This window comes from Pseudomonas sp. HP_14 (genome assembly GCF_055283875.1).
Genome location: NZ_JBTOQI010000001.1, coordinates 230686 through 285689 on the forward strand (window position 1 = coordinate 230686; position 55004 = coordinate 285689).

Sequence of the window (55004 nt, forward strand, 5' to 3'; positions counted from 1 at the left end):
GAATGAAATTGCGCGCCACACACAGCGCCCGCAGAAAGGCCCGGGCGTGCGGAGTGTCAGCAGGATCAAACAAGGCAGACACGCCGACCTTGAGCCTCTTCATGGCTGCACCCCGACAGGTGCGTCAAGCAGCATGGCGCGCAGGGGCGAAAGTGCGGACCAGTCCTGATCAAGTGGTGTGTTCAACAGATGTCGCTGCACCTGTTCCAACGCAATACAGGCAATGCCCGGAGCGAACTTGAAACCTAGGCCGGACATGCCAGTGGCCAGAAACACCGGGCTGTCTTCACCGACGAACCCCAGCAAGGGCCTGCCATCAGGGCTGTAGCTATCGAACCCCGGCAACACATCCAGCACCTGTGAATGAGTGCAGCCGGTCAGTTGGCGTACTCGCCTTGCAGCATCTTGTTGATTACGCGCGTCAGTGAGCGGCAGCTCACTCGGGGACACTCGAATATCGCGGAAACCGCAACCGGTCTGCGCGATATGCCGGGTCAGCGGGATCAGGTAACTCTGGCTGACCGCGTCTATGATCGGCATGCCGCAATCTGCGTCGGTCAGCACCCTCGCCAGGGGAATCGAGCGGGTATCCAGCTTCAACTCCGGCACCCATTGACGACTCCAGCCGCCCGCCGCCACCACCAAGGCACGGCAGCGCAGCGTACTGGCGCCCAGCCCGACATGAACCTCGTGTCGGGAGTGGCAATCAATCGATTGCACCTCGCAATGCTCCAGCAGCAAACCATTGCTGCGCACCACATCAGCGAGCAGGTGCGTCGCCAGCCGGACATTACCGACGCAGGCATGGGGCTCGAAAAGAATCACCCGCTCACCTTCCGGAACCGGCGCGAAGTGCATACCGTTGAGTTCCTGAGCCGCGATCAGGCGCATGGGGTACTCAGCGCTGGCGTGTCGTTCTATTGCGCGCTGAATCTCGCTCGTCTTCTGCGGCGCAGCGCAGTAGAGCGCTCCGCTACGTTGCAACGCTGTGGCGTAAGTACTCGCAAAAACACCGTCGTGTATCTGGGCGATGGAAAACGCTGCAAGGTCCATCAACAACGGATCAGGGTCGTAAAGCCGCACCAGCCCCCCCGAGAAACCACTGGCCCCACTAGCACCGACCACGCCTTTTTCAAGCAGGGCAACCGCCATACCGGCACTGCTGAGCCGGGCCGCAATACTCGCACCGATAATCCCGGCGCCAATCACTGCGACGTCATAGTCCATAAACATGAGTGATGAGTCCGTTCAGATGCAGTATTCAGCGGCCGAGCCGGTAAGAATCGTCGCGCTGACTCTGTCCAGCGGCAGCGCAAATGCCTCGGCAACACGCGCCGCCGTGTCGGGAATCAGGGCCTGCCCGGTGACGGCGATGAAGGCAGCGAAGTGGTTGACCTGCCGCCCTTCACCCAAGCGGGTTTTGGCGATGGCGATCACGTCGAGCAGCACACCCGCCATGCTTTTCATCGAGAACAGCTCTGGCTGGGTTGCCTTGATCCATTGCAGGCGCAACGCTTCAAGCAACCCTGCGTCGGGCCCGCACATTCCGTTCCACCAACTGCCGCCGCCCTGCCGCACACCGGCCTCCAGCAACGCCGGGAAAAAATCGTCGAACACTTCCGCGCGCCACTGCTGGAAATGCTGCAGACGGAAATCACCTTCACACTCCTCCGGTGCAACGGCGGCCAGATAAAGGCGAGCGCTGTCGGCGCATGCCTGGGCGACCAGGTCAGCGACCCAGATCGCATGATTACGGCTGGTGGACAGGTTGAGGCCGTCGAGTTTGAGGAACTGATTGGGCATGAACAGTTGGTGAACGTCTAAATCATCGAGCACCGATAGCAAGGCCGGATAGACCACTGCGTGGCTGAACACGCAGTCGAAACCAAGAAAGTGCACCAGCGTGCCCTGCCCTGATTGCCAGTACTGCTGGAACAGATGTGGCTTGCCGATCTGCGCCGCATGTTCACGAAACGCCGCCATGTAACCGGCCAGCCCCATGAACCAGGTATGGATACGACATGAATCACCCTCTGTCAGGTCCAGTCCGGCATCGCCGGGCCGTGTCACGCCCCAGTCGTGCAAATGCTCAAGGGTCTCGACCAGCCAGTTATTCAGCGGCTTGCGCCATTTGCGGTTGAGCAAGCGGTCGCGCAACACCGGTTTGAACAGTGCCAGTTTGAGAAATGCGCGATGGCTGTTACGCCACTGCACAGGCTGGCTGCAGAGTTTGCAGTGCAGCGCTGTCATGAGCATCGAGTCCGGTGCCTGAGCGCAGTTTTCGCATTGGCTGGCGTCGGATTCGGCACCGCAGTAGTTGCACAGTCCACGGGCAAAGGCTTCGTAGCCCCAGACATCACAGCCCCCGCAGTAAGCTTCGCTGGCATCACGAAACTCGATGACTCCCGCCTCTCGGGCCTTGTCGAACACCTCACGCACCGCGTCAGCGAAGAACGCATTGTCCTGCGGCCGCATCCAGTTATCGGGCCTGATATTGATCGCCGCCAGTGACGCTTCAATCCGGTCCGAATTGCGCACAGCCAGCTCGACAGGATCAACGCCCTGCTCCAGGCCTTTGCGCAGCATGTAAGACTGGTAGTCATCGGAATAGGAAACCAGTACGCAGTCATGACCTCGCTGGCGTTGCACACGGGTGAACACGTCAGCGCCCAGAAACGGTCCGGCGATATGGCCGATATGTAAGTCGCCGTTGGGCGTCGGTGGGGTGATGGTGACCACGAACCTAGTCATTCAGGCACCCCGTAGTCTCGTTGTGCTGAGCGACGAAGTCGTTGACGTAATTCATGTCCCACCAGACCACGTAGAAATGAAAGTCCTCGGGTGAATCATTGATGATGTAATGATCGGTGTGCTTGGGAATCGCCGCGATATCACCCACGCCAAACTCCAGCTCTCGCTCGCCAATCACCAGCCGCGAACGGCCCTTGATAGCGATGAATATCTCCTGATCGATCTGGGTATGCGGCTCACTGCGAGTGCCTGGCCGCACCACGCACCAGCCACCGGCAAACGGCATCGGGTAGCCTTGCCAAGGGAGCAAACGACTGCCGTCCAGACCGTACTCATGAACCAGATTGTCGAAACGGGTTGAACGAAGTATTTCGAACTTTTGCATGACCAGCCTCCGTGGCTACTTGATGGCCAGGAGCATGCAATCGGCGATGAAAGTTGGCTATCTGATCCGTTGATAGAACAGATGTTGCACATCGAATTTTTAGATCTCATAAGCGTTTTATTGCGCCCTTACTTATCGCGCCTGCCAAGTATCAGTTGCAGTGATGGCGTCTATCGACAGCCTCCATTTTTGCATGACCCATAACGCGCCTAGAATTCATTTCAACAGCAAAGCAAACCTTGAAGCTTTGCAGGCATTCCGACTTGATACTCAGTGGAGATTCATATGAAAAACGTTGCCCTGTTCGCTGCCCTTTCATTCTTCTCGGTGTTTGCTTCGGCTAACGACTCCGTCAATAACAACGCACAATTGCCCCCTTCTGTGGATTACAACTACTCGCAAAATCTGGATATTGCCAAAGTCCTCAAAGTGACTTCTGCCGAGAGCACCACCTGCGGCCCCGTCCAGGCGCACATGCTGTATCTGGACAGCAAAGGTGTTGAGCACAACCTGCAATACACCCGCATCAGCGGCGGTAACAATTGCCAGAATGGTTGATCTCATGAGCCCTGACTCATGTTTAGCGAAGCAAGAAAAAAGGCCGCTGCAGTGGCCTTTTTTCGTGTTGGGTTTAATTAAGCCACCCCCTGCACGTTGTGAACAATAATGGCCCGCCCTTCATAAGCACTCAGATGAAGTTTATTAACAGGGCCGTCGGCACACTATTCCCTTGCTCGGTATCACCGGGGCCTGTTTATCTCAACCGGATCAAACCAAGGTATACAAGGAACACACTCAGGCGCTAGTCCGCTGACTGCAGGTAGCACAGACCGTGCGAGAACTTTTAATTAACCTGCGTACTTCAGCACTATGAACGCGCAGGAGTTGAGCATGATGAACACAATGAATGATGAACGCACTCACTGGACCGACTGTCGTGTCAGCGCATACGGCGCACACTTTTCACTGAGTCGAATCGCCCGTATTGAACTGGTTGATTTGATGCGCAGGCACCTGAGTACGCACGTCGAGCTGCTCGATCAGTTGAAAAATATTCAGCATCATCTGCGCAACCCGGGCTTTACCGTCATGAAGCAGCCATTTGATGGCTTGGCCGAAGCGACCACCACTCACATTGAGTACCTGTGTGCACGTATCAAGGATTTCGGTGGTATGCCGGAGCGCGTGCTGCTGGCCTCGATGCGGGCACCGATTCAGCATTTTGCTGAGGTGCCGTTTGCAGACGGACTGAATAACATACACAGCCGCGCGCAAGAGCTGGGGTCATTTGCCCGACAGCTTCAGCCTGTGACTCAGCGCGCCAGCCGCTATGGGGACTACGCGACAGCCACCCTGGTCAGCGAAATTCTCGCTCAGGCGCAAACGATCATTCACGCCATCAAACTGAATATTCCCGCCAGCCGCGCGAATGCCGTACCGCCAGCGCTCTATCAGCAAACGCCTAATCTTGTCACGCACAGTGCTCGCCGCTGACATGAGTGAAAGGACCAGACCGAAAAAAACCAGGCAGACACTACGGCTGCCTGGCGATAGGCACTGGGTATCAGAAGATATTGATCGGGTAGTCAGCGATCAGGCGGAACTCATTGTTATCGGTATCGCCCTGGTCGGCATTGGCCCGGTGCCAGGACTGACGCAGACGCAATGCGAGGTCCTTGGCAGGTCCGGTCTGGACCACGTACTTGGCTTCGACATCTGTCTCGTGGTGCTTACCATCTTCACCGTAACCACCGTACTGGGTATTGGCAGGCATATTGGTGCCGTCGATGTCATAACCTTTGACGTAACGCACCATGAAGCCAAGGCCGGGTACGCCATAACTCGCCATGTTCAGGTCATAGCGCGCCTGCCATGATTTTTCTCCGGGACCGTTGAAGTCCGAGTACTGCACGGAGTTGTTGAGGAAGATCGAATCCGCTGTATCACCGGCCGAATTATCACCGAAAGCAACATAGTCAAATGGCGTATCGCCATTAACTTTCTGGAACGCCAGTGTCACTGTATGAGCCGTCAGGAAAGAATAAGCGGCGGCCATCGACCATGTAGTGTTGCTGATATCACCCGCTTTGGATTGGCCCGAATCGGTGGTGCGATAGATATTGAAATCCAGATTCAGTGACTGCTCATCAGCCAGCGGCAGCGTCAAGTTGGTATTGGCGTAGTACTGATGCCATACATCCTTGAGATCCGAACCGTAGAGGCTGACAGTCAGATTGTCGTTAATGGTGTACTTGCCACCGGCGTAATCAATGCTACTTGACTCGACATCTGCGTAGGCCGCATGCAGACCGTGATTATTGTTGGTCGTCACCGGGCCATTGCTGCCGGTGAAGTGCCCGACATCCAGATCAAGGCCATCGATTTCACTGCTCAGCAGATTGAAACCGGTTGCTGTTTGCGGGAACAGTCTTGTCCCGCCAGCAGCAAATACCGGTGCTGTTGGCTGCAGGTTGCCGTAGCGCAATTCGGTTTTGGACATACGGAGTTTCACCGCACCGCCCGCAGTGCCGTATTCGTTCTCTGGTGAATCATTGCGGTTCACTGGCAGGTTGCCGGTGCCGCTTGTCCCGGCGCCGCCGTCCAGCTTCAGGCCCCAGTAGCCGTAGACATCGACCCCGAATCCCACAGTGCCTTGAGTAAATCCGGAACTGAAATTACCCAACACAGCCTGGGTCCAGTCCTTCTGATCGCCTACACGATCGCCATTGCGGTTCTTGCCATCACGATTGAAATAATAGTTTCTGAGGTTGAGGTTGAGGCTGCTGCCTTCCACAAATCCGGTGGCTTCAGACTGATCGCTGACGGTGGCCGCCGATGCCAGTTGACTCACTCCCAGTGAGACCGCCAGCGTGATGAGATTGCATGTCAGAAACTTCATTTCTTTCCCCTGTTTCAATATTGCTTATCGTTTTTCGCGCAACAAGGCTACAGCAAGAATGACCCGCCTTGGCACAGGAGACTCAATAAGCGAAGAGATACGGCAGATGCGAAAATGAATACAGACATTGTTGACATACAGGAATGATCAAGAATTCTGACGATTCTGTTCAAGCTCCAGATGCCGATTCGAACGGACAGGTTTGCTCACCTGCCCGCGAGTTTTTAACACCTTTGAAACTTCAGGCGCCTCTTCGTTTGATGATAGTCACTATCAATTATCGTAATAGTCTGAATCTTTCCAGCGGTGATAGTGTGGGCGGCGATGAAGAACGTATTCGATCGCTCTCTGAATCCGCATCAGAGGGCGCCAGATTGATGCTCCCACTTCGTCATTCCTTTGGTTAAAACTTTATAGCCACCTCACTTTTGTGCGGTGGCTTTTTTTTGATTTTTTATCCTGATGGGGTACTCAACGCTGGAGTCGCCGGGCAGTTTCTGGTCTATTGGGCCCTTGAATGCCGATCAACAGCGCATAATCCAGCTTCCGCAAACAGGTAATTTTTTGATGTCTGCCCAACTGTTCAAGCACCTCCTCTCGACTCTGACCCTTCTCGCTTCCCTGACCGCGGCCACCAATGCAATGGCTCACGCGCACCTGGAGAGCCAGTTGCCCGCTGCCAGTAGCACCGTCAGCAGCCCCAAGGAACTGCGCCTGCACTTCTCGGAAGGCGTTGAAGAAAAATTCACCAAAGTCAGCATCACCTCAACCACCCCCGGCGGCAAAACTCTGGTTGAGCCGGTCCCTGGTATTGCAACTGATCCCGCCGACAAGAAAACCCTCATCGTTACGCCGACCGCGCCGCTGGCGGCTGGAGACTACAAGGTCGAATGGCACGCGGTATCCGTTGACACGCACAAGAGCGAAGGCAGCTATACCTTTACCGTAAGCCCCTGATTCATGCAGACCGCACTCATCCTGTGTCGCTTCGTGCACTTCTGGGTGCTGCTGACGCTGTTCGGGATTTATCTTTCACAGCAGCTCCTGTTGCGCACTCACCTGGCCCGCGCCAACTACCTTCAGCCGATCAAGGTCCTGCGATGGCTTACAGCGCTCGGGTTGGCCAGCGCCATTGCCTGGCTGCTGCTGACCGCCGCGAGCATGGTCGGCAGTTGGGCTGATAGCCTCGCTCCGGCAACCTTGCTGTTGGTCCTTGGCCACACGGCTTTTGGCAAGTTCTGGGTCTGGCACTTGGTTTTTAACCTGGCGCTGCTGGTTTTACTGACCCGCAGCCGCCGCTTGCCATGGCTGAATCTGCTGCTCGCAACCCTACTGCTCGCGACGTTGGCCCCGGTAGGGCACGTGGCGATGTTCGACGGTGTGTACGGCCAGTTGCTGATCCTCAACCAGTTCGTTCATCTGCTGGCGGTCGGAGCATGGCTGGGCGGTCTAGGTCTGTTGCTGACGCTGCTGCGTAAACCCGCGGATGTCGACATGCGAGGGGTATTGCTGCGCTTTGGCGGTTTCGGTTATGTCATGGTGGCGCTGATTATCCTGACTGGATTGGTCAACGTTCGGGTCATGAGTGGCGCGCCTTGGCCGACGCCCGCTTTTTCCGGCTTTGGCCTGGTGCTTGGTATCAAAGTGGTCATGGTGTTGTGCATGCTCGCACTGGCACTGTTTAACCGACTGGCGCTGAATCGCGGCACGTTGCGGCTAGAGCAAGTGCGTATCAGCGTAGCGTTCGAATGCCTGTTTGGTATGGCCGCTCTGGCGGCGGTTTCTCTGCTGGGGACCCTGCCGCCCATGCTTGCCGACTGAATCGAATTTGACCGCAAGACCCGGAGTGCAGGCGGTCTACTCGCCCAATAAGCTGAGGCTCATCGTATCCGTGTAAGGTATCGGCTCATGACACGCAGCAAATCATCATCGTCGGCTACCGAAAATGACCCGCGCTGGAAAGCGGTGCTGACCCGCGATGCTTCAGCGGACGAGCAGTTCGTCTATGGCGTGCGGACCACTGGCGTCTATTGTCGCCCGAGCAGCCTGTCGCGCCTGCCCAACCCCGATAACGTTGTATTTTTTGACAGCGTCGAGCAAGCCGAAGCTGCCGGGTATCGCCCCAGCAAACGTGCCGCCGCAGACCAAAGCCATGTCGCCCGGATGCACGCAGCCCTGGTGTCCTGCGCCTGTCGTCGCATCGAAGACGCCGATAGTGCTCCCAGCCTGAAAGAGCTTGCCGAGAGTTCGGGACTCAGCCCCTATCATTTTCATCGAGTGTTCAAGGCGGTGACGGGGTTGACGCCCAAGGCGTATGCCAATGCACACAGGGCCAAAAAGATACGCCAACAATTGTGCTCGGGTGGTTCGATTACCGACGCTTTGTACGACGCAGGCTTCAACTCCAGCAGTCGTTTTTATGCGGCGTCTGGCGGGTTGCTGGGCATGAAACCGGCACAGTATCGCCAGGGTGGCCATGACACCGAAATACGCTTCGCGGTTGGAGAATGCTCGCTGGGCTCTATTCTGGTTGCCCAGAGCCAGCTCGGCGTGTGCGCCATCCTGCTGGGTGACGATCCGGAGTTGCTGGTACGTGACTTTCAGGATCAGTTCCGCCACGCAACCCTGGTTGGGGCGGACGACGATTTCGAGCAGATGATCGCCAGGGTGGTGGGTTTTATCGAATCACCCAACCTGGGCCTGGACCTGCCTCTGGACATGCGCGGCACAGCCTTTCAACAGCGGGTCTGGCTGGCACTCAAGGAGATACCACCGGGCAGTACCGCGAGCTACGCGGAAATTGCCCAACGCATCGGCGCGCCCACGTCCTTTCGAGCCGTGGCCATGGCGTGCGGCGCCAACCGGCTGGCAGTGGCCATTCCTTGTCACCGGGTGGTGCGCAGTGACGGTGGTATTTCAGGGTATCGGTGGGGTGTAGAGCGCAAGCAGAAATTGCTGGACCGGGAGAGTGAGTTGGCTCAAGCCACCGGTAGCTCCGACAGATGAAACGCGGTTTTTCCTGTGGGTGCTTGCCCGCGATGCAAGCACCTCGGTATATCTGACAGACCGTGGCGTCTATATCGCGAGCAAGCTCGGCTCCTACAGATCAAGTGCAGCCCGACCATGGCTCAGGTGCCGGGTTTTCCTGTGAGAGCGGTGCTTGCCCGCAATGCAGGCACCTCGATAGATCTGACGGACCGCATCGCCTATATCGCGAGCAAGCTCGGCTCCTACAGATCAAGTGCAGCCCGACCATGGCTCAGGTGCCGGGTTTTCCTGTGGGAGCAGGGCTTGCCCGCGATGCAGGCACCTCGGTATATCTGACAGACCGTGGCGTCTATATCGCGAGCAAGCTCGGCTCCTACAGATCACATGCAACCCGACCATGGCTCAGGTGCCGCGTATTCCTGTGGGAGCAGGGCTTGCCCGCGATGCAGGCACCTCGGTATATCTGACAGACCGTGGCGTCTATATCGCGAGCAAGCTCGGCTCCTGCAGATCAGCACAGGGCTCAGTTGCGGCTAGCGGTTTACATCCACGACTACCCTGCCCCGAACTTCACCTGCCAGGAGTCTGGGCGCGATGTCGATCACGTCGCTCAGGCCGATTTCACGGCTGATCAGCGGCAGTAACGAAAGATCCAGATCAGTCGCCAGCCTGGCCCATGCAGCCACCCTGTCCTCGCGAGGCCGGGTGACGCTGTCGATGCCCGCGAGGGTAATGCCACGCAAAATAAACGGTGCAACCGACGCGGGAAACTCCATGCCCTGCGCCAGACCACACGCGGCTACCGTGCCGCGATAACGAGTGGCCGCGCAGATGTTGGCCAGTGTATGGCTGCCAATCGAATCGACGGCACCCGCCCAGCGTTCTTTGGTCAAGGGCCTTCCGGGTTCCGACAACGTGTGCCGATCAATAATCTCGGCCGCCCCCAGTTGCTCAAGATAAGAGGTTTCATTCAAGCGCCCGGTGGAAGCCACTACCCGGTAGCCCAGCCGGGCAAGAATGGCCACGGCGAAACTGCCCACACCACCATTGGCTCCAGTGACCAGCACATCGCCCTTGTCTGGCGTCACACCGTTGTTTTCCAGCGCCATCACCGCCAGCATCGCCGTGTAACCTGCAGTCCCGATCGCCATGGCCTGTGCGGTACTGAACGCCGCAGGCAAACGGATCAACCATTTACCTTGCAGGCGGGCTTTCTGCGCCAGCCCACCCCAATGCCCCTCTCCGACACCCCAGCCGTTGAGTAATACCTGATCGCCGACTGCAAAATCCGGATCACTGCTGAGGGTCACGGTCCCGGCAAGATCCACACCGGGCACCATTGGAAAGCTACGAACGATAGGTCCCTTGCCCGTGATCGCCAACCCATCCTTGTAGTTCAGGGTGCTGTACGACACATCCACGGTCACGTCGCCATCCGGCAGCGATTCGTCACTGATCTGCGCCAGCGTCGAGCGATAACCCGTGTCGTCTTTTTCGATCAAGATGCCTTTGAACATGCTTGCCTCCAATTTAGACCGATCGTCTTTTAATGTTTGAAAAAGCTTATTGCGGCAGCCCGCGAAGAAACCCCGAAATATAGGTGTTAAGCGGCGCATCACTGGCAACCAGACGCGCGCGCAGCACGGCACCTTCCCAGCCAATCCAGAAGAACGCCGCCAACTCGTCGCAATCCGCGTGACGCGCCAGCTCACCTTGTGTCTGAGCTGCTCGAAAACAGGTGCTCAAACGCGTCTGCCAATCGAGAAAAATACCCTCCAGAACTTCCCGAAAACCTTCAGGCAGCATGCTGACTTCCTGCCCGAGATTGCCCACCAGACAGCCACGTCGATAATCATGACGCGCCATACCCGCTTTGGCGTTTTGCACAAAACCCACCAGACGCTCAAGGGGCGTCAACGTTTCATCGAGCAGCCAGCGATCCAGCTTTTGCGAGAAGTAATCGGCATAGCTGTCCAGTACGGCGTGGCCGAACGCTTCCTTGCTGGGAAAGTAATGATAGAAAGAGCCCTTGGGCACCCCCACCCGCTTGAGGATGTAATCGATGCCCGTAGCAGTAAAACCCTGCTCAGTCAGCACTTGCGTGCCGCAGCGGATCAGCACTTCGCGGGTTTCAAAATTTTCCCGGTCGACCTTGGGTGGCCGACCTGGGCGGCGTTTCAATGCGGGTATAGTCATGGGAGGCAATATTAGACCGATCGTCTCGTATGTCAAATACGCTCAGTGACCGGTTGCCAAATGCCTCTCACACACGCTCAATAGCGCTTCCCCAAAAAAACCGCACGGAGCCTCTATGAACGCTTGGCCTGATACTCGCCTCCTTGATGTGTTCGGGATTGAACTGCCCATTCTTCTCGCGCCGATGGCGGGCGCAGGCGGTTCCGCGATGGCCATCGCGGTAGGCAACGCTGGCGGCCTCGCCTCCCTCCCGTGCGCGATGCTGACCCCACAGCAAATCCGCGATGAAGTCGCGCTCATACGTCAACACACCAAGGCACCGCTGAACCTGAATTTCTTCTGTCATCAACCGCCGCAGGATGATCCGCAAAGTCACGAAAACTGGAAGGAGGCACTGCGGCCTTACTACCTTGAGCTGGGCGCTGACGTTAATGCACCTACTCCGGTGTCCAGTCGTGCACCTTTTGATCTCGCCAGCTGCGAACTGGTCGAAACCTTGAAACCCGAGGTCGTCAGCTTCCACTTCGGCCTGCCGGAAACCGGGCTGCTTTCAAGAGTGAAGGCAACCGGTGCCAAGGTCATCTCGTCAGCGACTACGGTTGCTGAAGCCGTCTGGCTAGAGGCAAATGGCTGCGACGCAATCATTGCCATGGGCTACGAAGCTGGCGGGCATCGGGGGATCTTCCTCAGCACAGAACTGACCACACAGATCGGCACCCTGGCGCTGGTGCCGCAGATCGTGGACGCAGTCAGCGTACCGGTGATTGCCGCTGGCGGCATTGCTGATGGGCGCGGGATCGCCGCGGCGTTCATGCTTGGCGCTTGCGCGGTACAGATCGGCACGGCCTACCTGTTTTGTGCAGAAGCCAAGGTCAGCAAGCCTCACTACAAGGCGCTACGCACCGCAGATAGCAGCCAGACTGCGCTGACCAACATTTTCACCGGGCGCCCGGCCCGTGGCATCGTCAATCGGGTGATGGCTGAACTGGGTCCTATGAGCCCGCTGGCACCGACATTTCCGTTGGCAGGTGGCGCCCTGATGCCTTTGCGGGCAATTGCCGAACCTTTGGGCAACGGCGACTTCATGAACCTCTGGGCCGGACAGTCGGTGGGGATCAAACATGAGCATGGTGCTGAACAATTAACCCGGCTGATTGCACGCCAGGCGCTGGAAAAACTCATCCGGCCATAAAACTTAGCTTCCCATGGAACAAGGCATCGCTATATATTTCTATATATAGCGAATGGCCGGTACTCGGTCGTTTTATGCCCTGCCTTACATATGGAGCCTTTCAATGCACTCTTTTCCCCGTCGTCTCGCCTTCAAATCCCTGGCGGGTGCGATCGCCGCATTGGCGATGAGCTCTGCCTTCGCGGACGAAGTACAGGTCGCCGTTGCCGCCAACTTCACCGCGCCCATTCAGGCCATCGCCAAGGATTTCGAAGCTGACACCGGTCATAAACTGGTCGCGGCATTCGGCTCCACCGGACAGTTCTATACCCAGATCAAAAACGGCGCGCCGTTCGAAGTGTTCCTCGCCGCCGATGACACCACCCCGGCCAAGCTGGAAAGCGAAGGCGACATCGTCAAGGGCTCGCGCTTTACCTACGCCGTCGGAACATTGGCCCTGTGGTCGGCCAAAGAAGGCTATGTCGATGCTAAAGGCGACGTGCTGAAGAAAAATGAATACCAGCACCTGTCCATCGCCAACCCGAAAGCCGCGCCTTACGGTCTGGCCGCTACGCAGGTACTGAGCAAACTCAGCCTGACTGATGCGATCAAAGCCAAAATCGTCGAAGGTCAAAGCATTACCCAGGCGTATCAGTTCGTCTCCACCGGCAACGCTGAGCTGGGTTTTGTCGCCCTGTCGCAGATCTATAAAGACGGGAAAGTGACAGGCGGCTCGGCCTGGATCGTACCGGCCGAGTTGCACGACCCGATCAAACAAGACGCAGTGATCCTCAACAAAGGTAAAGACAACGCAGCAGCCAAAGCGCTGGTTGAATACCTCAAAGGTCCAAAAGCTGCTGCTGTGATCAAGTCCTTCGGATACCAACTGTAAATGCCGCTCGACAGTACCGACTTCGCTGCAATCTGGTTGACCCTGAAACTGGCGTCGCTGACTACCTTGATTCTGTTGGTGATCGGCACGCCTATCGCCTTATGGCTGGCCCATACCCGCTCCTGGCTCAAAGGCCCGATCGGGGCCATTGTTGCCTTGCCTCTGGTGCTACCGCCCACGGTCATCGGGTTTTACCTGCTGTTATTGCTCGGCCCCAACGGTACTGTCGGTCAACTGACTCAAAGCCTGGGTTTGGGAACGCTGACGTTCAGCTTTCCCGGTTTGGTCATTGGTTCGGTGCTGTATTCCATGCCCTTTGTTGTGCAGCCTTTGCAAAACGCCTTCTCTGCCATTGGTACACGTCCGCTGGAAGTGGCGGCGACGTTGCGCGCCAACCCTTGGGACACCTTTTTCAGTGTGGTATTGCCACTTGCCAAGCCTGGCTTCATCACCGGCGCGATTCTGGGTTTCGCGCACACGGTCGGCGAGTTTGGCGTGGTGTTGATGATCGGCGGCAATATCCCGGACAAGACCCGCGTCGTTTCCGTACAGATCTTCGATCATGTGGAATCCATGGAATACCTGCAGGCGCACTGGCTGGCGGGTTCAATGGTGGTGTTCTCTTTCCTGGTTCTTCTGGCGCTTTACTCAAGCGGCAAGACCAAAGCGGCCTGGAGCTGATCCATGAGTTCTGAAATCCAGGTACGGTTGCAGGTTGAATACCCGGCCTTCAGCGTCGATGTAGATCTGCTGTTGCCGGGGCGCGGAGTGACTGCGCTGTATGGCCATTCGGGCTCGGGCAAAACCACTTGCCTGCGCTGCATTGCGGGTCTGGAAAAACCTCGGCAAGGGTTCATTCAAATCAACGATGAGGTCTGGCAAGACACTGCCAAAAGCCTGTTCATGCCCCCGCACAAACGCGCACTCGGTTATGTTTTTCAGGAAGCGAGCCTGTTCCCGCATTTATCGGTGCGGGGCAATCTGGAGTTTGGCCTGCGCCGTATTGCGGCCGATCAGCGCCATGTTGACCTGAACCACGCCGCGCAGTTGCTGGGCATCGAGCATCTGCTGGAGCGACGACCTGACAAGCTCTCCGGTGGAGAACGACAACGGGTGGGTATCGCTAGAGCGCTGCTGACCAGCCCGCGCCTGCTATTGCTCGACGAACCTCTCGCGGCGCTGGACGCGAAACGCAAAAGTGAAATTCTGCCGTATCTGGAGCGTCTGCACGATGAGCTGGAGATCCCCATGCTCTACGTCAGCCACTCCCAGGACGAGGTGGCACGTCTGGCCGATCATCTGGTCCTCATGAGCGACGGCAAAGTCCTGGCCAGCGGTCCCATTGGCGAAACCCTGGCGCGACTGGACTTACCCATGGCCATGGGCGACGACGCTGGCGTGGTGATTGAAGGCTCCGTCGTTGCCTACGACGCCGAGTATCAATTGCTCAGCGTCGCCCTGCCCCACAGCGAGCTGCGAATGCGCCTTGCCCATACGCCACTGCCGTCAGGCAAGGCTTTGCGCTTCAAGGTGCAGGCCCGGGACGTCAGCCTCAACCTGCACCCGGACGACCAGAGCAGCATCCTCAATCGGCTGCCAGTCACTGTGATCAGCGAGATCCCCGCAGACAATACGGCGCATGTGCTGGTCCGGCTGGACGCGGCAGGCACGCCCTTGTTGGCGCGGATCACCCGATACTCGCGTGATCAACTACGGCTCGTGCCGGGACAGCAACTCTGGGCACAGATCAAATCGGTGGCGGTACTGGCCTGATCACAAATACTGGGCACCCCTGAGAACCGCCGCGGTCAATCCACTTAACTGCCTTGTGGATTGCTGCCATGCCTGATTCGACTGTCGTTGACCAACTGCCTCCAGACCTGCATTACGTTGAAGATACGCAAGCCGGCTTCAGCCGAAAGATCCTGCGAGGCAAGTTTGTCTACTTCGACAGAGACGGCCAACGGATTCGTGACGAAGCGGAAATCAAGCGGATCAATGCCCTTGTCATCCCTCCGGCTTACACCGACGTCTGGATTTGCCCTGACCCACGCGGACATTTACAAGCCACCGGCCGCGATGCACGTGGACGCAAGCAATACCGCTATCACCCACGCTGGCGGGAAGTGCGTGATCAGAACAAATACTCACGAATGATCGAATTCGGCCTGGCGCTGCCCAAGGTCCGGAAGAAAATCGAAGCTCAGCTTGCAGAACCCGGCATCGGCCGCGACAAGGTGATGGCTACAGTGGTTTCGCTACTCGATGCGACACTGATCCGCATTGGCAACAGCCAGTACGCCCGGGACAACCGCTCCTACGGATTGACGACCCTGCGCAATAAACACGTTGAAGTGCATGGCAACGATATCGTGTTTGAGTTTCGCGGCAAAAGCGGCGTCGAGCATCAGATCAGTGTGACGGACCGCCGTCTGGCGAAGGTCATCAAACGCTGCATGGAGTTGCCCGGCCAGAACCTGTTCCAGTACCTGGACGACAAAGGCGAACGCCATACCGTGAGCTCTTCGGATATCAACGCGTACCTGCATCAACTCACAGGCGCGGACTTTACGGCCAAAGACTACCGAACCTGGGCTGGCAGCGCGCTGGCACTGGCCACACTGCGCAAGCTGCATTGGGAACCCGAAGCAGACGCCAAAAAACATATCGTTGAAATGGTGAAGGAAGTCGCCCGGCAGTTAGGGAACACCCCGGCGATCTGCCGCAAGTGTTATATCCACCCGGCCGTACTGGAAGGGTTCCTGCTCGGTGAGCTCGCCCTGTTACCGCGAACCCGGCAACGTAAAGGCTTGCGCCTGGAAGAAGTTGCCCTCGCAACTTACCTGCAGAGTCTGGCGGAAAAGGTCGTTGCCGAGTCATCCGGCAAAGCGTAACGCGCAACCGCGCATCAAAGGATACACGTCAGCGACAGATGCCTTTCGCGTTGCTATCAGGGCTTTAGCTTCTCAAACTTGGTGCGCCTGTCCTCAGGTTCGTAGCCGCTGGATAGCTCCTCCAGGGTCGATACGAAGTGCCGGACGGCGTGCTGGACTTCAGCCAATAACAATTGTGGGTTGGCGGTTCCACCGTCAAGTTTGCCTGACGCGCTGTCTATCTGGATTCGTGCAGTTCGGCGATTAGTCAGGACATACAGAACATCAACGCCAGCCCGGGCCAATGCAGCGAGATAATCCGCTCTGGGTGCACGCTCACCGCCTTCATACTTGCCCTGGGCATTGGCGGCAACGCCACCCAGTAAACCAAGATCACGCTGGGACAGCCCTAGCCGCCTGCGCTCCTCTCGGAGCCGTTTACCTATCTCTTTCATGGGTCAGCTTGCTCCACACCAGGTCCATTAATTCTTTAGCAAAAAATGAATTAAACCGCCAACAGCCAACTTCCTACAACAGATCCGAAGATTGTAGGACCAGTCCTACATCAAAAACCAATAGCTCCGACATATCTAACACCTCGCGAAACACCTATGGCACTCCAGACTAAAGCCGGAACACAGCGGATGCGGTGAACCCTCCTGCCTGGCCGACAGTTTGTACTTACGCGTCCAGCAGCCGACGAAAAACACGAGCATGAACGCACACTCATCCGATTGAACGATCAGCAATGTTGCCGGATCGTAACCCTGTCACCTTCGGAGATATGAAAATGGCTCATGACAAACGCGACAATCAAAGCAACAATCTCAACGCCCCAGAGCAAAGCCCGGCTGACATCGCCGACCATGAGCAGCGCACGCAGGAATCCAGAACCGAAGAAAAGCAAACGGGCAATCGGCAAGACGATCAGGGCCACACCCCGAAGGTTCCGACGGCCCCCTCCACCGAAACGGTCAAACCCTGAGCTGTTTCCCTTTGCAACAGGCGCGCGCCCTGCCGTCGCCATTTTGAACGACAAGGCTGGACGATGACCTCACAGCACACGCCCCCTGATGCCAAAACGCTTTTAACCGCTATATCCCCGCAAAACAGTGGCTTTGTGAGGGTCCGCGGCGCACGCGAACACAACTTGAAGAACGTCGACGTCGACGTTCCCCGTGATGCCCTGGTTGTCTTCACGGGAGTATCCGGTTCAGGCAAATCTTCGCTGGCTTTCTCGACGCTCTATGCCGAAGCCCAGCGCCGCTATTTCGAATCCGTCGCACCGTACGCCAGAAGGCTGATTGATCAGGTCGGTGTACCTGACGTCGACTCCATTGAAGGGTTGCCGCCCGCAGTCGCGCTACAACAACAACGCGGCACACCGAGCACACGTTCCTCTGTAGGCAGTGTCACGACACTGTCGAGCCTGATCCGCATGCTCTACTCTCGAGCGGGCAGCTACCCGGCAGGACAGCCCATGTTGTACGCGGAAGACTTTTCGCCCAACACGCCGCAAGGCGCTTGCTCACAATGTCATGGGCTGGGCAGGGTTTATGAAGTCACCGAGCAGTCGATGGTCCCGGATGACTCATTGACCATCCGCCAGCGTGCCATCGCTTCATGGCCAACGGCGTGGCAAGGCCAGAACCTGCGGGACATCCTGGTCACTCTGGGCTATGACGTGGACATTCCGTGGCGAGATCTGCCGAAGAAGCAGCGCGACTGGATCCTGTTCACCGATGAACAACCCACCGCACCGGTGTACGCGGGCCTGACACCTGCGCAAACCCGTAAAGCGCTGAAGCAGAAGCTGGAGCCGAGCTACCAGGGCACCTTCACCGGCGCCCGAAAATACGTGCTCCATACCTTCACCCACTCCCAAAGCGCACTGATGAAAAAGCGCGTCGCACAATTCATGATCGGCAGCCCGTGCTCACTGTGCGACGGCAAGCGCCTCACCCAAGCCGCGCTCTCGGTAAAATTCGCCGGTTTCGATATTGGCGAACTGGCGCAAATGTCCCTGCTGCAGCTCGCAGAGGTGCTGCGCCCGGTTGCCGCGTCAGACGCACCACTCAAAGATGATCTTTCCGTCGAAAAGCGCATAGCAGCGCAGCGTATTGCTCAGGACCTGTTGGCCCGAGTCAGCACACTGACTGATCTGGGCCTCGGCTATCTGGCTCTTGAGCGCAGCACGCCCACCCTTTCGTCCGGCGAATTGCAACGGCTGCGGCTAGCGACCCAGCTCGGCTCCCAGCTGTTTGGCGTCATCTATGTGCTGGACGAACCATCGGCCGGACTGCATCCCGCCGACGGCGAGGCTCTCTTCAACGCACTGCAGCGCCTTAAAGACGCGGGCAACTCGCTGTTCGTCGTAGAGCACGATCTGGAAACCATGCGGCGCGCCGACTGGTTGATCGACGTCGGCCCTGCTGCTGGCGAACACGGCGGGCGCGTTCTGTATAGCGGCCCGCCCGCTGGCCTGGCCGAAGTCGAGGCATCACAAACCCGCCTGCATCTGTTCGCGACCGGCAAAGCCAGCAAACCCAAGCGACGTCAGCCCAAGGACTGGTTAAAACTGGAAGGCGTCACCCGCAATAACCTCAACAATCTGAGCGCAGCATTCCCGCTCGGCTGCTTCACTTCCGTGACCGGCATTTCCGGATCAGGCAAGTCGAGCCTCGTCAGCCACGCCTTGCTGGAGCTGGTAGGCGGCCATCTGGGGCATGCCACTGAAAACAACGACGCAGAAACCCCTAGCCTTGAAGACGATGCGCCACAGTCTGCCAGCGGCAGCGTCGTCGCGGGCCTTGACGCCATTCGCCGGCTGGTCAAGGTTGACCAGAAGCCTATCGGTCGTACGCCCCGTTCGAACCTTGCGACCTACACCGGACTCTTCGATCAGGTTCGCAAGCTTTTCGCAGCGACCCCGCAGTCCCGCAAAGAGGGCTACGACGCAGGACAGTTCTCTTTCAACGTAGCCAAAGGCAGATGCCCGGTGTGCGAAGGCGAGGGTTTCGTCAGCGTTGAGCTACTGTTCATGCCCAGCGTTTATGCCCCCTGCTCCACCTGCCATGGCGCACGCTATAACCCGCAAACCCTGACCGTCAAATGGCAAGGCTTGAACATCGCTGAGGTACTGCGGCTCACCGTAGATGACGCCGTTGAACGGTTCAAAGACCAACCTGCCGTATTGCGGCCGCTGACCGTGCTCCGCGATATCGGCCTGGGCTACCTGCGCCTTGGACAACCGGCGACCGAACTCTCGGGCGGTGAAGCGCAGCGCATCAAACTGGCCACGGAGTTGCAACGCACCCAGCGTGGCGCCACCTTGTACGTGCTGGATGAGCCCACCACCGGCCTGCACCCCACTGACGTCGACCGTCTGCTCAAACAGCTCAATCACCTGGTGGACGCCGGAAACAGTGTCGTAGTGGTCGAGCACGAAATGCGCGTCGTGGCGCAGAGTGACTGGGTCATAGACATCGGCCCCGGCGCGGGTGATCAGGGCGGCCAGATTGTCGCCGCGGGCACGCCTGAACAGATCATCAAGGTTAAGGCGAGCCGCACAGCGCCATTTTTGAAGCAAGTCGTTAACACGTAATTGATCACCGCCACCGCCGCAACTGATGGGCCTCAACCAACCGCAGAAGAGGCCCAACCCTTTTTTTCCAGCCGTAAAAGCAAGATCTTGTCTTATTTCAATATCTTGCGGGCTTGCTTCAAGGGGGTTGGATGTATATATTCCCTGCTCTTCAGCGCTACCGCCCCGATGGCGAAATTGGTAGACGCAAGGGACTTAAAATCCCTCGTCCTTTGGACGTGCCGGTTCGACCCCGGCTCGGGGCACCACATTTAAAACAAGGGCTTACCGCGATTTTATCGGGTAAGCCCTTGTTGTTTAAATTGCCGCAATTCTAGATTTCCACACATGACTTGTTCAGCCTGGCCGAGGACACGCCGCCCCTGTCTGGTGTAGCCGGACGATACCCACATCACCTGGATGTCGGCATCTATCAGATGCGCGTGGTCCTGGTTGTGAATGCTGCTGGTGTCGGCAAGGATCTCAACCTCTATCCCTTCCCACCGCTTCGGGCGAAGGAATGACCTCCGTAATGTTGAGCAACGATGCAGGTGGCTCAGGTCTATTCACTTTTCTTGCCCGCCTTACCTATACATTGCTTTTAGCTTCAGATACGTCAGAAAATGCCCGTTTTCCCAAGGACAACGGTATGGCGCAGCACCCTACAGACACCGACTTCTGGTCGACCATCTCGAAATTGGCTGTGGCAGTACCGATTGCTGCACTTATAGGCGCCGGTCTTTCCGCATTAGTTTTGGGGGGTATCGACTACGGGCAACTCAAAAGCTCTCTGGATACCGAGAAAAGCAGAAGTTCTGAACTTGCTCGGACGAATGATGAAAACCTGAAAGTGAATGAGAAATGGAGAGATGCTTACACAAAACTCAACTCTGAGCTCTCTGCCGCGAATGCAAGGTTGGTCGAGATGCAGAACGACCAATGCGAATCGATCCGGAGCGATATTTCCCGTCTCCAATACAAAATAGAAGACACCTACGGTTATACGGATTCGAGCGAGAAACGTTCGAATATGCAGATCATGATGCGGCAACACCAAGAATCGTTACAGGCTTGCTTCGCATCACGGAGATGACAGATGTGCCAAGCGCAGTAGCGCAAAAGCAGGATTGAACTAGTGGCCGGTTGGCGATATTGGTGAGGGTCACTATTCACTGGCTCGGTTAACTCATGAAACTTGTTGTGACGATCAAACATGGCGCTATAGTAAGCTCTGAATAATCCACCAAAGCAGATTACCAAGAGGATGACGCTGTGGCTAAAAGCGGTCTCGGACATCTTTCTCTAGCCTTAGCGGCTTGCTTCACTGATCTCGCAATCGCGGTGCCAATTGATGTTTCACCGGGTGCCGAGGCGCTATACTTCAAGGCGCTGCCTTACCTGAACGAAATTGATGATCTGAAACGAACTATTCAATCTTCGGCGTCAGCTACCCGATAAAGACAAATTCCCCGAAGAAAAAAGACGCTCTCACAAAAAAATACGCTCACTATTGGCGGAAGCTACCCCCCTACTCAAACGTTCATCTCATGAAGGGAATCCCGCCGCACAATATCGACTTGCCTGGCTTGCAATTGGATTTGAATCCAGAGAGAAAGTTGTGGATCAGGTTTGCTCTTTGCTGAAATCCAGCCTAACAAAAGGATTCGCGCCGGCAGGTCTACAGATGATCAGCCACTGCTTCGACGATGTGAAAACAGTCGAGTTTCGATCGCTGATTGATGCCTCGCCTGAACCTACAAGCCAGTATAGTAAGTACTACCCGCAGCCAGTACTGATGCCGAGATGCGACAGCGCGCTTGTCCGACGGGAAAAATGCAATCGGATCCCTCAATGAAAAAGCGATTCGCGCCGATCTCTACATGAGCCTCTCAACTCAAATGTCGACGCAGAACCTTAGGCACGAACACATTCGATATCTTCAAAAAGCCTGCAGACTACGGATGCACTCGCGCTTTAGAACGGCTGAAGCTAAAAGCAGACATCTAGTCATCCCGAGGTTTCCTAGTTACAGGTAAATCCGAGACACAAAAAAGCCTGGCGATCAGGCCAGATTTATTACAAACAATCGCTAATCTGCTACCTCTGATTCGCGGCAAGTCCACGTGATAGCCAATACAAAACACTTGCCGCTGAAATCAGCGAAAGAACGAGTGCAGCGAAGCCGGCCGAAGAGCTCAGAGCGTATGTTGCACTAACAAAAGCGGTCAGACATGCTGACAGCAACAACGGCGAATAGCACAGCAGCCGCAGCACTATGTTCTTACCGCTACCCAGTGTCGACTGACGCTCCAATAGCTTGCCGAGGCCAGCCAGACAGAGTGAAAAAGTACCCACCGCCATCAGCACTACGAAGTACATGACAACCGGTGGAAGCCCATACGCACCTAAAGCATCCGCAGGATTATCTCGGAATCCTTCAACGGAGTAGCCCAGTGCGGCCAGGGACAAGGGAAATAAGATAAATACGAGGTTTCTAGCTAGCGCTGGCATTCCTGATTCCATGCTTCGTCATTGATCTCAATAAGGTAGCACGCAACGCTGGAGCTCTCCGAACGACGCAGGGTGTTTAGAGCACATAAAGCCCAAAAAATCCGCTCAGATTGCGGGTTTCTTGAAGCAGGTTGCCGCAGGCACGGTCGTTCATGATCGAGTCAATGCCCGGCCCTTGCGCGCCGCAGTCATGGCACCAGAGCAAGTGCGGGGGTAGAGGGTTGTCGAGCATGCAGCTTCACAGTCAGTCAGATATTTTCGATTCGGAAACACTGTTCCAGATAAAGGCTCTACGCACCATCTCTCTGGCATTGGGGAGATCTATCGAATAGCTCGACGGACTTGTGAATGAAAGCGAGTTTTTCTTGAAAATCAGTAGAGGTTCACCTGTGCCGTTTTCAGCCACAACTTGCGCGTTAATGGCGGTGAACTCATCCCTCGCATTTAGTTTTTTAGCGCTCGCCGTCCGCTGCGTCGCTGATAGATCAGCCCAGGCAATAAATTCTGCGATGGGTTCTAAACCCGTCGGAAATGTCTTTCGCTGTAAACGGTTGCCAAAAATAATGTAGCCGCCACGCTTTTCAGCGGTGAAGTCCATCCATTCATCATTGTCAGCAATCCTTAACGGCAGCATCGCTGGCTGAAAATTCCCAGCCAGGCGGACGCCAGTTTTTTCGTCAAAATATCCGTACTTAATGTCTGTGCGGTAAAACTCCCAAGCACGGAAGGTGGCAAATTTATCAATTTTTTGGGCAGTAGAAGCGCTGCACCCCACCAACACTATAAAAGCTGCCGTTACCAAGGTTCCTGCCCAAAAACGCATTGTGATCTCTCTCCGAAAAGCCCGAGGATAGCATCGGGCTGTGCAAGTTAGTTTTTGCAGACCGCCTTCGGCGGCTCGGCAGGCGTCAGCCTTTTGGGGATGACAATTGAAGTGCCGGGCAAAGGCAAAAGTTCGATAACCCCAAGCATGCAAACAAGCGCTTGTCCGCCATCTTTGTTGGGTCTTGTACCCACCCCGACCAACGCTTCGTAGTCTTTACCAGGCTCCAGTTTGTAAACGAGCGCCTGGCCACCGCAGGACGAGTAAGTACTGCCATAGCTGCCAATGGTTGCGCCCAGCGTTGCGATCTGGAAAGGCTGGTCAGCCCTGACGCGGTACTCGGTGACTACCTCTTTGTACACGCCCTCGCCCATCCGGATTGCCGGGATGTATTCGGCAAGAGTGGGCGCAACTCTATTGGGCATGCCAATGTTCGCCGACTTGAGGGGGAACTGCGGATAGTTGATGTTCGCGGTCCCATCACGCCCAAAACGTCCGGCGTCAGCCATCATATGGCGGGTAGCCGGGGCGCAACTGCCAGTGATGCTGTCTCCATACACACTGGAGTTCGTGATGACACGAATACGCGCCACGCCCTCTGATTGCGTAGGCTCTTCGTATGGAACGGAAGGAATTCCAGAGCAACCAGCAAGTGCCATAGCAAAAAAAGTTACGAAGGAGACAACCCGCATGACCATGTCCTTATGTACTAGACAACTAAAGCCCGACGCTACGGCCGGGCTTTTTTCTTTCTCTCCGACCACGCAGGCGCGACATGATGGCGCGATATTGCTAATTGGTCTACCGCACTAAAGCAGCCAGTACGCCATGCCTGTTCAGCCGCCCTCCTCTTGATCTTCCTTATGAAGATCAACCACAAGATTCGCCGCTTCTTCGTCGGACTCCAGATAATGAAGCGAACCGTCATGACTTTGCACAACGATCAGAGCTTCAAGGTCTGGACGGCGATGTTCTGTGGGGATTTCCTCACCCGTGAGCGTTTTCAGTGTGACTGCCATAAGCTTTCCTCCCTAAAAGAAAGCTGACAGGGAGAGCTGCCGACAATTCAAACTGACCGGTCAAATCCTCATAATCAGAACGATGCCGGCCGATCTATAGAGATAATGGCTCGGACCAGAGCCCCCCTTTCCTGACTCGATTGGCTAATCACTTATTGCGCTGCTTCCACCCGACGAGCATGAAAACCAGCCCAGGTATCAACAAGCCTGGCGCCATGTATGCAAACGTGCGGTCTGCGAGCAATCCATTCAGCCCAAATACAAACCCGCAGATTGTCAGCGGTATTCCAACGATGAACATCGGTTGGCGAAAAGCTTTATCCATGATCACTTTCTCCTTCTCTAAAACGCAGCCATTAAATCACAATGCGCCGACGCGCTTCTGACAGGCCCTTGTTGATTTTCGCTCTGTAACTATTCTCACTGCTTGTTATCCGAATCACGCAGAGACTGTTTTCGCCAAGCCTCTCGGCTTGTGGAGTGCAGCGTCAGCCATCTCACAGGGAAGCAATATGAACACCGGCAAGAACAATCAGGAGCTTCGCGAGGCGCTGATTTCAGCGGCGTTTTTGCTCAAATGGTCGGCTGCCGATCTGCTCGGGAAGGCCAACGCCCTGGCGGATGCGGGTAATCAGGCAGAGGCTGATGCAATGCAGGAGGTCGTTAATAACTATCAGACCTCGGAAGCCCGTCTGCTGGGTTTTGCAGATGAAGTGAAGGCCGGGAGAATTGTGCGGGGACGTGCTGAGTAGCGCTCGCGGTGCACCGGCTGATCGCTATTTGCACCTTGAAGCGAGGCACAAATAGCGACGAATAGCGGATCAATCAGCAAGCGCCAGGCGGAATCCCACCCTTATTGAAGTCCTTCAGGCGCTCCCGCTCTTCCTTGGTGGAGTGAGCCGGTGTGTCGTCTTTCCTGGTTTCTTTCCCGGTTTCTTTCTTTTCTTCAGTCATCACGCTGTCCTCATGGTTGTTTCAGTTTCGGCACCCTGAGGTTGCAGCAGTTCAAATCATCTGCTGATCATCCAGACACGATAAGGACACATCAAATCACTACTGCACCGGCAGGAAGTTCATCAGCAACAAGCTTTGAGCGTAATTGAGGCCAATACGCCGATAACGCTCATCGAGAATCTGCGCAAGCAAATCAAGACGCGCGACGATCTTGCCAAACTCGACGGCAAAACTGAGGTTGCTGGATTGGTCGGATATCTCATTGGAAAACAGCAATAACACGCCATTGGCATCCTGGCGCTGACTGAGTAACCATGTGGCTTTCTCGATATTACGAGCGGCGTTGCTGACGAATTGTGGATTGATTGAGTCAGTCACGTAGAACTCGGTGCGTCCGCCGTGCGCAGTGATAAGCATGCTGCCAATCGCGTAGATGAAAGCGCCCACACGGTCGCCACGAAACTCTGGACTGAGGGAATAGCTCAGCGCCGCCAGATCACGGCGATCCCCAAGCGCGGGGAGCGGCTGACGCTGCTCGATGGCCTGACGGATCGCCCGCGCAGCACTGATGGCATCCGTATAACCCGACTGACGCCACTGGCTGGGGTTGCGCAGGTAGAGCTTGTTCATCAGCAGATACAGGCTTTGCAGGTTATCGTGCATGCCTAGTGTTGCCATGCGATCAACACTGGTCTGGAAAATTTCGTCAGGCTTGCCTTTGCTGAACTGATTGGCAATATCGCGGCTCTGTTGCTGACTGCAACCGCCGATACTCAGTAAAAAAATCGTAGCCAACCACAGCGGTCGGCGCATACATCGAACGAGAAATACAGGTAACGGGCGATCCATCGGCACCATGTCTTGCAGTTGTCCGCGCAGGAAATCAGCACGGCCGGGACAGACATAGATCGGGAAAACGGGAAAAAGTGCGATAAAGGCCGCCAGATTATTGCGTCATCCGCAGACTGCTCACGCCAACTGCGATGAAGTGAGCGCAATAACAGCTTTCAACCTGGGGCAAACAGCGACCTGATCATATGCAGCTCGGCCGCATGCGTCATCGCTTCAAGATCTTCAAGGCTCATGGCGTGGCCACACCCTGCGCACGGCTCACCCACCAGATCTTCAATACTGTAAAGGCCGCTGAGGGTTCCCTCACCCGGATCAAAAGGCCGACAATCACACACAACGCAGCGGAAGTCCTCGAAATACTGCTCATCCATTCTCATTGTCTGACAATCCTGAAAATTCGACGGCATAAAACACTATATACCCCATCTTTTCCAGACCGTCCCGACGGCAGACATGCCGCCCGGCCCTTTCCTGCCTGATCAAAGCGTTGACGTAGTCTGGTAACTTTAGGCGCTGGGTTCGCTGCGCCCGATGTGCAGTCGTAGCTGTAAGTCAGCTCTCAGTACTGGATGCGTCCCCCGCTTGAGCGCCCATACCAAATAGCCGGTCGGCTATCTCTCTGCCCCGCTCGCGGCCTTCGGCCGTTAACCAGACCGACTTCTTTTTACCGACAGGATCATCGATGAAACCGTGCTTGTGCAGCCGGTTCATGATCTCGAAGTCGAACCCTTTCCATGCATTGCCGTTGTTGAAACTGAAGGTTGCCAGCAGGGCGAGCACAGCCTCTTCGATTAATTTTTCGTCGTACTTCATCCTCATTTCTCCTCTGATTTTCACCAAGATAAATCGCTGCCTCGTCCAGCCCGCTAGCCGTGAGCCAGAGGGCACGCGGCTGCAAGACTCATGAACGAGCCACCTCAAAGGTCTAAAAACATTAAGGGAATGGTTTTATCGGAGACAATAAAAAACCCGAAGACGTTAATCTTCGGGTTCTTTAATAGTGGAGGCCGAGGTCGGAATCGAACCGGCGTAAGCGGATTTGCAATCCGCGGCATAACCATTTTGCTACTCGGCCTCAAACATTCAGTGCTTAAACCGCAAACACTCAACGCGTACAAACTTGGAGCGGGAAACGAGACTCGAACTCGCGACCCCGACCTTGGCAAGGTCGTGCTCTACCAACTGAGCTATTCCCGCGTCTTGGTGACGGGCGCTATTCTATAGATTCAAACCGCGCCGTCAACCCTTTGTTTTAAAAACTTATTTTTTATCCGCCGTGGTTTTCAAGTGCGGCCATGCGGCCCTCAGGTATTGCAGCATCGACCATAAAGTCAGGCCCGCAGCGAGAATCAACAGAACGTAACCCAGCACCACCCAGAACGTGAACGCGGGCGGATTGGCCAGCAAGATGACCAGTGCCAGCATTTGCGCAGCAGTCTTCCATTTGCCAAGGTTTGACACCGCTACCTGCGCCCTGGCGCCGAGTTCGGCCATCCATTCGCGCAAAGCGGAAATAACGATCTCACGGCCGATAATCACGGCAGCGGGCAATGTCAGCCAGAGATTGGCGTGGGCCTGAACCAGCAAAACCAGTGCAACTGCAACCATCAGCTTGTCCGCTACCGGATCGAGAAACGCGCCAAACGGCGTGCTCTGCTCCAGACGACGGGCCAGATAACCATCGAGCCAGTCAGTCGCCGCTGCAAAAGCGAAGACGCTACTGGCCGCCATGTAGCTCCAATGGTAAGGCAAGTAAAACAGCAGAATGAAGATCGGAATCAGGAGGACACGTAGAACGGTGATCAGATTAGGGATATTCATCGGCACAACTTGCTACGAGGTGAGCGGGCATTCTACTCGCTGTGCAGGTTTGCATAAATCGACTCTGCAAGCTTTTTACTGATTCCGGGTGCTTTTGCTATTTCTTCGATGCTCGCACGGGACAATTCCTGCAAGCCGCCGAAGTGTTTGAGCAGGTCGCGACGCCTTGTAGGCCCTACTCCGGCGACACCTTCGAGGCTGGACGTGCGCCGCGTCTTGCCGCGTCGCGCCCGATGCCCGGTAATCGCAAAACGGTGAGCTTCGTCACGTATCTGCTGAATGAGGTGCAGCGCCGGAGAATCTCCCGGCAAGGTGAACTCATGGGCGGAGTCATTCAGATAGAGGGTTTCGAACCCGGCCTTACGCGTCGTGCCCTTGGCAACGCCCAACAGAATCAGGTCAGGAACCGCCAGCTCGTTCAAGACATCGCGGGCCATCGACATCTGCCCTTTACCGCCGTCGACCAGCAGAATATCCGGCAGCTTGCCCTCGCCGTCCTTGAGCTTGCTGAAGCGACGGGTGAGCGCCTGATGCATGGCGGCATAGTCATCGCCAGCAGTCACACCTTCAATGTTGTAGCGGCGGTAATCAGACTTGATGGGGCCTTCAGGGCCGAATACAACGCAGGAGGCTACGGTGGCTTCACCGCTGGAATGGCTGATGTCATAGCATTCAAGGCGCAGCGGCGGCTCATCGAGGTTGAGGACTTTTTGCAGTGCATCGAAGCGAGCCGCCACATGCTGACGATTGGCGAGCCGCGCCGACAGCGCCTGCTCCGCGTTAGTCACCGCCATCTGCTGCCAGCGAGCACGGGTGCCGCGCACCCGGTGGCTGATCACCAGCTCGCGACCACGAGACTCTTCGATGGCATCAATCAACGTCGGGAAATCGTCATGCAGCACGTTGACGATGACTTCCGAAGGCAGCTCACGGTCGACACCTCCCAGGAAATACTGCGACAGGAAGGCCGACATGACTTCGCCCACCTCCTCCTCGATCCCGACCTGAGGGAAGAAATTCTTGCTGCCCAGCACCCTGCCACCACGGACGCTGATCAAGTGCACACAAGCGCCGCCTGGATTGACGAACGCCGCCACCACATCAACGTCACCTGTGCCACCCTCCATGCTCTGCTGATCCTGAACGCGGCGCAGCAATGCAATCTGGTCCCGCAACTCCGCAGCCTGTTCGAAATCCAGACTCATGGCGGCTTTTTCCATTAATGCGTTCAACTCGTCGGTCAGGGTGTTGCTTCGACCCTCCAGGAACATCACCGAGTGGCGCACGTCTTCCGCATAAACCTCTGGTTCGACGAGGCCCACACAAGGACCTTTGCAGCGTTTGATCTGATATTGCAGGCACGGTCGGGTGCGGTTCTTGTAGAAGCTGTCTTCGCACTGCCGAACCAGGAAGGTTTTCTGCATCAGACTCAGACTTTCCCGCACCGCCCCTGCGCTGGGATAAGGCCCGAAGTAACGGCCTTTGGCTTTCTTGGCGCCACGGTGAATGCTCAGGCGGGGAAAATTGCCGTCCGACAGGTAGACATAAGGGTAGGACTTATCGTCTCGCAGCAGAATATTGTAAGGCGGACGCCATTCTTTGATCAGCGTTTGCTCAAGCAGCAGCGCTTCAGTTTCGTTGGCGGTGATCGTGGTTTCGATCTGGGCAATCCGCGAAACCAGCGCACTGGTCTTCGGCGCGTGGCCGGTCTTGCGGAAGTAACTCGCCAGACGGTTTTTCAGGTTCTTGGCTTTACCCACGTACAGCAGACGCGCCTCGGCGTCGAACATGCGATACACGCCAGGGCGGCCACTACAGGTTGCAAGAAAGGCACTCGGGTCAAACGGTGGGTTCATTTCAGGCGCTGGCATCGACCATGCCGTGACGTACCGCCAGCAAAGCCAGCTCGACATCGCTGCCAATCGACAGCTTCTCAAAGATACGGTAACGGTAGGTATTTACGGTTTTAGGGGACAAGCACAGTTTGTCAGAGATGGTCTGGACTTTCTGGCAACCGACGATCATCAATGCAATCTGTATCTCACGTTCCGACAGTAGATCGAACGGCGAGTTGTTGACTTGAGGCTGGAACGACTTGAGGGCCAACTGCTGGGCAATCTGCGGGCTGATGTAGCGTTGCCCGGCAAATACCAGACGAATGGCCTGCACCATTTCCGCCAGACCCGCGCCCTTGGTCATGTAGCCAGCAGCACCGGCCTGCAGCAAACGCGTTGGAAAAGGATCTTCCTCGCACACCGTAACGGCCACTACCTTGATCTCGGGATGACTACGCAACAGCTTGCGCGTGGCTTCAAGACCACCAATGCCCGGCATCTTGACGTCCATCAGAACGACGTCCGGTTTCAGTTCCCGCGCCTTCTTCAGCGACTCCTCGCCGGAGTCGGCCTGGCCGACCACCTGAAGCCCATCGATGTCAGCCAACATGCGCGTAATGCCTGTCCGGACAAGATCATGGTCATCAACAACTAGCACCTTAATCAAGCAGACACCTCGCAGAACGGTCATAACGAATACGGGTCACCATAGCAAAAACAAAAGGCCAGACCCAGCTTTACGCAAGGCCTGGCCTACATTGATTCTGCGATAGCACTAAGGACACGCTATCACTGATGCCCATGAATCATGAAATTTTTTAAGAGGCGATTCCTTTCCCTCAATGGGCCATCAATCTTCCTTGCGGTTAGCGGTCTTGCTCTGGATCGCATATGAAGCAGATAGCTCAGCCATGGTGACAGTCAATCGCTTGATAGCGTCTTGATCTTCCTTGCTCAGGGTGCGGTAGCTACCCAATACTTTCTCCTCGGCATTACTCAGATTATCGACAAGGAGCGGCGTAGGGATAGCAGTCAGCACAAACAGGACATCCACGCCTTTAGCGGCGACGGCTGCCAGATAATCGGCCTTGGGAGCCCGGTCACCACTTTCATATTTGCCCTGAGCGTTAGCTTCCACTCCACCGATCTCTCCAAAAGCACGTTGAGACAAGCCCAACCGCTCTCTTTCCTTTCTTAATCGGGAACCTATTCCACTCATTTGAATGCTTAATCCTGTTGACCCCACCCTTACGAATGGTAGAATCTAGATAAATTTAAACTGATTTGAACGGTTTTGAACTATGCCCGGAATACGCACCGCTGCACAAGCCAAGGCATGGCTTGAACATCAAGGGAAATCTGTTCAAGAGTTTGCCCGAGAGAATTCCATTGATCCGGCCACCACCTATCAAGTGCTGGCCGGGCGCAAAAAGGGCCGACGCGGAGAAGCGCATAAAGTGGCGGTTTTGCTGGGCATGAAGGACGGCATCATTCCGTCCGCCCCTTCGACTCAAGTCGGGACGACGTCTGAGTGATCCCATTCAGCGTCAGCAAAGACGCTATTGCTTGTAGGATTCACGCACCTTAATAAGCAGGATGGTGCGCGAATCAGTTTGTAGTTTTAAACATCTGGTTGCGAATTTTCGAATGGAAATGCTCGCCTATAAACAGCTCTCAACGATCCCGACCTCATAAATATCCCTGGCTCGATTAACGGCCAAGCGCAGCACAAGAAAATGCCGCTTGCGCTTCGCCACCAGAAGGCGCACCCACTCAAGAGTTATGCGGGGCAATAGCAGCCTATGGCCTTGATTGAGATTTATGATTGAATTCGTCCGCGAGCCTGAAGTAAGCTCGTGTCACTTAACGGAGACGTATCATGTTGCCATCCACTTCGCAGCTACTGTTGCAAACCGGCGTTAGTCGCCTGGTTTCGCGTACGGCCGTGCGTGGTGAATCCGCAAGCGTTGCACCGCAAAACACTTCTTATTATGGGTATTGGTTTAGCCACTGGCGCGCCTGATACCCATCCGGCGCCCACTTCAAGGGGACGCCAACCAGAGAATTCTCTACCCCCGGTCGGCTACCCGACCGGGGGTTTTGTTTTTTAGCGCCCCTGAAATTTTGAATTCAATCGAGGAACAGAACATGAACTACAGCACCTATTACCGCACCGACATTTGCACTGCCTGGCGATTTAGCAGCCTCCGTACGGGACAGCCAGCCGCCTCCGTTCGGTCACTGACAGGTGGCAAGTCACTACAGAACGCCAATCCGGCAAATTGTCGAACACCCCAGTAGGGCTTGAGCGGGCCGGACCCGCCAGCCCAGGAAGCAGAATCATGAACTCGTCCATCGCAATGAAACCGTCTGACCTGTCGACCCGCAACCTGACCGTGCTCGACAGCATTCCCGCCCCGCAGCGCCTGCCAGGTAGCTTGCAACTGAAAGCCCAGTTGCCACTGGACCTGACACTCAGCGAACAGGTTGCAGCCCATCGCCGCGCCGTTCGCGCCATTCTCAACGGTGAAGACTCGCGCCTGCTGGTCGTCGTCGGCCCCTGCTCTCTTCACGACCCACAATCAGCGCTTGAATACGCCGAACGTCTCGCGGCGCTCGCCGGTGAGGTCAGTGATCAGATGCTGCTGGTGATGCGCGCCTATGTAGAAAAGCCCCGCACCACAGTCGGCTGGAAGGGCCTGGCTTACGATCCCCAGCTTGATGGCAGCGACGACATGGCCGCAGGCCTGACGCTGTCGCGGCATCTGATGCGCGAAATGCTGCGCCTGGGCCTGCCCGTTGCGACGGAAATTCTGCAACCCATGGCAGCAGGCTACTTCGACGACCTGCTCAGTTGGGTCGCCATTGGCGCGCGCACGACTGAATCACAAATTCACCGGGAAATGGCCAGCGGATTGCCAATCCCCGTCGGCTTCAAGAACGGCACCGACGGGGGCATTACGGTCGCCAGTGACGCCATGCGGTCAGCCGCTCACGGCCATCGTCATTTTGGACTGGATCGTCAGGGACATCCGGCAATCATCGAAACCGCAGGCAATCCCGACACGCATATCGTGCTGCGCGGTGGTCACAAAGGCCCCAACTACGACCGTCAACATGTTGCGCAAGTGCGCGAGAGCCTGGCGAAACAACGGATAGCCGAGCGCATCATGGTCGATTGCAGTCACGCCAACAGCGGTAAGGACCCTTTGCGCCAGCCCGAGGTGTTCAATGACGTACTTGCTCAGCGCTTGCAAGGCGACTCATCGCTGGTGGGCCTGATGATCGAGAGCCATCTGTTCGAAGGCTGCCAGCCGATCAGCGGATCCATGCGTTACGGAGTGTCGGTGACTGATGGTTGCCTGGGCTGGGATGCGACCGAGCAGTTGCTGCGCGACGCTGTGAGCAGGCTGCGATACAGGTAATAAACGCAAAAGAGCGGCAAATAAACGCCGCTCGCCCCGTCCCTGGGTTATCAGCCTGAACTTTATCGGGAAATGCGTTCCTTAATCCGGTAGGCTCTTTCTTTTTTTTCACAGGAGTAACTCCCAATGGCTAAAGCCACTGCCCGCCACATCCTTGTATCCAGCGAAGAGAAATGCAACGAACTCAAAGCTCAGATCGAAGGCGGTGCTGATTTCGCGGAAGTCGCCAAATCCAACTCCAGCTGCCCATCCAGCCGCCAAGGCGGCGATCTGGGTTCGTTCGGCCCAGGCCAAATGGTCAAGGAATTCGACACAGTCGTATTCAGTGCTCCAATCAATGTCGTGCAAGGCCCGGTAAAAACCCAGTTTGGTTACCACCTGCTGGAAGTGACCAGCCGCCAGGATTGATTCCTCGCTGCTGACGTTCAAAACGGCTCGCCTCAGGCGGGCCGTTTTTGTTTGTGGCGGATCTTCACGCCAAACCTCAGGACCGGCTTTAGCCGGGAACGCGGTATTACTGACTGTAAAGGTATGTCGCCCCTACTGACCTCCTCCCGAATGAATTCGGTCCTACCAGGTCCGGCGTATGTCGCGCAGCAGACAGAAAACTTGTAGGAGCTGCGGAGGCGGGAGATCAAGGTGTGTCTGCGCAATAAAGACGGTCCCGCCTGTATCTGTTTGCCTGGCGAAGGCGTTAATCGCAACACAACACTCCCCCGGCAAGCAAATTGCTGTCTTTTGGCACATCACCCGTTTGTGCGCTGCGCATCATCCGGTTACAAACGTGACCGGGTTCCGGTACCTTGTTGAAGCCTGTATTTACCAGTCAAGAACATTGCCTGGCCGTGCCTGTCGTATGACTTTATTCATCGCCACTCTCAACCCTGATGCCCACCCGCAAGCATCAGTCAGGATTCCAGTAATGCGTTTTGTTTCTTCATCGCTGATCGTGGCAACGCTGGTCCTGTTTTCCGGCCCTCAACTACTGTGCGCTGCACCGCAACACGCACTGACGGTGTATGGCGAAGCCCCACGGTATCCGGCCGACTTCAAACATTTCGATTACGTGAACCCGGATGCGCCAAAAGGGGGCAGCATGCGCCGCTCCGCGCAGGAAATCGGTCAGTTCGATCACCTGATGCCGTATCTGGACAAAGGCACCGGCGTTTCCCAACTCAACGGCATGGTCTATTCACCGTTAGCGGTACGCTCGCTGGACGAGCCCTACACCGTTTACGGTCTGGTAGCCGAACGCATCGAGCGCGGTGAAGACGGCCTGTCCCTTCGATTCTTCATTAATCCCAAGGCCCGCTTTGCCGATGGCGTGCCTATTACCGCTGAAGACGTGCGCTACACCTACGACTTGCTGATGACCCAGGGCAGCCTCTCCTACCGGACCCAGTTTCAGGACATCAAAGGTGTCGAGGTCGAATCACCGACGCAGATCCGTTTTGACTTCAAGACTAACGAAAGCCGGACGCTGCCACTCGACCTCGCTTCGCTGCCGGTTTTTCCCGAGCACTGGTGGAAAAGTCGTGATTTCGCCGGTGGTGGCGGTTTTGAAATACCGGTGGGCAGCGGCCCCTACAAGGTCGCCAAGGTTGACCCGGGACGCAGCATTACGTTCGCTCGTGATCCGCAATGGTGGGCCAGGGATTTGCCGGTCAATCGTGGCTTCTACAACTTCGATACGTTCAGCGTCGAGTACTTCGGCGATACCGATGTAGCACGCCAGGTCCTCAAGGGCGGCGCTTACGATTACAACCGCGAATATTCGGCAACCGCTTACTCGATTCTGTATGACGGCCCAGCGCTGAGCGAAGGCCGCTTGCAAAAAGCCCACCTGGCCAAGGGTGCGGTGCAAAGTTCTCAAGGCTTTGTGTTCAACCTGGACCGGCCGATGTTTCAGGATCGTCGGGTACGCCAGGCGCTGTCGATGCTTTGGGATTTCGAATGGACCAACCGGCAGATGATGCGCAACATGTACATCCGCCAGAACAGCTACTTCTCTAACTCCTCTTTGGCAGCGACCGAACTGCCGACCCCGGCCGAGCTGAAAATCCTCGAACCACTGCGCGAGTCAGTGCCACCGGAGGTCTTTAATCAAGTATTCCACACCCCCAAAACCGACGGCACAGGTTATATCCGTGACAAGCAGCTTGAGGCATTGAAGCTGCTCGAAGCAGCAGGATGGACGCCTAAAGGCGACCATCTGGTCAACGCCCAAGGCGAGCCGTTCACCTTCACGTTCCTGAATGGCCAGGCCGGATTTGAAAAAATACTGCTGCCTTACAAGCGCAATCTTGCGCAAATCGGCATCGACTTCGAAATCCGCCGGATCGATGCGGCGCAGTTCCTGAACCGGGTCATGGCCAGGGATTACGACATGATCGTCACCGGCTACACAGTCTCTACCTCGCCGGGCATGGAGCTGTACAACAACTTCGGTTCCAGAGGTGCACGGGACCCGGGTTCCAACAACTATATGGTGCTGCAGAACCCTGCGGTCGACAGCCTGATTGCCGGGCTGGTCAGTGCCGACAAGAAGTCCACCATGGTGGACTATGCCCGCTGCCTCGATCGGGTACTGCAATGGGGCTATTACTGGATTCCCAACTATTACCCGCCCGGCGCCTCGACGCTGTGGTGGAACCGTTTTGGGATTCCGAAAATCCAGGCCAGCAACGCCGAGGCTATTGATACCTGGTGGGAAGTCAGTCCAACCCCGCTGACCAACGAGCAATTCGCAGAAAAACGCGGCGCGTCTGCCATCGCCTCGGAGATGAAGTGAATGCTCGGCTACTTATTACGGCGCCTGTTACTGATCATCCCGACCCTGCTGTGCATTCTGCTGGTCAACTTTTTCATCGTACAGGCAGCACCCGGCGGTCCGGTGGAACAGGCAATTGCTCGCCTGCAAGGCATCGGCGGCGCAAGCGCCAGTACGGGCAGCGCGGCGGCCGAATCCGTCAATACCAACCCATCACGCGCTTCTCGGGGTCTTGACCCCAAGTTGATCAAGGAAATCGAGCACCAGTACGGCTTTGACAAACCTCTGCATGAACGACTGTGGCTAATGCTGAAAAGCTATGCGCAGCTGGATTTTGGTAAAAGCTTCTTCCGGGGCGCGACGGTCACCGATCTGATTCTGCAGAAAATGCCGGTGTCCATTTCGTTGGGGCTTTGGGCAACGCTGATCACCTATCTGGTCTCGATCCCGCTAGGGATTCGCAAGGCGGTCAAACACGGCAGTCATTTCGACATCTGGAGCAGCACTGCAATCATTATTGGCTATGCGATGCCTGCTTTTCTGTTCGCGATGCTGCTGGTGGTGCTTTTCGCCGGGGGCACGTCACTCAACTGGTTCCCGGTACGCGGCCTGGTTTCAGAAGACTTCGAGCAAATGACAACGGTAGGCAAAATCGCCGACTACTTCTGGCATCTGGTGCTGCCGGTGTCGTCACTGGTCATCGGCGGTTTCGCCACCCTGACCATTCTGACCAAGAACTCCTTCCTCAATGAAATCACTCGCCAGTATGTAGTCACCGCCCGGGCCAAAGGCTTGAGCGAGCGTCGCGTGCTGTACGGCCATGTATTCCGCAACGCAATGCTGCTAGTGGTAGCGGGTATCCCTCAGGCATTCATCAGCGTGTTTTTTGCAGGCTCGCTGCTCATCGAGGTGATTTTCTCTCTGGATGGCCTCGGGCGCATGAGCTACGAAGCCGCCGTTTCGCGTGACTACCCTGTAGTGTTCGGCTCGCTGTTCATCTTCACCCTGTTTGGCTTGCTGATAAAACTGGTGGGAGACATCTGCTACACCCTGGTCGATCCACGAATCGACTTCAGTGCGAGGAACGCCTGATGAGCAGACTTTCTCCGCTGGCCCAGCGACGCCTGGACCGCTTTCGTAATAACCGCCGCGGCTGGTGGTCGTTGTGGTTGTTCTGCGGTTTGTTCTTGCTGACACTGGGTGGCGAGCTGATCGCCAATGACAAACCATTGGTGCTCAGTTACCAGCATTCACTGTATTTCCCGGCGCTCAAACGCTACACCGAGCAGGAGTTTGGTGGCCAACTCCCCTTCCAGCCGGACTACCGCAGTGATTACGTTCGGGACCTGATCGACAAGGGCGACGGCTGGATGCTGTTTCCGCCCATTCCGTTCAGTGACAACACCCCTAATTACGACCTTAATCGCCCTGCCCCCAGCCCGCCGACCACGCAAAACTGGTTAGGCACCGATGATCAGGCCCGTGACGTGCTCGCCCGGGTGATCTTCGGCGCCAGGGTATCCATCCTGTTTGCCTTGGCGCTGACCGCAATCAGCGCCCTGATTGGTATCGCCGCGGGCGCGCTACAAGGCTACTACGGGGGTTGGGTCGACTTGATTGGTCAGCGCCTGCTGGAAGTCTGGTCAGGTTTGCCGGTGCTTTATTTGCTGATCATCCTGTCCGGCTTCGTTGAACCCAATTTCTGGTGGCTGCTGGGCATCATGGCACTGTTCTCCTGGCTGGCCCTGGTGGATGTGGTGCGTGCGGAGTTCCTTCGCGGGCGTAACCTGGAGTACGTCAAAGCCGCTCGCGCGCTGGGCATGAGTGATCGCAAGGTCATCACCCGGCACATCCTGCCTAACGCGATGAACGCAACCCTGAGTTACCTGCCATTTATCCTAACGGGCGCCATTTCGACGCTTACGGCGCTGGATTTCCTTGGTTTTGGTATGCCTGCTGGCAGCGCGTCACTGGGGGAACTGATTGCCCAGGGCAAACAGAACCTGCAAGCCCCCTGGCTGGGCCTGACAGCCTTCTTCACCCTGGCGCTGATCCTGTCACTGCTGGTGTTTATTGGTGAGGCGTTGCGTGATGCCTTCGACCCGAGGTCTTGATATGTCGGACAACCTGATTGAAATCCGTGACCTCAGCGTCGCCTTCAGCGGGCAGACGGTGGTCAAGAACCTGAGCCTGGACATCCGCGGCGGTGAATGCCTGGCCCTGGTGGGTGAATCTGGCTCCGGCAAGTCGGTCACCGCACACTCGATCCTGCAACTGCTGCCTGCCAGCGGCACGGCAAGCACCGGCAGCATTCTGTATCGGGGCCAGCAACTCCTCGGCGCAGACAGCCGGACGTTGCGCCGTTTGCGTGGCAACCAGATCGGGATGATCTTCCAGGAGCCGATGACCTCGCTTAACCCGCTGCACACTGTGTCCAAACAAATCGGTGAAACCCTCCTGCTGCACAAGGGCCTGGCTGGCCGGGCCGCGCAAAAACGCATCATTGAACTGCTGGAACTGGTAGGTATCCAGCAACCAGAGAAGCGCTTGAAGGCTTATCCGCACGAGCTTTCCGGTGGTCAGCGGCAACGGGTGATGATTGCCATGGCGCTGGCTTGCGAGCCGGAGTTATTGATTGCCGATGAGCCAACGACAGCGCTGGATGTCACTGTCCAGCGCAAGATCCTGCTGCTGCTGAAAGAGCTGCAACAGCGCCTGAACATGTCGCTGTTGTTGATCAGCCATGACCTGAACCTGGTGCACAGCATTGCTCAGCGAGTCTGCGTGATGCGCGCGGGAGAAATCGTCGAACAGTCCAATTGCCACTCTTTGTTCAAGCAGCCTCAACACCCGTACAGCAAGCTTTTGCTCGATGCCGAGCCAGCGGGTGAACCGCTGCCCCGGGACAGCCGGGAGAAGGTACTTGAGGTGGACAACTTACGCGTATGGTTCTCGCTGAGCGGCGGTATTTTCCGCCATCACAAGGAGTATCTGAAGGCGGTGGATGACATCAGCCTGAGCATTGAGCGTGGCAAAACCCTTGGAATTGTTGGCGAATCAGGCTCGGGAAAATCGACACTTGGTCAGGCAATCCTGCGCCTTCTTGAATCGCGTGGCAGTATCCGGTTTCAAGGACAGAGCCTGAATGACCTCAATCAGAAGCAGATGCGTCCCTGGCGCAAGCAGATGCAGGTGGTTTTTCAGGACCCTTACGGAAGCCTGAGCCCACGTATGTCAGTCGCACAAATCATCAGTGAAGGGCTTGAAGTCCACAGCGAAATGGACGCGCTGCAATGTGAGGTTGAAGTCATTCGCGTGCTGGAAGAAGTCGGTATCGACCCTCAAAGTCGACACCGTTACCCCCATGAGTTTTCCGGTGGCCAGCGTCAACGGATCGCTATTGCCAGGGCCCTGGTCCTCAAGCCAGCGTTGATCCTGCTTGACGAGCCCACGTCTGCACTTGACCGGACAGTACAGAAACAAGTCGTGGCCTTGCTGCGCCAGCTACAGGAAAAACATGGCCTGACGTATCTGTTCATCAGTCACGACCTGGCGGTGGTCAAAGCATTGGCCCATGACGTGATCGTCGTCAAAGACGGCAAAGTTGTCGAACGTGGCGCCAGTCACGATCTGTTCGACGCGCCCCAACATCCTTACACCAAGGAATTGCTGGCGGCGGCGCACCCTGGATTCAGTTGAATAAACGGGCATTCTGTACGGCCAGACGCCGGTGACATACCACGGAACACCCTATGAAAGAGAGCCATAGCCTTAACGACTACCGCAGCGTTCGCCAATTGGCGATTCGTTCGTTGTTCGAAATTATCGAGCAATCGAGCGAAGGCACAGTGATTGTCGATAAAGACGCGAAGATTGTCTGGATCAACGAACGCTACGCCCGCCGCTTCGGGCTACAGGACTCAAGCCTGGCGCTGGGCCAGCCCTGTGAAAAGGTCATTCCGGGCAGCCTGCTGCGACAGGTCGCGACCAACGGGCGCCCTATTCTGTTGGACATGATGGATACCGCAAAAGACCCGCTGGTGGTCATGCGTTTACCCATCCACGATGACTCAGGCGGGTTGATCGGCGCTATTGGCTTCGCGCTATTTGATGAGTTGCAGTCGCTGTCACCGCTGCTCAAACGGTATCTGAGCATGCAGGAAGAGCTTGCCTCGACCCGTTCGTTGCTGCGTGCCCGCCAGGCGAAATACAGCTTCGCGCATTTTATCGGCACCAGCGCCGCCAGCCTGGAAGTCAAACGCCGGGCGCGCCGCAGTGCCAGTGCCGAATCACCGGTGTTGCTGCTGGGCGAAACCGGTACCGGCAAAGAGTTACTGGCGCATGCCATCCACAACGCTTCTCCACGTGCGCACAAGGCGTTTGTCAGCATCAACAGCGCAGCCATTCCCGAGACGTTGCTGGAGGCCGAGTTTTTTGGCACAGCGCCGGGCGCTTTTACCGGGGCTGATCGCAAGGGGCGCCCCGGAAAATTGCAGATTGCCCAGGGTGGAACGTTGTTTCTCGATGAAATCGGCGACATGCCACTGCCTTTGCAGAGCAAGCTGCTGCGCGTCTTGCAAGAGAAAGAGTACGAACCTGTTGGCTCCAACGAAGTACACAAAAGTGATATCCGGCTGATTGCAGCAACGTCCACCGATCTTGAAGCCGCCATCAAGCGCGGCCAGTTTCGCGCAGACCTTTATTACCGCTTGAGCGTGTTGCCCATTCAGGTGCCTCCATTACGCGAGCGGCTCGATGACCTGCCAGCACTCAGTGAATCGATCCTTGAAGAGTTGCGCAGCCAGCACGAACTGGAGCCTGGCGCTCAGGCGTTACTGGCACAGCACGCCTGGCCAGGCAATATCCGTGAGTTGCGCAATGTGCTGGAGCGCGCGGCACTGCTCAGTGACGACCTGATCCTCGACGCTAAAGAGATTCGTGCAGCAATTGGCAGCCTGGTGCCTGTCAACCAACAGCCCGGCGGGGCTTGCCAACCTGGCCCATGTGAGACGTTCAGTCAGGCACGGCAGCGCTTTGATCGGCAATTGATCGAGCAGGCGCTGGTGCAGTGCGGGGGGAATGTCGTGGAAGCAGCGAGTCAGTTAGGGCTCGGCCGCTCGACCTTGTACAAGAAAATGGCCGCGCTGGGGATTGCAGAGTCTCAATAGAGAGACCGAGGTCTCTTAATGGAGACCTGCTCAATTCCGGGAATCCAGGACTGCGCGGCGCTTCAATCGCTGGCAAGCACCGCTCCCACAGGCCAGACCAAGCACCGCTCCTATCAAACGAGATGCGATTTTCAGAGTTGCCCCAAATCCTGTAGGAGCTCACCGAGGTTACGAGGCCAGCGATAGCGGTTTATCTGACACACCGCCATCGCTGGCCTCGTTACCTCGGTGAGCTACAGTCCAATGTTTGCTCCGCGACAGCGTGGTGTCAGGGACGCCGGGGCGACTCCCACATACGTTCTGTGTCTCCCGCACAACATCGTGGTGTCTGGGGACTCAGTAGGTTGGAAAGCGGAAAAAGTCTCTGTATAGAGACAAAAATCAACCGACCGCAGCCCAACAACCATTATTCCCTTGAAGATCAATCAGTTATCAAACTGGCACGATTCCCGCTAAAGCACTCCTGCGGCACGACCGCAGCCGAAAACAATAACAATATGCCGACAGGATTCAGCGATCCATGCAGAGCGCTTTCGGCGGCCTCTGAGTTCGCCGGATTCCCAGGCCAGGAGACACTCAATGAGTGTGATTATCGCCTTGGCAGCCCTCGCGCTGTTGATGCTCGCAGCCTATCGCGGTTACAGCGTTATCCTCTTCGCCCCCATCGCCGCCCTCGGCGCAGTGCTGCTGACTGATCCATCCGCTGTCGCACCGGCCTTCACCGGTGTGTTCATGGACAAGATGGTCGGCTTCATCAAGCTGTATTTTCCCGTGTTCCTGCTGGGTGCCGTGTTCGGCAAGCTGATCGAATTGTCGGGTTTCTCTCGGGCTATCGTCGCGGCCGCCATTGGCGTGCTCGGCACACGCCAGGCCATGCTGGTGATCGTGCTGGTCTGCGCCCTGCTCACCTATGGCGGCGTTTCGTTGTTCGTCGTGGTGTTTGCGGTGTATCCATTTGCTGCGGAGATGTTCCGCCAGAGCAATATCCCCAAGCGTCTGATACCGGCAACCATTGCGTTAGGTGCGTTTTCTTTCACCATGGACGCCCTGCCCGGCACGCCGCAAATACAAAACATCATCCCGACCACGTTCTTTAACACCACCGCGTGGGCGGCACCGTGGCTGGGCGTGATTGGCACTATTTTCGTCTTCTGCGCCGGCATGCTCTACCTGCAGCGCCAACGCAACAAAGCCCAGCGGGCCGGTGAAGGCTATGGCACCGAATTGCGTAACGAGCCGGACACGCCAGAAGACATCAAGCTGCCCAACCCGTGGATTGCGCTTTCACCGCTGCTGCTGGTAGGGGTCATGAACTTGCTGTTCACCTGGTGGATCCCTCAGTGGTACGGCAAGACTCATACCCTCGCACTGCCAGGCATGGCCACACCGGTACAGACTGATATTGCCAAGCTGACCGCCATCTGGGCCGTCGAAGCCGCGTTGCTGATCGGGATCCTGATGGTTCTGGCGTTTGGCTTCAAGGCGATTCGCAGCCGCCTGGCTGAAGGCAGCAAAAGTGCCGTCAGCGGTGCATTACTGGCGGCAATGAATACCGCCTCGGAATATGGCTTTGGTGCGGTTATCGCCTCGTTGCCGGGCTTTCTGGTTCTGGCAGACTGGCTCAAGAACATCCCGAACCCGCTGGTCAACGAAGCGGTCACCGTGACGTTGCTGGCCGGTATCACCGGCTCAGCGTCCGGAGGGATGAGCATCGCTCTGGCGGCCATGTCGGAAACGTTCATCAGTGCCGCCAATGCAGCCAATATTCCTCTGGAAGTGCTGCACCGAGTAGCCTCGATGGCCAGCGGCGGCATGGACACGCTGCCGCACAACGGCGCGGTGATCACCTTGCTGGCCGTCACCGGCTTGACCCATCGCGAGGCTTACAAGGACATTTTCGGCATCACCATCATCAAGACACTTGCCGTGTTCGTGGTGATCGGCACCTTCTACGCCACCGGCATTGTGTGAGGCAAAACGTATGAGTCTTAAAGGCAAGACCGCATTAGTCACGGGTTCCACCAGCGGCATCGGGCTGGGTATCGCCCTCTCGCTCGCGCAGGCCGGGGCCGATTTGATCCTCAATGGCTTCGGCGATGCATCAGCAGTGATCGCCGACGTCGCGAAATTGGGTGGCAAGGTGGGTCATCACCCCGCCGATGTCAGCAAGCCCGCGCAGATCGCCGAAATGATTGACTACGCCGAACGTGAATTCGGCGGCGTCGACATTCTGGTCAATAACGCGGGCATTCAACATGTCGACGCGGTGGAGGACTTCCCTGTCGAGCGCTGGGACTCGATCATCGCGATCAACCTTTCCTCGGTATTCCACAGCACGCGCCTTTGCCTGCCGGGCATGCGCCGTAAAAACTGGGGGCGCATCATCAACATTGCTTCGGTACACGGCCTTGTAGGGTCTACCGGCAAGGCGGCTTACGTTGCCGCCAAGCACGGGGTCATCGGGCTGACCAAGGTCGTCGGGCTGGAAACCGCCACGACCAATGTCACCTGCAATGCGATTTGCCCCGGCTGGGTGCTGACGCCACTGGTGCAACAGCAGATCGATGACCGCGCAGCCGCCAATGGTGACGCAGATCAGGCCAAACACGATTTGCTGGCCGAAAAGCAGCCGTCGCTGGAGTTCGTCACCCCGTCACAGCTGGGCGAGCTGGTGTTGTTCCTGTCCAGCGAGGCTGGCAGCCAGGTACGCGGCGCGGCGTGGAATGTGGATGGTGGGTGGCTGGCGCGTTAGTACCTGATTGATTTTACGTTTCTGACAGCGCGCTGCCGCGCAGCAAACACAGGACCTGTAGGAGCTGCCGAAGGCTGCGATCGCGGTGTGTCAGGATAAAAGCTTCGCAGCCTTCGGCAGCTCCTACAGTCCATTACTTGCTGTAAAGACTCAACTCTGCCCGCCACCCTCGTCACGCTCGTCCACCAACCCCCAGTCCGACACATTCACGCTGGAGGTGCCGACAGGTGCACTCGGCGCTGCGGTCGGGTTGGCTGTCACGCCTTCACCGTGCAGCTTAAGCCGCAGGCGTACGTTGTTCTGGGAGTCGGCGTACTTGAGCGCTTCTTCTTCGCTGATCACGCCCGAAACGGCAAGGTCGAACAACGCACTGTCGAACGTCTGCATGCCCAGATTTGCGGATTTTTCCATGATGCCTTTCAGCTCAGTCAGCTCATTGCGCTGAATCAGGTCGCGAATGGTCGGCGTCCCCATCATGACCTCTACGGCAGCCCGGCGTTTGCCATCCGTGGTCTTGACCAGTCGCTGAGAAACGAATGCCTTGAGGTTATTGCCCAGATCCTGGAGCAATTGCTGACGCCGCTCCTCCGGAAAGAAATTGATGATCCGGTCCAGCGCCTGGTTTGCATTGTTCGCGTGCAGCGTCGACAGGCACAGATGGCCGGTATCGGCGAAAGCCAGCGCATGTTCCATGGTCTCCCGGTCGCGGATCTCACCGATCAGGATCACATCCGGCGCCTGGCGCAGGGTGTTCTTCAGCGCAGCGCGGAAACTGCGAGTGTCAACGCCAACCTCACGCTGGTTAATGATCGACTTCTTGTGGCGGTGAATGAACTCCACGGGGTCTTCGATGGTGATGATGTGCCCGCTGGCATTACGGTTGCGATGGTCGATCAGCGCCGCCAGTGACGTGGACTTACCGGAACCGGTGGCCCCCACAAACAGCACCAGGCCGTGTTTTTCCATGATCACATCAAGCAGCACCGGTGGCAGGTGCAGGTCTTCAAAACGCGGAATATCCAGCTTGATGTTGCGCGCAACAATGGACACTTCGTTGCGCTGCATGAAGATATTGATCCGGAAGCGCCCGATTCCGGCCATCGACACGGCGAGGTTCATTTCCAGCTCGCGGTGAAATTCCAGCTTCTGCTCGGCATCCATCAGCCCGTCGGCGACCAGCGCGACCTGACCGGGCTTGAGCGACTCAGTGCCCAGCGGTTTGAGCACCCCATTGAACTTGGCGCAGGGCGGTGCTCCGGTAGACAGATAAAGGTCCGATCCATCCTGGCTGGCCAGAATCTTCAACAACGCCGGGAAATCCATAAGCAACACCGCACAAATGATTTGACTGAAAGATGCCGCATCGCATACGACATTCATCCCGGATGACGATTCACAGGATGAATGTGCATAGCTTGGCGGTAGAACGCCCCGGGAAGCAATGATAGATCAAGCAGGTTGTATTGCCGGAACCCTCAACATCATGCCTGATGCGCCCCGGTCTAGTAATTCATAAGTACTGCGCTGTTATACGAGTCAATCAACCGGTCGAAGCGCTTGCCAGCCAGCGCAAAATCATCACTCAAGCGCTGAGGGTCAGCGTTGTTGTGCCAGTGATCGCTCAGCTCACGCAAGGCCTGCAAGTATTCTTCAGCAGGCGTCTGGACCCTGAACCAGTTGTGTCGTGCGTCATCGTCAGCATCACCCATCCCGGGGCGCGGGTCAGTCGCGTCCCAAACCCAACTCGCTTGCAGTCGCTCGATGGCTGCGGCGAGTTGCTCCCGAGTAAGGTTTTGCGCGGCAGCGGCAACGGTCAGCGCATCCATTTCTTCACGGGTCTGCAGAATAAGGCCGGGCAAAAACGCCATTTGTGAATGGTCACGCTGCCTCAGCAGGTTCAACTGGGCTTTACGAATACGTCGATCCTCATCGTCGACTTGCGCTCGCAACTCGCTGGACACTCGCAGAAACGCCTCCGCCATTGGCACAAACTCGACGTCACGTGCGGCTTTGTCGGCAGCGCTGTCCGGACGAGCGCCCAGCACCGGATAAAAATCAAATCGCCGCGTGAATTCGTCGGCCCTCAGCAACGAAGTCACGTAGCGCTGATAAACCGCTTCCAGATGAGGGAATTGCTCTACCAATCGACGCTTTTGATCCGCCGCCAGCAAACACTGATCAGGGCGCCCCGTAGCCCTTGCCGAGTTGCCGGGCTGAGTCCTTTGTCCCGCCGGAAAAAGCTCGGGATAGCGTTCAGCGAGCACCTTGCCGGGACTTTCCGCCGCAGGATCCCGCGCCCGATAGTCCTCGTAAGCGCGGCGCCAGACTACATCCACAAAGTTGAGGCATGAGATCAACGGCCGTAACGCACTGGCCTGACTATGCTCAACCGAGCCGGCAAGCCCCAGCCAACTATTGACCATGGACCGCAAGGTGACGTCGCGAGGTTTCAGCGCACTGAACGCAATGACGCCTGCTACACAGATACTCACCAGCATATTGCGGTTCATGGCGCGTCCTGTCCGTTGGTTTGTTTGCCATACCATTGGGCTTCGGTCGCCGGAAACCGGCACCCGGGCGCTGTGTCCTTCAAGCCTGTGCACGGTCGCATGACGAAAGGTTGCAAGCCCTGATCGCGGCCGACTCGCTGATGATCGATATAGGTCAACGCACCCAGCGTTATCAGCAACGCAGAGGCGAGCATGACTTTCATTAACAGCGCTGAAAGGTCAACCGGACGGCGTATCCCATCGCCCCAGGACTTGATCAACCCCTTGCCCGGCAGGTAAGGCAAAAGCTCAAGCGCCAGTAACCCTGCCGCGTAGCCGATCATGGGGTACAACCCAAAGGCCGCCCAGATCAACAGCCCCATGGCCCAGCAAGGCAACAGCACGCGAATGAGTGACGGGGCTGGCTGACGCAAGCTCATGCGGGGGGAAATGTGACGAGTGAGCCAATCGTCCTGCTCCAGGTTGCGATCGGCAATGCCGCGAAACAGCCACAGCATGAGCAGCATCGGAAGTGCCATCACCATCATCCAGAAGATCGCTGAACCCACGCTTTGCGAGAGTGCAATCATTCGCACCTGTTGATCATGAATGACCCAACCGGCGCCCATACCCAGCAACGGTAGATACATGGGCAAGGGTTTACTGACGCCTTCCCAGTCGCGCCAGAACCAAGGCTCGCCGCCAGGCATTTCAGAACGCAACGGCGGATGAAGGTTGATGATTTTCTCACTCAGCTCTCGGCAGGCGTTCCAGTCATCTTCACTGAAACGATGCGCCATGATCTGGCGTTGCTCCAGCGTCAGGTTGCCAAACATCATCTGCGCAGCGCGGCATTGCGGGGTGGGTTGATCGAGAGCTGCGAGGCGGCGTCGCTCAACCGCGAAAATATGAGCATGGCTGCGCGCCTGCAAACGGGACCATTCCGGTTCAGGGCAACGGCCATAAGCGCCGGGTACTTTCCAGCCTTGCTGAGCACAGACCGTCTCGAACAACTCCTGGGACCAGAACTCACTCTCGGTCAGCAACTGCGCGACGAATGCATTGAGCCAGCCCTGGCGCTCGATCGGCCTGAGCCATTCACTTTTGCCGAGTTTTATAAACGCCTGAGTGAAAGCACCAACGTCACGCGCTTCAAGGAGTCGTCGTAGTTTTACCTCATGGTGTTGGTACATCCGCGACAGCAATTGCTTGAGTTGCTGCTGCGGGAAGGCCACGCCGTCATCCCGAAGCCAGGGGCTTAACCAGTGAAAGTTCTGAATGCCCCACTCAGCCAGCGCAATGGCGCGCGGGGAGTCCGACAGGGACAGGTGCAGCAACTGCTGTTCAAACTCTACAGCGCAGTAGCTGTTTTTGGCCTGTTCAAAACGACTGGCCAGCCCGATAGGCTCTACGTCCTTGAGCAACTGCATCGCCAGTTTTTCGGCCATGCTCGGCCCCGTCAGCGGGACCGCGACCTCCAGGGGTAAACTCGTTGGCTCATCGAAAACCGGTGGTTCTTCGTCACGACTCCAGTTGATTGCCTGCTCGTAAGCTTCGCGCAGGCGCTGGAAACCTGCCGGATCCTCGTCGGGTCGGTGCTTCTTGAGCAATGCCGCGTACTGACGCTTGATACTGCGCGAATCCGAATCTTCTGATAGCCCCAGAATATCCCAACAACTCATTGCCAGAGGCCCTGCTCAATACCATCCAGATGCTGGGTCATCTCCACGCGGGTTTCGCGAATCTGCCGCTCATCCTGACCCTCCAGCACATGCTGAAAATGGCTGGCCATCTGATCCAGTTTGATCCGCAAATCGCCGAGGCTTTCTTGATACAACCGCTCCAGGCGGGCGACCAGCAAACTGTTCACCTGTTGCTCACGGGGGTGTATTTTCAGGGTGGCCAATGCAGCCAGACGCGCCTGGACTTCCTGCGGGTCGAGTACGCCAGGGTTGTTTTCGATAACCAGGTGACGCGTCTCACCGGTCATAGGAATCTGCACTTCGGCCTCCAGCAGGCCGTTATTGTCGTAGGTAAAACGCACGTCCAGGTCCACCTGCCCTCGCGGGGCCGGAGGGACAGCGATGTCCATTTCGCCCAGAAACACATTCTCCCTGACCCAGCGACTCTCCCCCTGATAAATCTTGACCAGTACCTGCGTCTGTTGATCGTGCAGCGTGGACACCGTCTTTACCTTACTGACCGGCACTACGTTATTGCGCTCGATGATCGGCAGAAAGTGCCCGCTCTGGATCCCGCCTCCAACACTCATGGACGTCTCAATGCCAAGGGTGTACGGACAAACATCCGTCAACACCACTTCTTCAAGGGCGGCATCCCTTGATTTCAATGCAGCCTGAACGGCGGCGCCCAGCGCGATCGATTGATCAGGGTCCAGTTGGATCGAAGGAAAGCGACCAAACAGACCCGCGACCATCCGACGAATCATCGGCATGCGGGTCGTGCCGCCCACCAGCAGCACTTCATCAAGCTCCGATGGGCGAATTCGCGCGTCGCGTAGTGCGGTTTCTATCGGCGTACGCAAACGCGTAAGCAGCGGCGCAAACAAATCCGCCAACTGAGTCTGGGTATAGACCTGCGACGTCTCGGATTCAGCCTGGCGTATGGTGAATGTGGCGCTCTCCTGCTGACCCAGAACTTGCCGTACACGCTCGGCTTCACGGCGTAAACGGTGCGCCAGCTCAGGTGAACTCAAACTCGCCAAGACCTGTGGATCGGTTTGAGCAGCCAGAAAGGACTGAACCAGCAACGTATCGAAATCCTCGCCTCCGAGGAAATTGTCGCCAGCACTTGCACGAACTTCCATGACGCCGTCGAACAGTTCAAGGATCGACACGTCAAACGTGCCACCGCCAAGGTCGAAGACCAGAAACGAGCTTGAGCTCTCACGCTGGTGCAGCCCGTAAGCAAGCGCAGCCGCCGTAGGCTCGTTGATCAGTCGCTCGACTTTAAGACCTGCCAGCTCTCCGGCGATTTTGGTGGCTTTGCGCTGCGCGTCGTTGAAATAGGCCGGCACACTGATAACCGCCTCGGTCACGGTCACGCCAAACTGACGCTCGACATCGTCTTTGAGGCTGCGTAAAACCAGCGACGACAACTCTTCAGGGCGAAAAAGCTTGCTGCCCAGGCGCACTTCGTGGGCGCTACCCATGTGCCGTTTGAACAACGCAACAGTTTGTTTGGGGTGGGTTTGCAAACGCTCCCGGGCAGCCTGTCCAACCAGCACCCGCCCCTCATCATCAAGACCAACGACGCTGGGCGTCAGGAGTTGCTCAAGCGCATTGGGAACCAGTTGCGGCGTACCTTCATGCCAGACGGCTACCAGGCTGTTGGTGGTACCAAGGTCGATTCCGACAATCATCGTGCGCGCAACTCCATGCCAAGTGAGAAATCCGCGGCAAGGATACCGGACAGAGCGGTAGTCATGGCAACACCGCCATTCGTTCTGGCTGGTTTTACCGCGTGTGCCCACCCACTGTCATGCTCGGCCAGCGACGCGCAGGCGGCTCATTGCTGTGTGATAATGGCCGCCGTTTTTTCTTCAGGCTCCTGACTCATGAAAGCCCAAGCCCGCCACATTCTGGTGAAAACCGCCGAAGAGGCCGAACAACTCAAACAACGCATTGCCAAGGGCGAAGCGTTCGACGTTTTGGCCAAGAAGCATTCAACCTGCCCGTCCGGCAAACGCGGTGGTGATCTGGGCGAAGTCCGCCCCGGACAAATGGTCGGTGCGATTGATCAAGTCATCTTCAAAAAACCACTGCGCACGGTGCACGGGCCGGTCAAGAGCAAGTTTGGTTATCACCTGGTTCAAGTGTTTTATCGGGATTGAAGATTGCTATGCACGACCACGTCTTATTAATGCAATGCGGTCCTGCGGATTGAACGAGCGGCGCGGCGTCACCTACAAACCCGGCATCACGCTCTTGGGAATCAAAGCCCCGGGGTGCTGAATCACGACGCTGGCCAGCCGATGTCCTGCTTCGGCGGCCTGTACCGGGCTGCCGCCGCGCAGACGCGTCGATAGATAAGCCGCGCTGAACGAATCCCCTGCCGCGGTGCTATCGATGACCCGCTCCACTCGACGAGCAGGAATTTCAAAGCGTTCACCCCCCGATTCCACCAGACAGCTTTGCGAACCCCGCTTGACCACGACTTCGCTGATACCCAGCTCGCGGTAGGCGCTCAACAGTTGCTCGCTCTCGGCATAACCGAACAATGCCTGCTCGTCCTCCTCGGTCAGTAACGCCGCATCAACATGAGCCAGGCACGCACGATACGCCTCACGCGCCTGTTCGACTGATGCCCAGAGTCGCGGTCGATAGTTGTTATCGAACGCAACTCTCGTGCCTCGCACACGAGCTTGGGCCAAGGCTGTAAACAGCCGCTGGCGGCCCTCCTCGCCCAACACCGCCAGGGTCACGCCACTCAGATACAACAGATCATAATCCGGCAGCGCACCGAGAATGGCGTCGGCCTGCGCGGTTGCGAAGCAGTCACGCACGGCGGCTTCGTTACGCCAGTACAGGAAGCGACGCTCGCCGCAAGGATCTGTCTGAATGCAGTACAGGCCTGGCAATCGGTCTGGCAATCGCTGCACCCTGCTCAGGCCAATCCCCTCTTGCTCCCACCCTTGGCACATGGCATCACTGAAGCTGTCATCGCCCAGCGCAGTCACATAATCCACCTGTGCGCCATGGCCAAGCACCCGAGACATGTAAACCGCGGTATTCAGCGTATCGCCACCAAAACTCTGCTGAAGCGTACCGCTGGCATGCTGCTGCAGTTCGATCATGCATTCGCCGATCAAGGCGATCCGTGGGTGGCTATAACTGATCAGCTCACTCATTGAGCGCGACTCCCGACGTTAGAAATACGTGTCGAAACTTTCGATAACCTGAAGGTTTTCATCCACCAGGCAACCCAGGCGCCATTTGTCGAAGGTCAGACACGGGTGGGAAGAACCAAAGGCAATGATGTCGCCGACTTTCAGCTCGCAGCCCGGTGCCACGGTCATGAACGCATGCTGATCCATTACCGCAGTGACCTTGCAAGCGCTGACATCTACGCCCTGAGCAGGCACGACGCCCGGTTTGTAGCAGAGCAACGGGCTGGGCAAACCGGCGTCATAAGCCACGTCACGTTTACCCAGGGCGATCACTGCAAAACCTGGCTCCGGCATGGACTGCACATGAGCCCAGACTTCCATTGCGGGGCGCAAGCCTTCATGCAAATCAGAGCGGCGATCCAGCACGCAGCACTGCGCATCTTTATAGATGCCATGGTCATGCACGACATAACTCCCGGGGCGCAGCACGCCAAGAAACCGCTCACGCACCTGACGCTCGTCAAACGCTTCAGCGATCAGGTCATACCAGGCCGAGCCCGAGGCGGTGACAATTGGCCGTTCCCGCGCAAATGCACCACGATCCTGCAAGTCCACCGCCAGTCGCACCAGTGACGCTGCAAAAGCACGAATACCGCTTTCAGCCTGGTCGCCGTGAATAACCCCTTCGTAACCTTCGATACCGGTTAGAGCCAAGGCCGGCTGAGCGGCAATCGCTTCAGCCAGATCAAGCACCTGTTGCTCACTGCGACAACCACAGCGGCCTCCCACCACACCATATTCGATCATCACGTTCAGACGCAGCCCGCGCGCAGCGAAGAACTCGCCCAGGGCCGCCACATTGTCCGGATGATCGACCATGCAGTGGAAGTCGAACATGGAGTCGGCAAGCAGATCAGCGATCAACGCCATGTTAGCGGTGCCTACCAACTGATTAGCCATCAGCACCCGGCGAGCCCCATGGGCGTAGGCTGCACGGGTTTGCACGGCGGTGGCCAGGGTCATGCCCCAGGCGCCTTCTTCCAGTTGCCGACGAAACAAGGCCGGCACCATGCTCGTCTTGCCATGCGGAGCCAGTTCGGCACCGCTGTTGGTGACGAACGCCTGCATCCAGCGAATGTTGTGATCCAGCGCCTGACGGTGAATGACCAGGGCTGGCAGGCTTACGTCACGTACCAGATGATCGCCTGGTGCGGCGGCGCCCTTTTCTACTGCTGCAATAGTCATGGTGGTCTCCCGGGTATTATTCGTTGATGCGACGCGCCAGCCCGTTAGCACTGTCAATCAGCACCCTGCGGTAGTCGGCGTAATGGTTTTTGGCGTCAGCCCGCGGGGCGACGATGCACAGCGTTGCAATGCACACGCCATGTTCATTCCTCACCGGCGCAGCGAAACAATGGGTGAAGGTGTCTGCAACGCTATCAAACGAGAAAAAGCCCTCCTCACCGGCCTTGCGAATTTCACTCAGAAACGTTTCAAGCGGCAGCCGCTGACCATCGGGCAGGATGAAGTCCTCGGCGTCAATCAGGTCAACAATCTCCTGGTCACTCAAATGGCAAAGCAGCAAACGCCCGGAGGCGGTCCACGGAATCGGTGCGTTCTCGCCAATATTGGAAGAGATCCGGAAGTGTCGTTCGCCTTCCTTCATCAGTGCGACGGTGTACTTGCGGCCATTAAGCAGGCACATCTGCGCGGTTTCACGCGTCTGGCTGACGATTTCGCCGAGGCTGATCTGCGCTTCGCGAGTAAAGTCGAAGTGACGCAGATGCGCCTGACCCAGAAAATACAACTGACGTCCCAGATACACCTGGCCGTCGTTGCCAACCGACTCAAGGATGCGCCGTTCCAGCAATAAGCCGACCAATTCATAAACCGTCGACTTGGGGCTGCCTATGCCACTGGCGATCTCGTTGGGCCGCATCGGCGTCCCCTGCTCCTTGAGAAAATCGAGGATATCAAACGCCCGGTCTAGCCCACGGGCACGGCGTTTGATGGTGTCTTCGGTCATATTCGGTTATCCATCGAAAGTTACCCAATGCGATATTTCTTTAGGCGCCGCCCTTGCGTCGACGGCATCGCGCGGTCTCGTGACAACACTGGACTTGTAGGAGCTGCCGAAGGCTGCGATCGCGGTATGTCTGGATAAACGCTTCGCAGCCTTCGGCAGCTCCTACAGATGGTGGTGAAACTCAGGCTTTTTTCTTGTAAGCGATGCAGTCAATCTCGACCTTGCAGTCGACCATCATGCTGGCCTGCACGCAGGCACGAGCAGGAGCGTGTTCGGATGTGAAGTATTCGCCAAACACCTTGTTGAAGCTCCAGAAATCCCTTGGGTCTTCCAGCCAGACGCCGACCCGTACTACATCTTCCAGCCCATAACCCGCTTCGGTAAGGATCGCGACCAGATTTTGCAGCGTCTTGTGAGTTTGCTCGACGATACCGCCCACAATGATTTCGCCGTTTTCTGCGGGTACCTGACCCGAAACATGCAACCAACCGTCGGCTTCAACCGCGCGAGCGAAAGGACGCGGCTGACCGCCACCGGCAACGCTACCGGCGCCATAACGAGTGATGCTCATGAAGCTCTCCTCTCAAATAGAACTCAATCAACTGAATAAACTGTTGGAGCGAGCGGGCGGCGATCCGACTTGCCCGCGAACCAGTCGGCGCGATGACCCGGATATACCGCGTTATCGCTCTTCGCGGGCAAGCCTCGCTCCAACAATCCTATGTTGCCAAAGCGCAATGTCCGAAACGCAAGACAATCTCATACCGACACATCAATTCCGCTATAGCGGAATACAATCTGAAATAGCGGAATAATGACTCCGAGTGTGCCACAGCACTGGATGGAAAAAAACCAACGAGTATCATCAGTGACGGTCTGTTTGATCACACGCCCGGAAACACTCACTTTGGAGATCCAATGGCTACAGCAGAACATCCGCATCAATTGGCGCTGGAAACGTTTCTGGCTCAGCGTCCTGAACTGCAGCAGGAGCTGGAAAAACTCAATCCGCTAGCCGCTCAGGCTGCCGGATTGACCCGGGAACAATATCGTGAAGAGCGTTTGCATGAAGCCTTCGAGGCGCAGGCCGAGTTGCAAGGCTTGTTTGCCTGGGAGCTGACACTGCAACTGACTGCCGCAAGCCCAGAGGAATATGAAAGCCAGCGGCGTGAAGTGCACAAGGAGGTGGCGCAGATGGCCGGTATGGATTGGGTGGAATATTGCGAGCTCAACAAGCTGGAGCCTTGAGCCTGGCCAGCACACCATGACCGTTCGTCGCCACCAAGGGCACTCTAGTGCGAGAGTGGCTGACCAATATCAGGTATCGCTCATAAATTGGAGACGTACCATGATGAAGTCAAAGACGACTAACTTGTTGCTTGCAGGCCTGCTTTCACTTTCGTTTGGTTCCGCATTCGCAGCTTCCTCCAGCACCGGCCCGGTAAAGCCTGAAACGGGCGGCGTGCAAAGTGGCTCGGCAGTACCGCCTGGCACCCATCCGGCGCCATCGTCGGGCAGTACCAAGGCAGAGCCCAACGCAAACGGTCGCGCAACAGGTTCAGGTGCTGGCAAGTCGGTTGACGGCGGCACCACTGGCAGCGGCGTAGGCAAGACAGGCGCTCCTGGAAAGAACGGTCCTAACGGTACCGGCGGTGGCGCAGCAGGTTCTGACGATAATTGATCGTCACTTACACGCATGTGAAAAAGCCCGGCTCTGTGAGTCGGGCTTTTTTGCGTCGCACTTGCGTAGTTTTGCCAGAATTCACGGCGTGGGCCCCGCTTTAGCCGGGAAAGGGCCGGCGCATTCGCTGCATGACTGTGATCAGGAATATCGCCTTCCCGGCTGAAGCCCGTCCCACGAGCAAACTTACAGACAGGTCGCCAGTGCAGCGCCTCGACGTTCTGCTGCCGGATTCGACGGTGGCGCGTAATAGCGGATCGCACTTGCACCGCCTTGGGGCTGCACATCGAC

The 55004-nt window shown here is 56.8% G+C and carries 59 protein-coding genes and 3 tRNA genes (2 of these 62 only partly in view); 28 read left to right on the forward strand and 34 right to left on the reverse strand.

From position 1 onward, the window contains the following. The 4 genes in view from ACYASS_RS00950 to ACYASS_RS00965 are tightly spaced (at most 15 nt apart) and all read right to left on the reverse strand, a layout consistent with a single transcriptional unit that may run on beyond the window. Window positions 1-103, reverse strand: the start of a protein-coding gene (locus ACYASS_RS00950; protein WP_463584692.1) for an ABC transporter substrate-binding protein. The gene continues 932 nt to the left of window position 1, outside the view; 103 of the gene's 1035 nt are visible here — the first part of the coding sequence; its start codon is at window positions 101-103; the stop codon falls past the left edge of the window. Continuing rightward, complete coding sequence (locus ACYASS_RS00955) at window positions 100-1233, reverse strand: NAD(P)/FAD-dependent oxidoreductase (RefSeq protein ID WP_463584693.1); 1134 nt, start codon at window positions 1231-1233, stop codon at window positions 100-102. Before ACYASS_RS00955 ends, ACYASS_RS00950 begins: the two co-directional genes overlap by 4 nt. Window positions 1234-1248: 15 nt before the next feature. Further along, on the reverse strand, window positions 1249-2751 hold the full coding sequence (locus ACYASS_RS00960; protein ID WP_463584694.1) for a methionine--tRNA ligase: 1503 nt from the start codon (window positions 2749-2751) through the stop codon (window positions 1249-1251). Continuing rightward, the gene (locus tag ACYASS_RS00965; protein ID WP_243247061.1) at window positions 2744-3136 is read right to left on the reverse strand and encodes a cupin domain-containing protein; all 393 of its coding nucleotides are present in this window, start codon (window positions 3134-3136) and stop codon (window positions 2744-2746) included. The genes ACYASS_RS00960 and ACYASS_RS00965 overlap by 8 nt, the downstream gene beginning before the upstream one ends. Window positions 3137-3421: 285 nt before the next feature. Between ACYASS_RS00965 and ACYASS_RS00970 the strand changes: the two genes are divergently transcribed. Together ACYASS_RS00970 and ACYASS_RS00975 are read left to right on the forward strand one after the other, a co-directional pair. Then, the gene (locus tag ACYASS_RS00970; protein ID WP_463584695.1) at window positions 3422-3694 is read left to right on the forward strand and encodes a DUF2790 domain-containing protein; all 273 of its coding nucleotides are present in this window, start codon (window positions 3422-3424) and stop codon (window positions 3692-3694) included. A gap of 333 nt (window positions 3695-4027) precedes the next feature. Further along, window positions 4028-4630, forward strand: a complete 603-nt coding sequence (locus ACYASS_RS00975) for a ferritin-like domain-containing protein (protein ID WP_463584696.1) — start codon at window positions 4028-4030, stop codon at window positions 4628-4630. 70 nt (window positions 4631-4700) lie between these two features. Here the strand turns inward: ACYASS_RS00975 and ACYASS_RS00980 are convergent, their stop codons facing one another. Beyond that, entirely contained in the window at window positions 4701-6035 is a 1335-nt protein-coding gene (locus tag ACYASS_RS00980; RefSeq protein ID WP_463584697.1) for an OprD family porin, read from the reverse strand. A gap of 143 nt (window positions 6036-6178) precedes the next feature. Between ACYASS_RS00980 and ACYASS_RS00985 the strand changes: the two genes are divergently transcribed. The 4 genes from ACYASS_RS00985 to ada all read left to right on the forward strand — a co-directional run bounded on the left by ACYASS_RS00985 (window position 6179) and on the right by ada (window position 9041). After that, window positions 6179-6442: a hypothetical protein gene (locus ACYASS_RS00985; RefSeq protein ID WP_463584698.1), complete on the forward strand. Its 264-nt coding sequence runs from the start codon at window positions 6179-6181 to the stop codon at window positions 6440-6442. Between the two features lie 160 nt (window positions 6443-6602). Next, window positions 6603-6992, forward strand: coding sequence for a copper homeostasis periplasmic binding protein CopC (copC, locus tag ACYASS_RS00990; protein WP_463584699.1), 390 nt, complete (start codon window positions 6603-6605; stop codon window positions 6990-6992). Between the two features lie 3 nt (window positions 6993-6995). After that, window positions 6996-7856, forward strand: coding sequence for a copper homeostasis membrane protein CopD (gene copD / locus ACYASS_RS00995; protein ID WP_463584700.1), 861 nt, complete (start codon window positions 6996-6998; stop codon window positions 7854-7856). Between the two features lie 87 nt (window positions 7857-7943). Next, the gene (gene ada, locus ACYASS_RS01000) at window positions 7944-9041 is read left to right on the forward strand and encodes a bifunctional DNA-binding transcriptional regulator/O6-methylguanine-DNA methyltransferase Ada (protein ID WP_463584701.1); all 1098 of its coding nucleotides are present in this window, start codon (window positions 7944-7946) and stop codon (window positions 9039-9041) included. A 515-nt stretch (window positions 9042-9556) separates the two neighbouring features. Here the strand turns inward: ada and acuI are convergent. Next, window positions 9557-10540: an acrylyl-CoA reductase (NADPH) gene (gene acuI / locus ACYASS_RS01005; RefSeq protein WP_463584702.1), complete on the reverse strand. Its 984-nt coding sequence runs from the start codon at window positions 10538-10540 to the stop codon at window positions 9557-9559. Between the two features lie 46 nt (window positions 10541-10586). Beyond that, window positions 10587-11219 carry an acrylate utilization transcriptional regulator AcuR gene (acuR, locus tag ACYASS_RS01010; protein WP_463584703.1) on the reverse strand — a complete coding sequence of 211 codons (633 nt, stop codon included), beginning with the start codon at window positions 11217-11219 and terminating at the stop codon, window positions 10587-10589. Window positions 11220-11334: 115 nt separating this feature from the next. Here acuR and ACYASS_RS01015 point away from each other — a divergent pair, with 115 nt between their 5' ends. From ACYASS_RS01015 to ACYASS_RS01035, 5 genes are all read left to right on the forward strand, one after another. Continuing rightward, window positions 11335-12411, forward strand: a complete 1077-nt coding sequence (locus ACYASS_RS01015; RefSeq protein ID WP_463584704.1) for an NAD(P)H-dependent flavin oxidoreductase — start codon at window positions 11335-11337, stop codon at window positions 12409-12411. Window positions 12412-12577: 166 nt separating this feature from the next. Continuing rightward, complete coding sequence (modA, locus tag ACYASS_RS01020) at window positions 12578-13282, forward strand: molybdate ABC transporter substrate-binding protein (RefSeq protein WP_463584889.1); 705 nt, start codon at window positions 12578-12580, stop codon at window positions 13280-13282. Further along, window positions 13283-13963, forward strand: coding sequence for a molybdate ABC transporter permease subunit (gene modB, locus ACYASS_RS01025; protein WP_243247049.1), 681 nt, complete (start codon window positions 13283-13285; stop codon window positions 13961-13963). It abuts the gene before it with no gap. A 3-nt stretch (window positions 13964-13966) separates the two neighbouring features. Further along, window positions 13967-15055, forward strand: a complete 1089-nt coding sequence (gene modC, locus ACYASS_RS01030; protein WP_463584705.1) for a molybdenum ABC transporter ATP-binding protein — start codon at window positions 13967-13969, stop codon at window positions 15053-15055. A gap of 68 nt (window positions 15056-15123) precedes the next feature. Then, window positions 15124-16176 carry a DNA topoisomerase IB gene (locus ACYASS_RS01035; RefSeq protein WP_463584706.1) on the forward strand — a complete coding sequence of 351 codons (1053 nt, stop codon included), beginning with the start codon at window positions 15124-15126 and terminating at the stop codon, window positions 16174-16176. A 56-nt stretch (window positions 16177-16232) separates the two neighbouring features. Here the strand turns inward: ACYASS_RS01035 and ACYASS_RS01040 are convergent, their stop codons facing one another. Then, the gene (locus ACYASS_RS01040; RefSeq protein WP_463584707.1) at window positions 16233-16610 is read right to left on the reverse strand and encodes a helix-turn-helix domain-containing protein; all 378 of its coding nucleotides are present in this window, start codon (window positions 16608-16610) and stop codon (window positions 16233-16235) included. A 287-nt stretch (window positions 16611-16897) separates the two neighbouring features. Further along, window positions 16898-17092 carry a hypothetical protein gene (locus tag ACYASS_RS01045; protein WP_463584708.1) on the reverse strand — a complete coding sequence of 65 codons (195 nt, stop codon included), beginning with the start codon at window positions 17090-17092 and terminating at the stop codon, window positions 16898-16900. 111 nt (window positions 17093-17203) lie between these two features. Here ACYASS_RS01045 and uvrA point away from each other — a divergent pair, with 111 nt between their 5' ends. The 3 genes from uvrA (at window position 17204) to ACYASS_RS01060 (ending at window position 20831) form a co-directional block, all read left to right on the forward strand. Further along, window positions 17204-19759, forward strand: a complete 2556-nt coding sequence (gene uvrA / locus ACYASS_RS01050) for an excinuclease ABC subunit UvrA (RefSeq protein ID WP_463584709.1) — start codon at window positions 17204-17206, stop codon at window positions 19757-19759. Between the two features lie 162 nt (window positions 19760-19921). After that, window positions 19922-20007: transfer RNA gene (locus tag ACYASS_RS01055), tRNA-Leu, on the forward strand. Window positions 20008-20270: 263 nt separating this feature from the next. Beyond that, window positions 20271-20831: a hypothetical protein gene (locus ACYASS_RS01060; protein ID WP_463584710.1), complete on the forward strand. Its 561-nt coding sequence runs from the start codon at window positions 20271-20273 to the stop codon at window positions 20829-20831. Window positions 20832-21835: 1004 nt separating this feature from the next. Here the strand turns inward: ACYASS_RS01060 and ACYASS_RS01065 are convergent. The 6 genes from ACYASS_RS01065 to ACYASS_RS01090 form a co-directional block, all read right to left on the reverse strand. Then, a complete protein-coding gene (locus tag ACYASS_RS01065) occupies window positions 21836-22249 on the reverse strand; it encodes a hypothetical protein (protein ID WP_463584711.1) in 414 nt (137 codons plus the stop codon). A 76-nt stretch (window positions 22250-22325) separates the two neighbouring features. Beyond that, a complete protein-coding gene (locus ACYASS_RS01070; RefSeq protein ID WP_463584712.1) occupies window positions 22326-22481 on the reverse strand; it encodes a hypothetical protein in 156 nt (51 codons plus the stop codon). 12 nt (window positions 22482-22493) lie between these two features. Continuing rightward, window positions 22494-23072, reverse strand: a complete 579-nt coding sequence (locus tag ACYASS_RS01075) for a hypothetical protein (protein WP_463584713.1) — start codon at window positions 23070-23072, stop codon at window positions 22494-22496. A gap of 47 nt (window positions 23073-23119) precedes the next feature. Beyond that, window positions 23120-23764 (reverse strand): hypothetical protein, encoded by a 645-nt coding sequence (locus ACYASS_RS01080; protein WP_463584714.1) that lies wholly within the window; start codon window positions 23762-23764, stop codon window positions 23120-23122. A gap of 144 nt (window positions 23765-23908) precedes the next feature. Then, a complete protein-coding gene (locus ACYASS_RS01085) occupies window positions 23909-24091 on the reverse strand; it encodes a hypothetical protein (protein ID WP_243247039.1) in 183 nt (60 codons plus the stop codon). Between the two features lie 148 nt (window positions 24092-24239). Next, on the reverse strand, window positions 24240-24416 hold the full coding sequence (locus ACYASS_RS01090; RefSeq protein WP_243247038.1) for a hypothetical protein: 177 nt from the start codon (window positions 24414-24416) through the stop codon (window positions 24240-24242). Between the two features lie 187 nt (window positions 24417-24603). Here ACYASS_RS01090 and ACYASS_RS01095 point away from each other — a divergent pair, with 187 nt between their 5' ends. Continuing rightward, window positions 24604-24843 (forward strand): hypothetical protein, encoded by a 240-nt coding sequence (locus tag ACYASS_RS01095; protein WP_463584715.1) that lies wholly within the window; start codon window positions 24604-24606, stop codon window positions 24841-24843. A gap of 73 nt (window positions 24844-24916) precedes the next feature. Here ACYASS_RS01095 and ACYASS_RS01100 read toward each other — a convergent pair whose 3' ends face one another. The 10 genes from ACYASS_RS01100 to ACYASS_RS01145 all read right to left on the reverse strand — a co-directional run bounded on the left by ACYASS_RS01100 (window position 24917) and on the right by ACYASS_RS01145 (window position 30772). Then, window positions 24917-25045: a hypothetical protein gene (locus ACYASS_RS01100; RefSeq protein WP_279291038.1), complete on the reverse strand. Its 129-nt coding sequence runs from the start codon at window positions 25043-25045 to the stop codon at window positions 24917-24919. A gap of 99 nt (window positions 25046-25144) precedes the next feature. Next, window positions 25145-25858, reverse strand: a complete 714-nt coding sequence (locus ACYASS_RS01105) for a hypothetical protein (protein ID WP_463584716.1) — start codon at window positions 25856-25858, stop codon at window positions 25145-25147. Between the two features lie 194 nt (window positions 25859-26052). Further along, window positions 26053-26274: a hypothetical protein gene (locus ACYASS_RS01110; protein WP_463584717.1), complete on the reverse strand. Its 222-nt coding sequence runs from the start codon at window positions 26272-26274 to the stop codon at window positions 26053-26055. 175 nt (window positions 26275-26449) lie between these two features. Next, window positions 26450-26710: a DUF6429 family protein gene (locus ACYASS_RS01115; RefSeq protein WP_463584718.1), complete on the reverse strand. Its 261-nt coding sequence runs from the start codon at window positions 26708-26710 to the stop codon at window positions 26450-26452. Between the two features lie 188 nt (window positions 26711-26898). Continuing rightward, a tRNA-Cys gene (locus ACYASS_RS01120) sits at window positions 26899-26972 on the reverse strand. 46 nt (window positions 26973-27018) lie between these two features. Further along, window positions 27019-27094 (reverse strand) — tRNA-Gly (locus tag ACYASS_RS01125). A 63-nt stretch (window positions 27095-27157) separates the two neighbouring features. Beyond that, the gene (gene pgsA / locus ACYASS_RS01130) at window positions 27158-27718 is read right to left on the reverse strand and encodes a CDP-diacylglycerol--glycerol-3-phosphate 3-phosphatidyltransferase (RefSeq protein WP_027898587.1); all 561 of its coding nucleotides are present in this window, start codon (window positions 27716-27718) and stop codon (window positions 27158-27160) included. 32 nt (window positions 27719-27750) lie between these two features. Further along, on the reverse strand, window positions 27751-29574 hold the full coding sequence (gene uvrC / locus ACYASS_RS01135; RefSeq protein ID WP_463584890.1) for an excinuclease ABC subunit UvrC: 1824 nt from the start codon (window positions 29572-29574) through the stop codon (window positions 27751-27753). A 1-nt stretch (window position 29575) separates the two neighbouring features. Beyond that, window positions 29576-30220: a response regulator transcription factor GacA gene (gene gacA, locus ACYASS_RS01140; RefSeq protein ID WP_162873805.1), complete on the reverse strand. Its 645-nt coding sequence runs from the start codon at window positions 30218-30220 to the stop codon at window positions 29576-29578. A 183-nt stretch (window positions 30221-30403) separates the two neighbouring features. After that, on the reverse strand, window positions 30404-30772 hold the full coding sequence (locus ACYASS_RS01145) for a helix-turn-helix domain-containing protein (RefSeq protein ID WP_243247034.1): 369 nt from the start codon (window positions 30770-30772) through the stop codon (window positions 30404-30406). Between the two features lie 82 nt (window positions 30773-30854). Here ACYASS_RS01145 and ACYASS_RS01150 point away from each other — a divergent pair, with 82 nt between their 5' ends. The 10 genes from ACYASS_RS01150 to ACYASS_RS01195 all read left to right on the forward strand — a co-directional run bounded on the left by ACYASS_RS01150 (window position 30855) and on the right by ACYASS_RS01195 (window position 43668). Then, on the forward strand, window positions 30855-31088 hold the full coding sequence (locus ACYASS_RS01150; protein WP_463584719.1) for a DNA-binding protein: 234 nt from the start codon (window positions 30855-30857) through the stop codon (window positions 31086-31088). A gap of 807 nt (window positions 31089-31895) precedes the next feature. Continuing rightward, on the forward strand, window positions 31896-32978 hold the full coding sequence (locus ACYASS_RS01155; protein ID WP_463584720.1) for a 3-deoxy-7-phosphoheptulonate synthase: 1083 nt from the start codon (window positions 31896-31898) through the stop codon (window positions 32976-32978). Between the two features lie 126 nt (window positions 32979-33104). Continuing rightward, entirely contained in the window at window positions 33105-33386 is a 282-nt protein-coding gene (locus ACYASS_RS01160; protein WP_122663468.1) for a peptidylprolyl isomerase, read from the forward strand. 514 nt (window positions 33387-33900) lie between these two features. Continuing rightward, window positions 33901-35769 (forward strand): extracellular solute-binding protein, encoded by a 1869-nt coding sequence (locus tag ACYASS_RS01165; RefSeq protein ID WP_463584721.1) that lies wholly within the window; start codon window positions 33901-33903, stop codon window positions 35767-35769. Beyond that, entirely contained in the window at window positions 35770-36840 is a 1071-nt protein-coding gene (locus tag ACYASS_RS01170; RefSeq protein WP_243247030.1) for a microcin C ABC transporter permease YejB, read from the forward strand. After that, window positions 36840-37862 (forward strand): ABC transporter permease, encoded by a 1023-nt coding sequence (locus ACYASS_RS01175; RefSeq protein ID WP_463584722.1) that lies wholly within the window; start codon window positions 36840-36842, stop codon window positions 37860-37862. The genes ACYASS_RS01170 and ACYASS_RS01175 overlap by 1 nt, the downstream gene beginning before the upstream one ends. Window position 37863: 1 nt before the next feature. Next, complete coding sequence (locus tag ACYASS_RS01180; RefSeq protein WP_463584891.1) at window positions 37864-39447, forward strand: ABC transporter ATP-binding protein; 1584 nt, start codon at window positions 37864-37866, stop codon at window positions 39445-39447. Window positions 39448-39500: 53 nt separating this feature from the next. Beyond that, a complete protein-coding gene (locus ACYASS_RS01185; RefSeq protein ID WP_463584723.1) occupies window positions 39501-40916 on the forward strand; it encodes a sigma-54 interaction domain-containing protein in 1416 nt (471 codons plus the stop codon). Window positions 40917-41495: 579 nt separating this feature from the next. Further along, window positions 41496-42887 carry a GntP family permease gene (locus ACYASS_RS01190; protein WP_463584724.1) on the forward strand — a complete coding sequence of 464 codons (1392 nt, stop codon included), beginning with the start codon at window positions 41496-41498 and terminating at the stop codon, window positions 42885-42887. Window positions 42888-42897: 10 nt separating this feature from the next. Further along, entirely contained in the window at window positions 42898-43668 is a 771-nt protein-coding gene (locus ACYASS_RS01195) for a 3-hydroxybutyrate dehydrogenase (protein WP_463584725.1), read from the forward strand. Window positions 43669-43818: 150 nt separating this feature from the next. On the opposite strand, the gene ACYASS_RS01200 is transcribed toward ACYASS_RS01195, so the two are convergent. The 4 genes from ACYASS_RS01200 to ACYASS_RS01215 form a co-directional block, all read right to left on the reverse strand. Next, window positions 43819-44991 (reverse strand): PilT/PilU family type 4a pilus ATPase, encoded by a 1173-nt coding sequence (locus ACYASS_RS01200; protein ID WP_243247025.1) that lies wholly within the window; start codon window positions 44989-44991, stop codon window positions 43819-43821. 179 nt (window positions 44992-45170) lie between these two features. Continuing rightward, entirely contained in the window at window positions 45171-46178 is a 1008-nt protein-coding gene (locus ACYASS_RS01205; RefSeq protein ID WP_463584726.1) for a YiiG family protein, read from the reverse strand. Beyond that, entirely contained in the window at window positions 46175-47839 is a 1665-nt protein-coding gene (locus ACYASS_RS01210; RefSeq protein ID WP_463584727.1) for a J domain-containing protein, read from the reverse strand. Before ACYASS_RS01210 ends, ACYASS_RS01205 begins: the two co-directional genes overlap by 4 nt. Then, window positions 47836-49539 (reverse strand): molecular chaperone HscC, encoded by a 1704-nt coding sequence (locus tag ACYASS_RS01215; RefSeq protein ID WP_463584728.1) that lies wholly within the window; start codon window positions 49537-49539, stop codon window positions 47836-47838. Before ACYASS_RS01215 ends, ACYASS_RS01210 begins: the two co-directional genes overlap by 4 nt. Before the next feature lie 195 nt (window positions 49540-49734). Between ACYASS_RS01215 and ACYASS_RS01220 the strand changes: the two genes are divergently transcribed. Next, window positions 49735-50010 (forward strand): peptidylprolyl isomerase, encoded by a 276-nt coding sequence (locus ACYASS_RS01220; protein WP_463584729.1) that lies wholly within the window; start codon window positions 49735-49737, stop codon window positions 50008-50010. 72 nt (window positions 50011-50082) lie between these two features. Here the strand turns inward: ACYASS_RS01220 and kdgK are convergent, their stop codons facing one another. The 4 genes from kdgK to ACYASS_RS01240 all read right to left on the reverse strand — a co-directional run bounded on the left by kdgK (window position 50083) and on the right by ACYASS_RS01240 (window position 53603). Next, on the reverse strand, window positions 50083-51027 hold the full coding sequence (gene kdgK / locus ACYASS_RS01225; RefSeq protein WP_463584730.1) for a 2-dehydro-3-deoxygluconokinase: 945 nt from the start codon (window positions 51025-51027) through the stop codon (window positions 50083-50085). Window positions 51028-51045: 18 nt separating this feature from the next. Next, window positions 51046-52251, reverse strand: a complete 1206-nt coding sequence (locus tag ACYASS_RS01230) for an amino acid deaminase (RefSeq protein ID WP_463584731.1) — start codon at window positions 52249-52251, stop codon at window positions 51046-51048. A 16-nt stretch (window positions 52252-52267) separates the two neighbouring features. Then, window positions 52268-53032, reverse strand: coding sequence for an IclR family transcriptional regulator (locus tag ACYASS_RS01235; protein ID WP_463584732.1), 765 nt, complete (start codon window positions 53030-53032; stop codon window positions 52268-52270). A gap of 181 nt (window positions 53033-53213) precedes the next feature. Beyond that, window positions 53214-53603 (reverse strand): RidA family protein, encoded by a 390-nt coding sequence (locus tag ACYASS_RS01240; protein WP_463584733.1) that lies wholly within the window; start codon window positions 53601-53603, stop codon window positions 53214-53216. 347 nt (window positions 53604-53950) lie between these two features. Here ACYASS_RS01240 and ACYASS_RS01245 point away from each other — a divergent pair, with 347 nt between their 5' ends. Together ACYASS_RS01245 and ACYASS_RS01250 are read left to right on the forward strand one after the other, a co-directional pair. After that, entirely contained in the window at window positions 53951-54280 is a 330-nt protein-coding gene (locus ACYASS_RS01245) for a DUF6388 family protein (protein WP_463584734.1), read from the forward strand. 100 nt (window positions 54281-54380) lie between these two features. Beyond that, entirely contained in the window at window positions 54381-54713 is a 333-nt protein-coding gene (locus ACYASS_RS01250; RefSeq protein WP_463584735.1) for a hypothetical protein, read from the forward strand. Between the two features lie 186 nt (window positions 54714-54899). On the opposite strand, the gene ACYASS_RS01255 is transcribed toward ACYASS_RS01250, so the two are convergent. Further along, window positions 54900-55004, reverse strand: the final stretch of a protein-coding gene (locus ACYASS_RS01255; protein ID WP_463584736.1) for a 2-oxoacid ferredoxin oxidoreductase. The gene runs 240 nt beyond the window's last position; the window shows 105 of its 345 coding nt (coding positions 241-345); its start codon lies off the right edge, out of view — the gene reads right to left on this strand; its stop codon occupies window positions 54900-54902.

Bases quoted from the DNA above. Each gene is read 5' to 3' on its own strand.
- ACYASS_RS01035 (WP_463584706.1), top strand. From the start codon at position 15,124: ATGCCTGATTCGACTGTCGTTGACCAACTGCCTCCAGACCTGCATTAC.
- ada (WP_463584701.1), top strand. From the start codon at position 7,944: ATGACACGCAGCAAATCATCATCGTCGGCTACCGAAAATGACCCGCGC.
- ACYASS_RS01215 (WP_463584728.1), bottom strand. From the start codon at position 49,539: ATGATTGTCGGAATCGACCTTGGTACCACCAACAGCCTGGTAGCCGTC.
- ACYASS_RS01185 (WP_463584723.1), top strand. From the start codon at position 39,501: ATGAAAGAGAGCCATAGCCTTAACGACTACCGCAGCGTTCGCCAATTG.
- ACYASS_RS01105 (WP_463584716.1), bottom strand. From the start codon at position 25,858: ATGCGCCGACCGCTGTGGTTGGCTACGATTTTTTTACTGAGTATCGGC.
- ACYASS_RS01155 (WP_463584720.1), top strand. From the start codon at position 31,896: ATGAACTCGTCCATCGCAATGAAACCGTCTGACCTGTCGACCCGCAAC.
- acuR (WP_463584703.1), bottom strand. From the start codon at position 11,219: ATGACTATACCCGCATTGAAACGCCGCCCAGGTCGGCCACCCAAGGTC.
- pgsA (WP_027898587.1), bottom strand. From the start codon at position 27,718: ATGAATATCCCTAATCTGATCACCGTTCTACGTGTCCTCCTGATTCCG.
- ACYASS_RS01015 (WP_463584704.1), top strand. From the start codon at position 11,335: ATGAACGCTTGGCCTGATACTCGCCTCCTTGATGTGTTCGGGATTGAA.
- ACYASS_RS00985 (WP_463584698.1), top strand. From the start codon at position 6,179: ATGATCAAGAATTCTGACGATTCTGTTCAAGCTCCAGATGCCGATTCG.
- copD (WP_463584700.1), top strand. From the start codon at position 6,996: ATGCAGACCGCACTCATCCTGTGTCGCTTCGTGCACTTCTGGGTGCTG.
- modA (WP_463584889.1), top strand. From the start codon at position 12,578: ATGAGCTCTGCCTTCGCGGACGAAGTACAGGTCGCCGTTGCCGCCAAC.
- ACYASS_RS01070 (WP_463584712.1), bottom strand. From the start codon at position 22,481: ATGCTCGACAACCCTCTACCCCCGCACTTGCTCTGGTGCCATGACTGC.
- ACYASS_RS00970 (WP_463584695.1), top strand. From the start codon at position 3,422: ATGAAAAACGTTGCCCTGTTCGCTGCCCTTTCATTCTTCTCGGTGTTT.
- ACYASS_RS00965 (WP_243247061.1), bottom strand. From the start codon at position 3,136: ATGCAAAAGTTCGAAATACTTCGTTCAACCCGTTTCGACAATCTGGTT.
- ACYASS_RS01175 (WP_463584722.1), top strand. From the start codon at position 36,840: ATGAGCAGACTTTCTCCGCTGGCCCAGCGACGCCTGGACCGCTTTCGT.
- copC (WP_463584699.1), top strand. From the start codon at position 6,603: ATGTCTGCCCAACTGTTCAAGCACCTCCTCTCGACTCTGACCCTTCTC.
- ACYASS_RS01205 (WP_463584726.1), bottom strand. From the start codon at position 46,178: ATGAACCGCAATATGCTGGTGAGTATCTGTGTAGCAGGCGTCATTGCG.
- ACYASS_RS01240 (WP_463584733.1), bottom strand. From the start codon at position 53,603: ATGAGCATCACTCGTTATGGCGCCGGTAGCGTTGCCGGTGGCGGTCAG.
- ACYASS_RS01190 (WP_463584724.1), top strand. From the start codon at position 41,496: ATGAGTGTGATTATCGCCTTGGCAGCCCTCGCGCTGTTGATGCTCGCA.
- ACYASS_RS01165 (WP_463584721.1), top strand. From the start codon at position 33,901: ATGCGTTTTGTTTCTTCATCGCTGATCGTGGCAACGCTGGTCCTGTTT.
- ACYASS_RS01065 (WP_463584711.1), bottom strand. From the start codon at position 22,249: ATGCCAGCGCTAGCTAGAAACCTCGTATTTATCTTATTTCCCTTGTCC.
- ACYASS_RS01075 (WP_463584713.1), bottom strand. From the start codon at position 23,072: ATGCGTTTTTGGGCAGGAACCTTGGTAACGGCAGCTTTTATAGTGTTG.
- ACYASS_RS01230 (WP_463584731.1), bottom strand. From the start codon at position 52,251: ATGACTATTGCAGCAGTAGAAAAGGGCGCCGCCGCACCAGGCGATCAT.
- ACYASS_RS01245 (WP_463584734.1), top strand. From the start codon at position 53,951: ATGGCTACAGCAGAACATCCGCATCAATTGGCGCTGGAAACGTTTCTG.
- ACYASS_RS00980 (WP_463584697.1), bottom strand. From the start codon at position 6,035: ATGAAGTTTCTGACATGCAATCTCATCACGCTGGCGGTCTCACTGGGA.
- ACYASS_RS01195 (WP_463584725.1), top strand. From the start codon at position 42,898: ATGAGTCTTAAAGGCAAGACCGCATTAGTCACGGGTTCCACCAGCGGC.
- uvrA (WP_463584709.1), top strand. From the start codon at position 17,204: ATGACCTCACAGCACACGCCCCCTGATGCCAAAACGCTTTTAACCGCT.
- ACYASS_RS00955 (WP_463584693.1), bottom strand. From the start codon at position 1,233: ATGTTTATGGACTATGACGTCGCAGTGATTGGCGCCGGGATTATCGGT.
- ACYASS_RS01080 (WP_463584714.1), bottom strand. From the start codon at position 23,764: ATGCGGGTTGTCTCCTTCGTAACTTTTTTTGCTATGGCACTTGCTGGT.
- ACYASS_RS01200 (WP_243247025.1), bottom strand. From the start codon at position 44,991: ATGGATTTCCCGGCGTTGTTGAAGATTCTGGCCAGCCAGGATGGATCG.
- ACYASS_RS01095 (WP_463584715.1), top strand. From the start codon at position 24,604: ATGAACACCGGCAAGAACAATCAGGAGCTTCGCGAGGCGCTGATTTCA.
- ACYASS_RS01250 (WP_463584735.1), top strand. From the start codon at position 54,381: ATGATGAAGTCAAAGACGACTAACTTGTTGCTTGCAGGCCTGCTTTCA.
- ACYASS_RS01160 (WP_122663468.1), top strand. From the start codon at position 33,105: ATGGCTAAAGCCACTGCCCGCCACATCCTTGTATCCAGCGAAGAGAAA.
- ACYASS_RS01210 (WP_463584727.1), bottom strand. From the start codon at position 47,839: ATGAGTTGTTGGGATATTCTGGGGCTATCAGAAGATTCGGATTCGCGC.
- ACYASS_RS01085 (WP_243247039.1), bottom strand. From the start codon at position 24,091: ATGGCAGTCACACTGAAAACGCTCACGGGTGAGGAAATCCCCACAGAA.
- ACYASS_RS01110 (WP_463584717.1), bottom strand. From the start codon at position 26,274: ATGAGAATGGATGAGCAGTATTTCGAGGACTTCCGCTGCGTTGTGTGT.
- uvrC (WP_463584890.1), bottom strand. From the start codon at position 29,574: ATGAACCCACCGTTTGACCCGAGTGCCTTTCTTGCAACCTGTAGTGGC.
- ACYASS_RS01170 (WP_243247030.1), top strand. From the start codon at position 35,770: ATGCTCGGCTACTTATTACGGCGCCTGTTACTGATCATCCCGACCCTG.
- ACYASS_RS01150 (WP_463584719.1), top strand. From the start codon at position 30,855: ATGCCCGGAATACGCACCGCTGCACAAGCCAAGGCATGGCTTGAACAT.
- ACYASS_RS01115 (WP_463584718.1), bottom strand. From the start codon at position 26,710: ATGAAGTACGACGAAAAATTAATCGAAGAGGCTGTGCTCGCCCTGCTG.
- modB (WP_243247049.1), top strand. From the start codon at position 13,283: ATGCCGCTCGACAGTACCGACTTCGCTGCAATCTGGTTGACCCTGAAA.
- ACYASS_RS01235 (WP_463584732.1), bottom strand. From the start codon at position 53,032: ATGACCGAAGACACCATCAAACGCCGTGCCCGTGGGCTAGACCGGGCG.
- ACYASS_RS01040 (WP_463584707.1), bottom strand. From the start codon at position 16,610: ATGAAAGAGATAGGTAAACGGCTCCGAGAGGAGCGCAGGCGGCTAGGG.
- acuI (WP_463584702.1), bottom strand. From the start codon at position 10,540: ATGTTCAAAGGCATCTTGATCGAAAAAGACGACACGGGTTATCGCTCG.
- ACYASS_RS00975 (WP_463584696.1), top strand. From the start codon at position 4,028: ATGATGAACACAATGAATGATGAACGCACTCACTGGACCGACTGTCGT.
- ACYASS_RS01145 (WP_243247034.1), bottom strand. From the start codon at position 30,772: ATGAGTGGAATAGGTTCCCGATTAAGAAAGGAAAGAGAGCGGTTGGGC.
- ACYASS_RS01090 (WP_243247038.1), bottom strand. From the start codon at position 24,416: ATGGATAAAGCTTTTCGCCAACCGATGTTCATCGTTGGAATACCGCTG.
- ACYASS_RS01060 (WP_463584710.1), top strand. From the start codon at position 20,271: ATGTTGAGCAACGATGCAGGTGGCTCAGGTCTATTCACTTTTCTTGCC.
- ACYASS_RS01100 (WP_279291038.1), bottom strand. From the start codon at position 25,045: ATGACTGAAGAAAAGAAAGAAACCGGGAAAGAAACCAGGAAAGACGAC.
- ACYASS_RS00960 (WP_463584694.1), bottom strand. From the start codon at position 2,751: ATGACTAGGTTCGTGGTCACCATCACCCCACCGACGCCCAACGGCGAC.
- modC (WP_463584705.1), top strand. From the start codon at position 13,967: ATGAGTTCTGAAATCCAGGTACGGTTGCAGGTTGAATACCCGGCCTTC.
- kdgK (WP_463584730.1), bottom strand. From the start codon at position 51,027: ATGAGTGAGCTGATCAGTTATAGCCACCCACGGATCGCCTTGATCGGC.
- ACYASS_RS01220 (WP_463584729.1), top strand. From the start codon at position 49,735: ATGAAAGCCCAAGCCCGCCACATTCTGGTGAAAACCGCCGAAGAGGCC.
- ACYASS_RS01180 (WP_463584891.1), top strand. From the start codon at position 37,864: ATGTCGGACAACCTGATTGAAATCCGTGACCTCAGCGTCGCCTTCAGC.